The organism is Thermorhabdus hydrogeniformans (assembly GCF_049310025.1).
In the GTDB taxonomy this organism is placed as follows: Bacteria; Bacillota; Thermosediminibacteria; order Thermosediminibacterales; family Tepidanaerobacteraceae; genus JBJYKD01.
This window is the reverse complement of sequence record NZ_JBJYKD010000001.1, coordinates 115,344-173,014: the sequence shown is the minus strand read 5'-3', so window position 1 is coordinate 173,014 and position 57,671 is coordinate 115,344. Positions and strand designations below refer to the sequence as shown.

The following is a 57,671-nucleotide window of genomic DNA, read 5'->3' as shown; positions in this document are numbered from 1 at the left end:
ACGACCCATAATCCTTAAATTAATCGAATAAAGGGAAGTCATCGTAAGAATTCCGGCCAGGAGGTCGCTGATCTTTGCTTTGGTGTTTAAAAAACCCGTCACGAACCCGGCCGCGGCTCCGGCTATAACGGCTGCCGTCGTCGCAACAAAAGGGCTTTGGCCGCCCACAATAAGCGAGGCGGCCACTGCAGCTCCTAGAGGGAAGCTTCCATCTACCGTAAGGTCTGCGAAGTTTAGTATTTTAAATGTGATATATACCCCCAGGGCCATAATCCCGAAGACCAGGCCCTGTTCCAGGGATTTTAGCAGCATATTTTGCCACATCTGTCAACACACCTCGGATTATTTATCCAAAACCTCATCCGCCCTCGACATAACGGATTCCGGGATTTTAACGCCGAGAGCATCGGCGGATTTTTTATTGATTATAAGCTTCAGGTCCTTTGAACCTTCCACGGGGATATCCTTGGGATTTTCCCCTTTCAGAACCCGTGCGGCGATTCGGCCGGTTTGTTTGCCCAGCAGGTAGTAGTCTATTCCCAGGGTGGCCAGGGCTCCGCCCTCAACCATGCCTCTTTCGGAACCGATAACAGGGATTTTAACGTCGTTGCAAACCTTCACAACGGCGCCGATGGCAGAAGCCACTGTGTTATCGGTGGGGAGATATATCGCGTCCACTTTACCCGCCAGGGTCTGGACAGCCTGATTTACTTCGCTGCTGTTGGCCACTGTGGCTTCATGCAGGGTAAGCCCCAACTCCTGCCCCGCTTTCCTGGCTATTTCCACCTGCACCTTGGAGTTGGCCTCGGCCGCGTTATATAAGATACCGACATTTTTTGCGGAAGGAAGAATTTCCTTTAAAAGTTCCAGCTGTTCCTTAATGGGATTCATATCGGTGGTGCCCGTGACGTTGGTACCGGGTTTTTCCAGGCTCTTAACAAGGCCGGCTGAAACCGGGTCGGTTACCGCGGTAATCAAAATGGGAATATCTTTCGTGGCGTTGGCTGCCGATTGGGCGGAAGGTGTGGCTATAGCCAGGATCATGTCCACCTTTTCTCCCACAAACTTGTCGGCGATGGTCTGGGTTGTGGGAAAATCCGCCTGGGCGTTTTCCACTTCAAATGTCACGTTTTTACCCTCTTCAAAACCGGCTTCTTTAAGACCGTCTATAAATCCTTTCCGCGCAGCGTCCAGCGCGGGATGTTCAACAAACTGGGAGATGCCGATCTTGAAGGTCTTTTGATTTGAAGTGGAAGTCTTGCTTTCGGAACCTGCACTGGAACTGGTGCTGCCGGCATTTGTGTCGCTGCCGGCTTTTTGGCCGCCGCAACCGGCCACCACAAATGATAAGGAAAGGAGCAAAACCAGCGATAACACCAAGAACTTCTTCAAAACAAATGACCCCCTTTTTGTGCCGGTAAGCATGGGGGAGAAAAATAAAAAACACTCCGGTAAGAGTGCTGAAAACACTGTTTCTCCTACCATACTACCGTCCTACCGATTTACTTTGGTTTTATTATACAACTACCGGTCTTTGTTGTCAATCAAAAAGCTCGTGAAAGGAGGCAGGGTCTTTTTTTCTATGTGCGGCTGTCGTTTTCAGGCTTTTTGACCTGTGAAAATTTTATCCTAACCAATGGTGATAAAGAGGGTTTGCGGTAAAATAAAGTTTTTATGTAAATCTGAAAAATATGCAAGTAAGGCTGTAAAGTTCGTATGATGAAGCCTGTTATTCGTTAAAATTTGGGATAGACCTGTGCCCCAGGCCGATGACCACTTCGTTGAGGTTCAAAAATCCCACCCCGAAAAACATGGCCACGCTGATGTGCTCACCCCACCTTGCAATGCCGATTTTGCCTCCAACATTCAGTCCCAGAGCCTTTTGCATAACCTGGGAAAGGGCCTCCCGGGTGGCGCCCACCACGGCGCCTTCCAGCACGTGGGTTTCCTCTTCGATTACTCCTTCCCGTTTGGCGGCGACCACGGCTCTCTCGATGATCTTTTTGATAGAGTTTATGAAGTCGCCGCCAAAATCTACGGCGGCTACCTTCACATGCATTTTGGCATAGATCTGCTTCAGCTCCAGCTCCTCGCTGCGGGTGGAAAGGGCCATCTTAACGGCGATCTTGGCCACATCGATGCTTTCCAAAGGACCACCTCCATGACGACTTACCTTTTTGTCCATTTTATCCATTTTATATTATTATAGCATATTTCACCCCGCATCACATCAAACGGCTCAATAAGAAGGCGGCGAGAAATCCCCCCAGTATGCCGATATTTTCCAGACGGGTTCCAATCCTGTGAGCTTTGGGTATCATGTCTGTCCCGGTCATGAACAGTATGGACCCTCCGGAAAAGGCCATGATCATTCCAAGCCAGATTTCGCTCAGGTTTCTCAGGATGTAATAGCCGGTGAGGGCCGCCAGGGGGTCTAAAAGAGCGATGATTAAAGCCAGGACCATGGCGGCGCTGGAAGAAAGTCGCGCACGGTCAACGAGATCGCGGGTGGAGGATATGCCCTCGGGGATGTTGTGCAAAAAAATGGATAGGGCCAGGACCACTCCCAACCGCCCGCTTTTTGTGGCGAATCCGATACCCATGCTTAAAGCCTCCGGAAGGTCATCCAGCGCTGTTCCCAGTATCATCCCGGTGCCTGGAGCCACATATTTTGTCAGAAGGCCCTCTATTATATAGAAGAATATACCGCCCGCAAGAAACGCAAGAGAAGTATAGACTGGTCCGGACTGGCGGTAAGCTTCATGCATGAGCGAGAACGAGAGCACCGACAAAAGCACACCCGAACCAAATGTAAGCACGAATGCCAGCAGTTTGTCCGGGATTTTTTTTGTTCCAAGGTAGCCGCCGATCAGCACTGCCGCGCCCGAAATGGAACTGTAAAAAAATATTCTAAAAAAGGTATTCATCCCTTCTCACCCGTCCAAAAAATTTTTTAAAAAATATGGTCTGCAGGAAGGATTTAAGAAAATTTTGGGGAATTAATAAAACATATCAGAGCGAAGCGAAGTTTGGTCACAGGGTTACACAAGAAAGTTTGGGGGGTTTATTTTGCCGTATACTACATGTCCATATTGCAACAAACGCTCCTATTCTGCTGCAGACTTGAAAGTCTGGACGTGCCCTTACTGTGGACGAAAAGTGGTAGAAAAAGAAAAAGAAGAACAAGAAAAATCGACAAAGGAGCAGGGTGAATAACCTTGCTCTTTTTTATTTTTTCTTTAAAGTACCATGGTATTTGTGTTAAAATAAAATGGAATATATTTACTCATACTATAATATAACCTTTTTCAAAGGAGATAATCCCGAAAGCCGGCGCGGAAAAAAACTGGGGAAGGGAGATGCATATATGAACAGACCTGTGAGTTATTTTTTGATTGCCGCTATAGCTGTGCTTGCAGCGGTTTTAACGCTGGGTGCTGGCTTCCTTACGGAAATTATGTGGTATAAATCCACGGGTTTTTTGAATGTTTTCTGGACGATTTTTTATTCCCGGTGGGTAGTAAGGATTGCAAGCGGCGTCTTATTTTTTTTCTTTATATACATAAACCTTCTTACGGCCGGCGGAAAACTTTCCAGAGCATTGAGTTATAAATACAGGGAGGGTGTGGTCAACGATGCGCTTTCCGCGGTGCTGACCGGCAGGTGGGTGAAACGCTTTTTACTTGCCGCAAGTTTTATCCTGGCCGCAATTTTTACCGCCTTTACTTCTTCCTACTGGCTGACGGTTCAGAAATTTTTGCACCCATCCTCATTTGGGATTTCCGACCCATTATTTAAGAAAGACATAGGTTTTTATGTATTCAAGCTGCCCTTTTATCAAGAAGCTTACGAACTTGCAATTACCACGGTTGTAATGACCATGGTGGCCGTGGCCGCCTTATTCTTAATGGCACACATTGAGGAAGGTCCCGGCAGCTGGCTTGACCTGCTGGCCCGGGAAAAACAGGTGGTTTTTCTTATGGCCCTGTTTTTTGTATTAAAGGCTTACGGCTACCGGTTGTCTATGTATAACCTTTTATATTCTCCCAGGGGGGTGGCCTTTGGTGCGAGTTACACCGATGTCCATGCGGTCCTGCCGGCCTTAAAGATCATGATGGCTCTTTCGCTGGTCCTTGCGGCCCTGCTGGTGGTAAATCTGGCCGTTAAAAGGCCGGCAATGCTGGTGTGGACCCTGGGAGTTTTCATCGCCGCTTCTATAGTCTTACAGGGGGTATATCCGAATCTGGTGCAGAAGCTGCAGGTAACCCCCAATGAGTTTGTTAAAGAGGAACCTTTTTTGAAGACCAACATTGAATTCACTTTAAAGGCGTACGGCCTTGATAGGGTGGAAAGGAAGGTTTATCCGGTCAAGGAGACGGTAAACCCGGAGGTCATATTTAATAGTCCCACTCTTAAAACCCTGAGGCTCTGGGATTACAGGCCGTTACAGCAGACATACAACCAGCTTCAGCGGATAAGGCCTTACTACAATTTCGCCCAGGTGGATGTGGACAGGTACACGATAAACGGCGAGATTCGCCAGGTTATGCTGGCCGCCAGGGAGCTGGATCAGGGAAGGCTTCCGGAAGAGCGCGCCAATACATGGATAAACCGGCGACTGCAGTACACCCACGGCTACGGCCTGGTGATGAGCCCGGTCAATTCCGTATCCGCCGAGGGCCTCCCCAATTATTTCATAAAAGATATTCCTCCGGTTTCGGGCGACCCTTCACTGAAAATAAGAGAACCGAGGATATACTTCGGGGAACTCACCAGGGAATACGTGGTGGTGAATTCCAGAACACCAGAATTTGACTACCCATCCGGAGAAACCAATGCATATACGGAATACAGCGGTACGGGAGGTATACCGATAAATTTCTGGTCCCGATTGCTTTTTGCCATACGTTTTGGGGACTACAAGCTTCTGGTCTCCACAAACTTTGACTCCGACAGCAGGATTTTGTTCGACAGGGATATAAAGACCATGGTAAAAAAAGTTGCTCCTTTTATAAGGTTTGACATTGACCCTTACCTGGTGGTGGCAAGCGGCAGGCTGTACTGGATAATAGACGGTTACACTGTGACGGACCGGTATCCCTATTCGGAACCGGTTGAAGGCATAAATTACATAAGAAATTCAGTGAAAGCCGTTATAGATGCATACAACGGAACCATGGATTTTTATATGGCGGATAAAAGCGACCCCATAATAAAAAGCTATGCCGCCATCTTTCCCGGCGTCTTTAAGCCTATGGAGCGGATGCCGAAAGAGATAAAAGCCCACATAAGATACCCCGAGGACCTGTTTTTGATTCAGGCCAGGGTTTATACCCTGTATCACATGGAGGATACAAAGGTTTTTTATAATAAGGAGGATGTGTGGCAGATACCGGATGAAATATACGGCAGCGAACGACAAAAGATGGAGCCGTATTACACCATTTTGCAGCTGCCTGGAGAAAATAAGCCCGAGATGGTTTTAATGCTTCCATTTACCCCCGCCACCATTGAAAACATGCGGGCATGGATGGCTGCAAGATGTGACGGGGAAAATTACGGGAAGATAGTGCTGTACCTGTTCCCGAAGGATAAAACGGTTTACGGCCCCATGCAGATAGAAGCCAGGATAAATCAGGATTCCCAGATATCCCAGCAGTTGACCCTCTGGGACCAGCGGGGTTCGCGGGTTATCCGGGGCAATCTGCTGGTATTGCCCGTGGACGGTTCCATAATTTACGTAAGGCCCGTATTCATCCAGGGGGAACAGAGCCAGCTGCCCGAGTTATCCCGGGTTGTGGTGGCATACGGCGAGCATGTGGTCATGGAAAGGACCTTTGAGGCGGCCGTTGCCAGGATTTTTGGAGAGCCCGCCGCGGAAAGGGCGGCGCCGGTGGTTCCCGCCGGGGAAATGACTGCAGATGAAATGATAAAACGCGCCGCAACTTTATACGATGAGGCCGTAAAAGCCCAGAGAGAAGGCGACTGGGCCACGTACGGGCAGAAGATAAACGAGCTGGGGGTACTTCTTAAAAAACTTTCCGGAAAGCCGTAAAAAGCATTGATTGAAATAAAAAACCCTGCGGTTCCGAAATCGCAGGGTTTTTAACTTGTCGCCCTTGGAATTTATATTCCTTATCATTATCATTTAATCAATTTGGTTAAATCCTTATAATTTTTATCGATATGAAGGATATAGGAGGCCAGGTTGAAGGCGTGATCGCCTACACGTTCCAGGTTGTTCAACACATCAAGATATATCACGCCGGAACTCGGATTGCACTTCCCCTCATTGAGCCTTTTTATGTGGTGGGCTCTTAGTTCCTTTTCCATGTTATCAATTTCTTCTTCGTTCACCACGATTTTACTGGCAATATTTTTATCGTAATTTGAAAATGCCTCAACGGCAAGGGAAAAGGTTTCCTGCACCTTGGCGGACATTTCCACCAGTTCTTTCAGAGCTTCGTTGCTGAAGGGAAGGCGGTGTTCATCTTTGTACTCCGCCAGCTCCAGTATGTTCATGGCATGATCCCCCACTCTTTCCATGTCGTTTACGGCATTGATCATGTTTGTAATGAGGTTGGATTCGTCTGATGGCAAGGACTGGCGGGAAAGAAGCGCAAGATAACGGGTGATTTCCCGGGCAAGCTCATTGATGACCGATTCCTTTTCCCTGGCAAGTTTATCTTTTTGTTCGTTATAATACAGGAAAATGTTTATGGCATCCTTTAATGTCTCCAGCGATAATTGCCCCATGCGGGAGATTTCTTTTTTTACCTGAACCATGGCGATGGAAGGAGTTTCAAGCAATCTATCGTCTATATATTTCACGCCTCTCTCTATTACATCGGGATTGCCCGGGATGAGATATGTAACCAGTCTGACCAGAAGGAAGGCGAAGGGTAGTTGAATGATGGTGTTTGTTACATTAAAAAAAGTGTGGGCATTGGCGATCTGGCGCACGGGGTCGGAAGAGGTGTAACTTATGAGCACCTGGACCACGGGAAGTATCAATAAAAATATTAAAGTTCCTATTATGTTAAAGGTGAGGTGAAGCAGGGCCGCTCTTCGGGCGGTGATGTTGGCGCCGATACTTGCAAGAAGGGCTGTCACGCATGTCCCAATGTTGTCACCGAAAAGGATGGGCAATGCGATGGAAATGTTGACAACACCCTGGTCCGCCAGGGCTTGAAGGATGCCTATGGTGGCGCTGCTGCTCTGGACGATGCCGGTGGTAATAAATCCTGCAAACACGCCTAACAAAGGAGTTTTACCGAAATTTGCCATAAAACTGACGAATCCCGGCATCCCGGCCAGGGGTTTTAAAGCCACCTCCATGGTCTGCATTCCAAAAAATAAAAGGCCGAATCCCAGTATTACCTGTCCGATGAATTTTTGTGTTTTCTGCCTCCCGAAAATGAAAACGGCCGTCCCGAGGCCTATAGACGGAAGCGCCAGCTTGGTCAATTTGAAGGCGATGAGTTGAGCCGTCATGGTGGTTCCTATGTTGGCTCCCATGATGACGCCGATGGCCTGCATGAGGTCCATGAGACCGGCGTTAACCAGGCCCACAACCATTACCGTAGTAGCACTGCTGCTCTGGATGATGGCGGTGACCAGTGTTCCGATCAGGACTCCGAGAATCCTGTTTCTGGTGAGAAGCTCCAGGAGGTTTCTTAGCCTGTCTCCGGCTGCCCTTTCCAGGCCTTCACCCATGAGCTTCATCCCGTAAATGAACAGCCCCAGTCCACCGAATAGTGTAAATATAGAATCTGCGGACAAAAAAATCCTCTCCCCCTGTTTTTTTCCTCAAAATATTATAACAAAATCTTGGCATATTTGCATTAAAATTTACACAGTTTGTCTTAACTCCACGCCTTTTGCGTAATGCCACAATTAAAATATGCGTATTAGATTTTCTGTGCTATAAGCAGGATGCCGATAATAATAAAGGCGATCCCGGCGCCGAGATGTATATAATAAATAGGGAAGGACCTGGATATAACCGCCCCCAGGTATACGCCGATCAATGTGCTCGATATTAGGGCAAGAGACGCTCCAAGAAATACGCTGATATACGATTCATTATGTGCCGCCATCAGCATTGTGGAAAGCTGGGTTTTATCCCCCAGTTCCGCCAGAAAAACCAGTGTGAAGGTCGTTATGAAGGTTTTCCACAGGAGCAAGGCTTACAACCCCCTCCTGAGGAGCCTTCTTTTTTTTGCGGGGAAAAGGCCGATTATTTTTACGCTGGTTCTGAAAAAATCAACGGTGCTGCCGAAGACAAATCCCATGCCTGCTCCAAGTAAAATGCTGAAAACAAAGGCGTCGCCCCGGTTTAAAGCCAGTTCAAGGTTTAAGCCAAGGGCGGCCGGGATACCCAGAATTTCCCGAAAAGAATCCAGGTAATCGGTATAATACGGTATCCATGCCATTAAGCCCCATATTATTCCCATTACAACTCCTTTTCTCTGTCTTGCGGATACCATTTAGGCACACCTCCCAATGCTTTTAATAAATTTTATTCCGGTTGAGTTTCACATATTCGACATTAATGAGATTCATTACATAAAAAGTTTTCACGGCTCCCGCCAATTATCATAAGAAAATTTTTCAATGAATAAGTATATATAGGTGAGAATGGGAGGTGGAGCCAATAAGGAGATTGTGTTTTAATAAAAGAGTTGTTACATGGTTTATCTGCCTGACAACCGTATTTGCCGTGGCTTTTTCTCATTTTTGCGCCTTTTTGCCGAAGGCTGTCGGTGTTTTTGCCGGTGCCGACCGCCTGGTGCCGATTTACAGGGTTGAGACCCGTGAGAAAAAAGTGGCCATATCCTTTGACGCGGCCTGGGGTTCCGACATTACCCCAAAACTGCTGGAAATATTGAAAAGGCATAACATCAAGACAACTTTTTTCCTTGTGAAATTCTGGATGGACAAATACCCGGATATGACCAGGCGCATCGCCCGGGAGGGCCATGAGATAGGCAACCATTCGGCCACCCATCCCAGTATGGGCCGTCTCCCCAAAAGCAAGATAATAGAAGAGTTAAGCGCCACCCATGATAAGATAAAAGAGCTCACAAACCAGAACGCCACATTGTTCAGGCCGCCGTTTGGTGACTACAGCAACACTCTCATAACCACCGCCAATGAACTGGGTTATTATGTAATTCAATGGGACGTGGATTCACTGGACTGGAAGGATTTAAGCGCCGGCGCCATATACGACAGGGTGATGAAACGAGTAAAGCCCGGTTCTATAGTGCTGTTTCACAACAACGGGAAGCACACGGCGGAGGCCCTGGAACCCATTATAAATGAATTAAAAAGGCAGGGATACGAAATCGTACCCGTTTCTCAACTTTTGATAAAGGGAGATTATTATATCGACAAATCTACCGGTGAAATGAGAAAGAGTTGACGAAAAATAGAGTAAAATCTATAATATTAGTAGGAATTCTGGGTCAAGATTTTCTTGGCCTTTTCTTTTAGGGGGAAAGAAAATGAATGATATAAAGATACTCGTGGTGGACGATGAAAAGCGGATGGTCGAGCTGGTGCGGCTTTACCTGGAAAAGGAAGGATACTCCGTGGACGAGGCCTATGACGGCCAGCAGGCGCTGGATATGCTTTCAAGGTCTAAATATAACCTTGTAATCCTGGACATAATGCTTCCGGTGGTGGACGGGTGGACCGTATGCCGACAAATAAGGGAAAAATCCGATATTCCCGTCATTTTGCTAACCGCCCGAGGGGAAGAATTTGATAAGGTGCTGGGCTTTGAACTGGGTGCCGACGATTACGTGGTAAAACCCTTCAGCCCGCGGGAGCTTACGGCCCGAGTAAAAGCTCTTTTAAGGCGCCTGGGCCCCCGTGAAAAGACCGACGAAACCCTCAGCTTCCCTGATCTCATAATAGTGCCCGCTTCCAGGACGGTAAAGGTGGACGGCAGGGAAGTGGATTTAACTCCCAAGGAATTTGACCTTTTATACTTCCTTGCCAAAAATAAGGACAAGGTATTCACGCGTGAGAAGTTGCTAGAAGAAGTGTGGGGTTATGACTTCTTCGGCAGCCTGAGGACCGTTGACACCCATATAAAGCAGTTAAGGGAAAAACTGGGCCGGAGCAAGGCCGCCTCGTATATAAGTACCGTCTGGGGGGTCGGCTATAAGTTTGAGGTGATAAAGTGAATCTCAGGAAGAGCATTATCGGAAAACTCTGGTTATATATGATTCTTCTTACAATTGTAACCCTTTTGTTTTCCACGCTGGTCCTATCCAGCCTGTTTGAGGACTTCTATTTTGACATAAGGAAAAATGAGATGATAAATGAAGGCCAGCAACTCATCGCACTTATTTTGCAGGGGGTCGATCCCCTGGAGCTTCTTGATATAAGCAAATTCATCAATGCCCATGCGGTGGTGGTGGACCGCCAGGGTCTCATCAAGGCGAGCTCAAACCTTCTAAAATTTAAAGGTATGGTTTTGGATGGCAAGGAATTCGCCGAAGTCCTGAAAGGCCGCATTGTGGTTCACAAGGGATACATGCCCCAGTTCAGTGCCGCTATGCTGACGGTCGCTCTTCCCATAAAAACCGATGAAGAGGTGATAGGCGGGCTTATTTTGTATTCTCCCATGGCATCGATTCAGAATTCCATCTGGGAGATCAGGCGTCTGGTGATGATGGCCGCCGCGGGAGCGGTGCTGGTGGCTACCGGACTGAGCTTTTTCCTGTCCAGGTCCATCTCCAGGCCGCTGGTGCAGATGAAGAAAATTGCCGAGGGTATGGCGAAGGGAGATTTTGAGGGAAGGGTGGAGGTGCTGTCCGACGATGAGATAGGAACACTGGCCAAAAGCATCAACTACCTGTCCGACGCCCTGAAAAAGAACATCAACGCCCTTTCCCAGGAAAAAGATCAACTGAGGAACGTCCTTTTAAGCATGACCGACGGCGTAATAACCTTTGATAACGACGGGAACGTGCTTATGGCCAACCCCCAGGCGGAAGAGCTCTTGCGGGGCGACTCGGAACAGAATGCGGAAGACAAAGGGTTCCAGGTTTTAAGCCCATTTCTCGAAAAAGTAAAGGATACAAAAAGCTCGTTACAAGATGAAATTAAAATAAACGGCAGGGTGCTTAGCGTCAGGCTGGCCCCCCTTATGGACAAAGACCTGGGACTCTGGGGGGTGGTGGCGGTCCTGCAGGATGTAACCAGGGAGCGAAAACTGGAACATTTGAGAAGGGAATTTGTGGGCAATGTTTCCCATGAACTCAGGACGCCCCTGTCTTACCTGCAAGGATATACAGAAGCCCTTATTGACGACATGGTGGAAGACCCTGTGGAAAAAAAGAAATATTTGAATATAATCCTTGAGGAAACCCTGAGGTTGAGGCGGCTGGTGAATGAGCTTTTAGACCTGACTCAAATAGAAACGGGTCACCTGAACTTAAAGAAGGATAAGATTTCTATACGACACCTTACCGAGAGAGTCATAAAAAAAGTTACTCCAATTGCCGAGCAAAAGGGTATTGTATTAAAGACCGAATTCGAGGAATTACCGCTGGTGATGGCCGACGAGGACAGGATAGAGCAGGTGCTTATTAACCTCATCGACAACGCTTTGAGATATTCGGAAAACGGCAAGGAAATTCTTATAAAAGCGAGGACAAATGACGGCGGGGTTATGGTTTCGGTCAAAGACCAGGGGCCGGGCATTCCTGAAGATGAACTGCCTTTTGTATGGGAAAGGTTTTACAAGGTGGACAAGTCCAGAGCCCGCCACAAGGGAGGTACAGGGCTTGGTCTTGCCATAGTCAAAAATATTGTTGAGGCCCATGGAGGCAGGGTTTTTGCAAAAAACCACCCCGCCGGCGGGACCGAATTTTACTTTACTCTTCCGGTAATTCCGTAATTATCCAGTGTTAATAGCAATACACTATAAGAGGCAGGAAACCGGCATACCGGGATAAAAACTCCGGCGTGCCGGTTTCTTTGTGGACACATTGTTTACATATTTTTCAGCACGTCCTCAAGAGGATAATAGGGCAGATTGTGAGCGGCGGCTACCGCGGCGTAGGTTACCTTGCCATCCAGCACATTAACCCCCCGGGCAAGGGCCGGATCTTCAGTGATCGCCTGTTTCCAGCCCTTGTTGGCTATTCTAAGCGCGTAAGGAAGTGTGGCGTTGGTCAGGGCTAGGGTTGATGTGCGGGGAACTACGCCCGGAATGTTGGCTACGGCATAATGCACGACTCCGTGTTTTACGAATACGGGGTCCGCATGAGTCGTGGGATGATCTATGGTCTCCACACAGCCGCCCTGGTCGATGGCCACATCAACTATTACGCTGCCGGGTTTCATGTTCTTAACCATTTCTTCGGTAATGAGTTTTGGGGCTTTGGCTCCCGGTATTAAAACCGACCCCACCACCAGATCTGCCTGGCTTACGGCTTCGAACAGGTTAAACCTGTTGGAATAGAGGGTTTCGATGCTGTTGCGGAAAATATCTTCAAGATAGCGGAGCCTGTCGATGTTCACATCGATAACCGTAACCCTGGCGCCTACACCCACGGCCCTTTTAACAGCACTGGTGCCCACGGTACCGGCGCCGACCACAACCACCGACGCCGGGGGGACGCCGGCGACGCCGTCCAGCAATACGCCCTTGCCGCCGTGAATTTTTTCGAGATAAGTGGCACCTACCTGCACAGCCATGCGGCCCGCAATCTCACTCATGGGTGTAAGTAGAGGGAGACTCCTGTCAGCTTTTTGCACGGTTTCATAGGCTATTGCCACCACTTTTTTGTCCATCAAAGCCTTGGTCAATTCCGGTTCAGGAGCCAGGTGGAGGTATGTGAAGAGTATCAGGCCGGGTCTGAAGTACCTGTATTCCGAGGGGAGAGGTTCCTTGACCTTAACTATCATGTCACTGCTTGCCCACACATCGGCGGCACTGGGGACGATTTCCGCACCGACAGCCTTGAAGCTGTCATCGGAAAAACCTGCACCTTCACCGGCGCCTTTTTCAACCAGGACCCTGTGGCCGGCCGCTATAAAGGCGTCGGCACCGGCAGGGGTCATGGCGATGCGGTTCTCCTGGGCCTTTATCTCTTTTGGAACACCAACTATCATTTTAATTTGCCCTCCTTTTTAAGTTTTAAAAAGCTGTTTCTCTATATTTAAAGTTAAGCAAAAATTGTGCCAGGCGCAGGGAAGGGCGGTGCTCTGTCAATATGGGAATAAATTTGCGTCAAAAATTTTTATAGGGTGGAAACATTTCGTTCCAGATGGAAATCATTTTAACGATATCCCGTATTTTTTTATTTTTTTGATCACTGTCGTATGGGAAACCCCGAGAATTTTTGCGGCTTTTCGGGCGCTTCCTCCCTGGGATAGGGCCCGAATAAGCGATTCCTTTTCCGTCTCCTGGACGGCATCTTTCAGATGAAAGTATTTCTCCGCGGGAGACGATAAAAAGGAAGGGGCATTGATTATTATATCATTGGGCTTTATGATAAAATCCCTGGCCAGATTCATGGCCCTTTCCATCACATTTTCCAGTTCTCTGACATTACCGGGCCAGTCATACTGCATTAAACGATCCAGCGCCTCGGGCGATATACCCTGTACGCTCTTGTTAAGCCTCTGATTAAATTTGGAGATAAAATAATCCACCAGCACCGGTATATCTTTTTTGTGTTCTCTTAAAGGCGGCAGATAGATGGGAATTACGTTTAACCTGTAGAACAGGTCCTGCCGGAAATCCCCCCTTACTATCATTTCTTCCAGCGGGCGATTGGTGGCGGCAATAATCCTCACATCCACCCGGTTTTCTTCCAGTTCTCCCAGGCGGCGGACGCTGCCTTCCTGCAACACCCTTAGCAGCTTCGCCTGGATGTAGGGTGGTATTTCTCCGATCTCATCGAGAAAAATGGTGCCGTGATGGGCGAATTCAAAAAGCCCCGGCCGGCCGCCGCGCCTTGCACCGGTGAAGGTGCCGTCGGCGTAACCGAAGAGTTCGCTTTCCAGAAGCGTGTCCGGAATGGCGGCGCAGTTGACTACCACAAAGGGGTGATCTCTCCGCGGGCTGGCCATGTGAATGGCTCTGGCGAACAGCTCCTTTCCGGTGCCGCTTTCGCCCCGCAAAAGTACCGTGGAATCCCCGACCGCTATGGTTTTGGCCATTTCGACAATTTCCTTCATCTTCTTGCTCTCATGTATAATGTCGTCGAAGGTGACCATCACCGGCCTTGTCAAGGAGTGGGCCAGGCGGCGAACCTCCGACATCTTATAAATCGTTAAAACCGAACCGGAGGGTCTGCCCGTATCGTCAAAAACGGGCTTTGAATTTATCATCAGCTTCAGGCGGCCTTTGGAAGTCTGGGCGCTCACCTCTTTTTGTTCCAGCATTTTCCCTTCCCGCAATTGTTTTAAAATCTCTGCGGGTAAATTCAAAACATCCGGCAAAAGTCTGCCCACGGGAGAAGATTCTAATCCAAGGAGCTGCGTTGCCCTGAGATTGCATGTGGTAATTACAAGATTTCCATTCACGGATAGTATACCTTCCTGAACCGAATTTATGACCGTTCTGAGCTGTTGCTCAGCAAGCTCGTGAGGCATCCACTCAATGGGGGTGACTTCCAGCACATCCTTAATTGAGGATATATTTTCCAGTATAAAATGCAGCTTATCGCTGGAAACCGGTTCTACCTGAAGGTATATTTCTCCGGGCCGCACCGACAGGGATAAAATATTGGCTTGGCCCATTGCTACTACTTCGGATATATCCTTCACCATACCCACCCTGTCGTTAAAACGAATCCGATACCTGAACTTTTTCAAATTTATCCCCCCCCCGGATAAATCATACATCTTAATATTCGACATTTTCCTCAAATTATCCTGCCCCGGTGGAAACTATGGAAACAAAAAGTTCCATCTGAAAAGACAGGAACTTAATAATATATTAAGAATATTCACGAACATAACAATTGCGGGTTTTCGCCAGACTCTCAGCCGTGAAATCTGGTATATATTTTGCGCGACAAATGTAATATAATAAAAAGACCGATACCGCTTTAATTTTTGGCTTTCAGGTGGGGTTAAAGTTTTAAATTTGTTAGGGGGTGGGATTTGAGATTTATTAATTCCCAAAATAATATATGGTGCAAGAAATTTTTAAAAAGAGTATTTAGGAGGTATTTTATGGAAGTACTGGAAAAATTTTTAAAATCAGTGAGTAATATAGTATGGGGGCCGCCCATGCTGGTTCTTCTGGTGGGCACTCATGTTTTTTTAACTTTCAGGTTGAAGGGCATTCAGCGTTATATATTTAAGGCGATTAAGCTTTCGCTTACGAGGACTTCGGAAGGCGAGGGTGATGTGAGCCATTTCGGCGCTCTGACCACCGCTCTGGCGGCTACGGTGGGCACCGGAAACATCGTGGGTGTAGCCACCGCCGTAGGTTGGGGGGGACCGGGGGCGGTTTTCTGGCTATGGATTACCGGCGTTTTCGGTATAGCCACAAAATATGCGGAGGCCCTGCTTTCGGTAAAATACCGCACAAAAAACTCCCTGGGGCAGATGGCCGGCGGTCCCATGTACGTGCTGGAACGGGGCCTTGGCATGAAATGGCTGGGCGTCATCTTCGCGCTGTTCACCGCCATCGCAGGTTTCGGTATTGGGGTTACGGTTCAGGCCAACTCGATTTCAGATATGGTAAGAACAACTTTTAATGTTCCTTCATGGATTACAGGTCTTATAATAGCCGTGCTGACCGGCATAGTCATCATCGGCGGCATAAAGAGCATAGCCCGGGTTTGCGAGGCTCTGGTGCCGTTTATGGCAATAATATATATACTCGGATGTTTGATTATACTTGCTATGAACGCAGCGGCTATTCCGGGCGCCATTGTTACCATATTGAAGAGCGCTTTTACCGGCCAGGCGGTAACGGGAGGATTTGCCGGCGCCACCGTTATGCAGGCCATCCGCTACGGTGTGGCCCGCGGCCTCTTCTCCAATGAGTCCGGTTTGGGCAGCGCACCCATAGCGGCGGCCGCGGCCCAGACCCCAAACGCCGCCCGACAGGCCCTGGTCCAGATGACGGGTACTTTCTGGGATACTGTTATCATTTGTTTGATGACGGGCCTGGTGCTCGTTACCACCGGCAGCTGGGAGACCGGCCTTAAAGGAGCCGAGCTTACTAAGACAGCCTTTGAGCATATTCCCGTGATAGGTCCCGTTACTCTCACCATAGGCCTTTTGACCTTTGTGTATTCCACCATTCTCGGCTGGTCCTATTATTGCGAAAAAGCCGTAGAATACCTTCTCGGCACAAAGGCCGTAACGCCCTATCGCTGGTTGTGGGTCATTGCCGCCTTTGTGGGATCGGTGACCAAACTCGATATTGTGTGGGGATTTGCCGATATATTCAACGGCCTCATGGCCATACCAAACCTGATTTCCCTAATAGCCCTCAGCGGAGTTCTTGTGATCGAGACCAGAAAATATATCTGGGAAGGAAATCTGGAAGCTGAGGATAAATCCATACTGACAGCGAAATAAAAATTCGGGCCGGGATTTACCGGCCTTTTTGTTGTCATGCGTGTTCTGCAGCCCTGCTTTATTTGCCGGCAGATAAAAGACCTGAAATGTTGAATCTGTCAAACGGCTGATTCGGAGTTTAAAAAACAGCTTTATAGAGGAAAAATTGAGCGGGATGTAGAATCTTTAAATAGTGAGGTGAGGGCGCATGGCGGTTGTTGTGGGTTTTGCCGGATTTTCCGGCAGCGGCAAGACCACCCTTCTGGAACAGATAATTAAAAGGTTAAAGACGGAAGGCATGAAAGTAGGGGTTATAAAGCACACCCATCACCAAATGGAGCCGGGTCAAAAGGATACGGGCAAATTTTTCCGGGCTGGAGCCGACGAGGTTGTCGCGGCGGGCAAAGACGCAATGCTGAAGATTTCGAGGCAGATGGAAGAAAAATCCCTTTTTCAAATAATACAGGAAATGGCCGCGTGTGACATAATCCTGGTGGAAGGTTACAAGGCGGCGAAAATACCAAAGATAATGGTCTTAAAAAAGGAGGGCATCGAGGAAGGCTTTGACCTCCTGCATGATGAAAATGCCATGGCCGTGGTTATAGATGAAAAGAAAATTACAGAGACCCTAAAGCGCCATTTTGCCGCCGTAGATGTTAAAAAAAGCGACGAGCGGTGCGGCACAGGTCTCAGGTTGGAGATTAAGGGCCGCTCGATTCCCGTTTTTTTATTTTCGGATGTGGAAGGAATAACGGGGTTTATAAAAGAATTTTTATATAAGAATTAAATAGAGTGAAATAATAATAAAGACTCTGGTATAATTGCTTTAGAAGGCGGATAAAAATCCTGGAGGTTTATGGGGGCATTCTGATGGAGCCAAAACGCAATGAGGATGCGGATTTTTGTGATGCATTTTGTCTGGATGAAGACAAGGTAAAAAGGCTTATGGGAACCGTTCCTGAGATGTCGGCCCTGGCGGAACTCTTTAAGGTGCTGGCGGACGAGACCCGGGCCAAAATTCTATATATTTTATCAAAGGAGGAACTGTGTGTTTGCGATATTGCCACAATATTGAATACTACGGTTTCCAACGTTTCCCATCATCTGAGGCTCCTGCGGGCCTCCCACCTGGTGAAATTCCGGAGAGAAGGGAAACAGGTGTATTACACTCTTGACGACGATCATGTGGTCCACATCATCGGTGAAGGCTTTGACCATGTGAACCACGTCAACAGAAAGATTTAGAACTCTCCCGCATATGGTATAATAAAGCCGGGAGGGATTTTTTTATGTTTAATTCCGAAAAAATATCCTCTTTTCCCGAAAAACCCGGCGTTTATATCATGAAGGACAGGAGAGGGAAGGTAATATATGTGGGTAAGGCCGTTTCTTTAAAGAACCGGGTGCGGTCTTATTTCCAGTCTTCCAAAAACCTTCCGCTGAAAGTGGCCTCTATGGTCCCGAAAATAGAGGATATTGAATACATCGTCACAGATTCCGAGGTGGAGGCGCTTATACTCGAGTGCAACCTAATAAAATTCCACCGCCCAAAATACAACATCCTCCTCCGGGACGACAAACAATACCCTTATATAAAGATTACTTTAAATGAACCGTTTCCCCGTATTCAGGTGGTTCGGAGGGTGAAAAAGGATGGAGCCAAATATTTTGGCCCTTATGCCGATGCCGGGGCCATGAGAGACGCCATTGATGTAATAAGGAAGATATTTCCCGTTCGGGCCTGCAAGAAGGATTTAAGCGAACTTCCGCTGAAAGAGCGACCGTGCCTCAATTTCCACATTAAGAGGTGCCTTGCGCCCTGCCAGGGAAATATTGATGAAAAGGAATATAATGAAATAATAAAGAACGTCATGATGTTCCTGGAAGGCAAGCAGGAAGCCCTTATCGCTCAGTTGAAAGAGAAAATGGAAAAAGCCGCGGAAAACCTTGATTTTGAATGGGCGGCGGTCCTCCGGAACCAGATTGTGGCCCTGGAAAAAGTCCGGGAAAAACAGAAAATAGTGTCCACGAATCCGGTGGATCAGGATGTCATTGCCATGGCCCGGGGGTTTGATACGGTTTGCATTCAGGTGTTTTTTATCCGGGAGGGAAAGCTGGTAGAACGGGAACCCTTCATATTAAAAAATACCGATGGAGTGGAGAGAAAGGAGATAATGACTTCTTTTGTCAAACAATTTTACGACGGCGCTGCTTTCATACCCAGGGAAATTATTGTTGAAGAAGAAATAGATGACATCAAGACTATCGAAGATTGGCTTTCCCGCAAAAAGGGTTCGAGGGTGAGCATAATAGTGCCGCGGCGCGGTGAGAAGAAGCAGCTGGCCCGGATGGTGGCGGAAAACGCCAGGAGCTTCCTTGATCAAAGGGAGAGCATAGAAGACAGGGAAAAGTTGAGGAATAAAAAGGCCCTGGAAGAACTGAAGATTTATTTGAATCTTGAAGATGTGCCTAACCGGATTGAGGCTTTTGACATTTCCAATACCCAGGGCACAGAATCGGTGGCCTCTATGGTGGTTTTTGAAGAAGGCATGCCGAAAAAACAGGATTACAGGAAATTCAAGATTAAGACGGTGGATGGGCCCAATGACTTCGAGAGTATGAAGGAAGCGGTTCTCCGCAGGTTTAAGCGCGGTATTGAGGGAGACGAAAAGTTTAAGGATTTTCCGGACCTGCTCCTCATAGACGGCGGAAAAGGCCAGCTAAAGTATGCCAGGGATGCGCTTGGGGAATTGAACCTTTCTCATATTCCTACAATAGCCCTTGCTAAAGAATTCGAACACATCTTTGTGGAGGGAAAAGACGATCCTATTATATTACCCCGGGATTCAGAGGCCCTTTACCTGCTCCAGCGGGTGAGGGACGAAGCCCATCGTTTTGCTATCAGTTTCCACAGGAAGCTCCGGAGCAAGCGAAACCTTCACTCGGTCCTGGATGATATACCCGGCATAGGGAAGACCCGCCGGCTGGCTTTGCTGCAGGTATTCGGCGGCATAGAAGGTATAAAAAAGGCTTCGGTGGAGGAGCTTTCCAGAGTGCCGGGGATGAACACAAAAGCCGCTCAGGCGGTGTATGATTATTTTCATAAAAATTAGACTCATATGTTTCAAAAATAACTGTTATAGCATATTTTATACATTAGGAAAGATTGAATGAAATGGAGGGGAAAGTGGTGGACGTGGTCAAAGTCGTAACAGTGCTTTCTGTAGTCATAGAATCCCTTACAAAGACCATACTGCTTGTATGGGGCATAATTTCAAAACCTATGGCGGAGTGGTCTGAAGAAGAACGAAGAGACGTAATAAATACGGTTATATCGGTCATTATAGCCGTCGGTGTAAATCTTGATATTTTCGCTCTGGCTGGAATACCGTTCAGGATTTCCGTCTTGGGCCCGATGTTTACAGGGCTTATATTTGCAAGGGGCGCCGGAGTGATCAATAATATTCTTGATATAATCTATTACGCAAAAGTATACAGAAGAGATAATGTTAAAATTCAGCAATAGGGCCTGCTACTTGAAGCAGGCCCTTTTAATATCCTTATAAATTACTGGATATTAACCTTTTTCTTACCGCCTTTGCCATTGATCTACTGATAAAGCTATGGAATAAAATGTGGTATAATTTGTTTACATAACGGCATAATTCGCTTATAAATAAAAAAATAAAAAATTAAATAAAGATAACGATATATTCAACAATGTATGCCATTCAATGGTATAAAAGTTGCATTAATTAAATTGTTCGAGGGGGTGAAATGGGTGAAAGACCGGCTGGTAAAGTTGATACAAACTGAAGACAAGAAAAACCCTTACACCGATGACCAGCTGGCGTCGCTCCTTGGCACCAGGCGGGATGAGGTAACTATTTTGAGAGGGGAACTGGGGATCCCCGATTCAAGGGAAAGGCGGAAACCCCTTTTAATCAAAGCTATTTCGGAAATACTTTATCAAAACGTTAAAATTTCGGATAGGGAATTGACCAGGGAAATAAATAAGCGGGGATTTTATGTTTCCCGGTTCATAGTCTCACAGTTAAAAAAAGAAATAAAACAAAATATAACGAATATTCAAAACAATTTATCCAAAACAAATCGGTACAGCATTGAACCCGTCAAGCACACCGAGAATAACAGGTCGAACAATTACATTTCGTCAACGGCTTTTGAGAGAATTATAGGCTTTGACGGCAGCCTGAAGCCCCAGGTCCAGCAGGCCAAAGCCGCAATACTGTACCCGCCTCACGGCCTTCATACATTGATACTGGGGCCGACCGGGGTGGGGAAAAGCAATCTGGCGGAAGCTATGCACAGTTTTGCCGTTGAGATTGGGAGGTTGCCTTCAAACGCTCCCTTTGTGGTTTTTAACTGCGCTGACTATGCGGAAAATCCCCAGCTTCTTTTATCCCAGCTCTTCGGACATGTAAAAGGGGCATATACCGGCGCCGATTCAGCCAAAGAAGGATTGGTTGAGAAGGCTAACGGAGGAATTCTTTTTCTAGACGAGGTGCACCGCCTGCCGCCCGAAGGGCAGGAATTGCTTTACTTTTTAATGGATAAAGGAAAATTCCGGCGGTTGGGGGAGACGGAAAATGTAAGAAGCGCCAACGTCATGATTATAGCCGCCACCACCGAAGATATAGAATCATCACTGCTTCTAACATTTCGCCGCAGGATTCCCATGATAATCGAGCTTCCGCCCCTCTCCGCCAGGCCTCTTGTAGAGCGATATGAAATCATAAAGGAGTTTTTCAGCAAAGAAGCGGACAGAATAGGGGTTAAGATAAAAGTAACCCAGGAAGCCTTGAGGGCACTGCTGCTCTACGATTGTCCGGGCAATATCGGCCAGCTCAGGAGCGATATCCAGGTAGCGTGTGCCAGGGGATTTTTGACTTATGTGGGAAGTCAACAGGAGCACATAGACATAGACCTGATAGATTTGCCAACTCATGCCAGGAGGGGATTGCTCAAGATCCAGCAGCGGAATCCAGAGGTGGAAAAATTTCTAAAAGGAGATTTTATTGTGAGCCCGGGCGAAATGCCCACAAAGATTATGCCCAAAGAAGACCTTTATATACTTCCTCAGGAGATATATCAGTATATAGAGCAAAAATATCAGGAATTACAGGAGCAGGGATTAAGCCAGGAAGTGATAAATAGAGTTATAGGCGGCGAACTGGAAATTAGGTTCCAGCAGCTGGTTAGACAATTTGAAACAAGCCATCAAATGCTGGCAAAGCACGATCTTGTTGGAATAGTGGGGCATAAGATTGTTGATATGGCAGAAAAGATGACAAAAATAGCGGAGAGAAAGCTGGGCAGAATGGACAACCATCTGTTCTACTGCCTGGCCATACACTTGAGCGCTACATTGGAACGGTTACAGCAGGGGAAGCCCATTATCAATCCTCAACTTGAAAAAGTAAAAAATGAATACAGGCTTGAATACAAAGTGGCAGAAGAGATGGTACAAGTGATAGAAAGCTCTTCGGGATATAAAATGCCTGATGATGAAATCGGGTTTGTGGCCATGTATCTTCGCACCATAACACATCCTGTGGATTTCAAAAAAGGGCGCGTGGGGGTAGTGGTCTTGACTCACGGCCATGTTGCTCAGGGTATGGCCGATGTGGCAAACCGCCTTCTGGGAGTAAATCATGCTGTTGCAATAGAAATGTCCCTGGACGAAAGACCCGAATCCGCCCTTCAAAAGGCCTTGGAAGTAGTAAAGAAGGTCGATGAAGGCAAAGGTGTTCTTCTACTGGTGGATATGGGTTCACTTATAACTTTTGGAGAAATAATCACCCAGAAAACAGGGATTCCCACCAAAACGGTCGGGCGCGTGGATACCATAATGGTGCTGGAAGCGGTGAGGAGGGCGATTTTACCCGATACCACATTGGATGAAATTGTGGAGAGTATAGACAAAGACAAAGTAGGGCTTGGCAGGTTGATACCAATTGAAACTGTCCGGAATGAAGATAAATGCGCCATCCTCACCGTATGCATAACCGGAGAAGGCACGGCCATCAAGCTTAAAAGCCTTATTGAAAAAATGATTCCGGATATACGTGAAAGAGCTGAAATAATTCCTGTTGGGGTTATGGGAGATGAAGATATTAAATTTAAAATAGAAAAAATTAAAACGGAGAAAAACGTGGTAGCGGTAGTTGGAACGGTAAACCCCGAAGATTCCCGCATCCCCTTTATTCCTCTGGAAGAAATAATCAACGGTAAATCCGTTGGTAAAATAACAGAAATCCTTAAATTACGGGCCCACTCGCAAACGATAGATAGAAGGCACCCTGGTGTTTTGCCTTTAGCCGATGTGTTCTATGAAGATTTAATAGTCGCGCCTGCGGATTTTGGTACGAAAAACGAAGTCCTGGACGGGCTGGGGAACTTATTGATAAACAGCGGACATGTTAATGAAAAATTTTTGCTGGACGTTTACAAAAGGGAAGTAATGGGTCCCACCCTGTTTGAAAATAATGTCGCCATACCCCACGGCAGCCCCGAAAACGTAATAAAACCTGCGATTGCCGTAGCAATTTTAAAAAATCCCGTGGCATGGGCGGCAGAAAAAGAGGCAGAAATAGTTTTGATGATGGCGCTAAAACAAGATTCAAAAGATATTATTAGAAGTTTGTATTCTTTGATTGAAAATCGAAGTTTTATTTTGAAGTTAAAGCTTTTGTCTACCTCAGAAGAAATAAAAAAAGTTTTTTTAGAAAGTCTTGTGAGTTTAAACTAAATCTACCACAGGTATTGGAATGGTATTTGCTTATTATATGTCAAAGAAAATGAAATAAACAAATGATTTTGTGCATTAAAAGTGCAATTTAATTTTGATAGGGAGGATAAAATAGTGAATATACCAAGTTTCCAATTAGAATTCTACAGGCCGAAAGTTGAAGAAATCAGTACGAAAGAGCAATTATTGAACGATATGGGGGAATATCTTCATAAAAGAGGATACGTTAAAAATACATTTGCTAAAGCGGTTATCGAGAGGGAGAAAATTTTTCCTACGGGTTTAAAAACACTAGATATAAATGTTGCCATACCACATACGGATGCGGAACACGTAATCAAACCTGCCGTTTTAATATCTATTTTACCAAAACCGATTAGTTTTAATCTCATGGGAGAAAGCGAAAAAGAAATTCCTGTTAATATAGTATTTATGTTGGCGCTTGATAATCCTTACAACCAGCTTTTACTATTACAACAACTAATGAATTTGTTTCAAAAGGAGGGATCTTTAAAAGCCATTTTACAAGCAAGTGACTTTGAAGAAAGTAAAAAACTTTTAGAAAAGGAGTTGGTGAATTTCTGATTTAATAATTTAGATTTTTTATAAATTTAGCAAATACATTTTCCTTAACTTGATCTATTTAAACGTTTTTAAAAATTTTTAAATAAAGGGGATTTTGATATGGCTAAAAAAACTATTTTGATTGCTTGCGGAACGGGCATTTGCACCTCGACGATGGTGGCAAAAAAACTAGAAGAATCTTTAAAGAAAAAAGGAAAGGATAAAGAAGTTAATATTGTTCAATGTAAAGTGGCTGAATTAATATCAAAAGCAGCAGATGCGGATTTAATAGTATCTACGACTACCGTTTCCAACCAGATTTCCACACCTGTTATAATGGGTACAGCGTTTTTAACGGGGATAGGTGTAGACAAGGTTACAGATGAAATTATTTCAAAATTAGGTATTTAACTAATTTAATCTTTAAGATATTTTAAAAATTAAACAAAAGGAGGAAATAAAATGGAAATTCTTAATTTTATTGTGGGTTTAGGGCCTAGTATAATGATGCCCATCATCTTGACAGTTCTGGGTGTATTATTGGGAGCAAAACTCGGCAGGGCAATAAGATCTGGATTAACCGTAGGAATTGGTTTTATTGGGCTTAATCTTGTTATTGGAATGTTAGCGAATAATTTGGGGCCGGCTGCTCAAAAAATGGTTGAAAGAACGGGCCTACAATTAACGGTTATTGATGTTGGTTGGCCTGCGGCGGCTGCCATATCTTTTGCTTCAAAAGTAGGAGCTTTAATAATTCCATTAGGATTGGTAATAAATATCGTAATGCTTGTAACAAGGACCACAAGAACAGTTAATATTGACATTTGGAATTATTGGCATTTTGCCTTCACAGGAGCGTTAGTGAGTGCGGCAACGGGTAGCCTGTTTTGGGGTATGGTTGCTTCCGGGCTTGATATGATAATAATTATGGTGCTTGCAGATTTAACAGCACCGAATGTAGAACAATTTAATGGTCTTCCTGGCGTTTCTTTACCACATGGTTTTTCAGCGGCTTACGTACCTATAGCTATTATATTAAATAAACTTATTGATTACATTCCTGTTATAAAAGATATAAAAGCTGATCCTGAAACGCTGCAGAAGAGATTCGGCATTTTTGGCGAGCCGATGATTATCGGCAGTATATTGGGCCTAGTAATGGGGGTTCTAGCTGGTTACGATTTAAAAGGAGTTTTAAATATCGGTATTACAATGGGAGCTGTTTTGGTACTAATTCCGAAAATGGCTGCAATGCTCATGGAGGGCTTAATACCTCTTTCAGATGCGGCACAAGATTTTATTCAAAGGCATTTTAAAACTCAGAGTAAAGTGTATATTGGTCTAGATTCAGCAGTCGCTATTGGACATCCTGCCGCTATGGCCGCATCTTTAGTTTTAGTTCCCATTACTATATTATTGGCCGGCATATTACCCGGCAACAGAGTTTTGCCTTTTGCAGATTTAGCCGTTCTGCCCTTCATGTTATGTATGATCGTGCCTGTAACTAAAGGAAATGTGTTTCGCACATTAGTTATAGGCTTTATCACAGTAGCCGTTGGGCTATTAATTGCTACGAACATGGCTCCTTTGCATACTCAACTAGCTATTGACGCAAAATTTGCAATTCCTAAAGGCGCAACTATGATTGCTAGTATTTGCGATGGAGCAAATCCGTTAGTCTGGGTTATCCTCAAGATCATGCAAACAAAAATACTTGGCTTTGCTATATTGGCAATAGTTGCAATTGGCCTCGCTATTTACAATTATAAAATAGGCCAGGAAATTGGAAAAAGCGCTTCAGTTTAATTTATTGGGAGGAATTAAAGTGTTATTAAAAGAATTAAGAGAAGAAGTTTTAAAAGCTGCAAATAAATTGATATATTACCATCTTGTTACTTTAACAGGTGGCAATGTTAGCGGTAGAGATACCGAAACTGGCTATATAGCAATAACACCGAGTGGAATAGAATATGAAAATTTAAATCCAGAAGACATCGTTATTCTTGATTCGCAAGGAAATATTATCGATGGCAAATTGAAACCTTCGGTTGATACAAAGGTTCATCTTTATATTTACAGACATATGCCGCACATTAATAGCGTAATTCATACGCACTCCATTTACGCAACTTGTTTCGCGGTGTTAAATAAACCTATTCCCGCTGTTACTACAACTTTAGCAAACGCGGTGGGCGGTGAAGTGCCTGTAGCAAGGTATACACCGGTTGGGGACGACAATATGGGGCCTGCTATTGTAGAGGCTATAGGAGATAAACTGGCTTGTCTCCTGGAAAACCACGGTGTAATAACCATCGGCCCAAACATTAAGGCTGCTTTAACCGCTGCAGTTATGTTAGAAGACGTGGCCAAAATATGTTGTTTTGCAAGTGGAATGGGTAACCCCAAAGTACTCCCCGATAGCGAAATAAAAAAAGCAAGAGATTTATATTTAAATATGTATGGTCAAAGGTGAGAAATGATTAAAAATTTAGATAACATAATTATACAAGCAGGTAAGGAAACGATAAAAGAGATGACTTCTAGGAATCAAGGCATGTAATGTAAAGGAAATGGGCGGGTGAGCCCTGTGCTGAGAGTCTAGGCCTACTACTATAAAGTTGTTGACTGCAGACAGATATTTGCTAAACTAATAGCTTGGATAATACGAAGACTATGGATGAACCAGATGAGGAAAACGTTGCATAAAATTTCGGGGAAGTTATCCTAATTCGATATGTTGTGTCGTCACTGCACATGAGTCCCCAAAATTTCATAGATGTATCTCCTGATGGTTTCGGCGGATTTTTTTAAAGCCTGTTTTTCGGCTGCAGAAAGCGGAGGCATCAGGACCTTTTCAATACCGTTTTTATTGACAACACAGGGCAGGCTCATATATACGTCTTCAATTCCATCCAGGCTTTCAATATATGTGGAAACGGTCAGTATGGAATTTTCATCCCTGAGTATGGATTTTACTATTTTTGCTATGGCGAGAGCAACGGCGAAGCTTGTCGCTCCTTTTTTTTCTATGACCTTGTAGGCTGAGTTCCTGACTTCACTTTCAATTTCCTGCTTTATATGTGGATTGCAATTTTCCATATATTTTTCGCAGAATTCATCAAATCTAATTCCCATTATATTGGTCAGGCTCCAGGCCGCCACCTGTGAATCCCCATGTTCGCCGATTACGTACCCGTGGATATTCCTGGCATCCACATGAAGACCGGCCGCCAGGGCGGAACGGAAACGGGAACTGTCCAGGACGGTCCCGGAACCTATCACGCGGTTTTTGGGAAAACCGGACAGCTTCATGGCGGCGTATGACAGTACATCGACGGGGTTCGTAACCACCAGCAAAATGCAATCTCCGTTATATTTTACAATCTGGGGGATGATTTCTTGAAAAACCTTAAAGTTTTTGGCGGCAAGGTCCAGGCGTGTTTCACCCTTTGCTATGCTTGGTCCTGCGGAAATTATTACTATCTTTGCGCTTTTTAAATCGCTGTAATCACCGGCATAGATTTCCATAGGGTGAACAAAGGACATGGAATGGACAAGGTCGAGGGCTTCCCCTTCGGCTTTGTCCCTGTTTTTATCTATCAAAACCAATTCCGAAGCAATGCCCTGCAGCATCAAGGCAAATGCCGCCGTGGAGCCTACGATGCCTGTACCTACTATTCCAATTTTCATCTTAACCACCTTCCCGAGCAAAATAAAACTTTCCCTGCTTTTAATATTCCAAAATTCGGGGGAATTAATTAAAAAACTTGTATCCATAAAAAGGTATTTCTGAAGAGTAAGCCGGGTGCGGTTTTTGATGTGAACCCTTGACTTAACCGTCTCAATGGTATATATTTTTTACTAGATTAAATCTTATCGTCCCGAAAAGTCTTTTTTCCCTGCCGTCAGCGAGCGGAGGCCGGTGGAAGCTCCGTGGCATAAAAAAGATGTGGCGCCGGGATGAGCGAAAGACAAAGTAAAACGGTCAACGAAAAAGCGGCAGGCTGAAAACCTGCAACTAGGGTGGAACCGTCCTGAAGAAAAGGACCCCTAGACCAGATTTCTGGTTTAGGGGTTTTTAATATATTGTTTTTGGAGCGTTGCTTTTGGTGCTGAAATTCCGGAAGTTGCAGCCTGCGGAAAATCTTTAAACATGAAATAATCAATTTTAAAGATTAATTTTAAGAAAGGGGAATTTTTGTGGCAGAAAGTGGAGAAAAGCTCATGAACAAGATCATTTCACTTTGTAAGCGCCGGGGGTTTGTTTTTCAGGGTTCGGAGATTTACGGGGGTCTTGCGAATACCTGGGATTATGGCCCTCTGGGCGCCGAACTCAAGCAAAATGTAAAGCGCATATGGTGGAAAAAGGTAGTCCACGAGAGGGAGGATGTGGTGGGCCTTGACAGTGCCATATTGATGCACCCGAGGGTGTGGGAGGCGTCGGGCCATGTGGCGGGGTTTAACGACGCGCTGGTGGACTGCAAACAGTGCAAATCGCGCTTCCGGGCGGACCACCTCATCGAGGACGCGCTGAACATGCATGTGGAAGGAAAAAGCGTTGAGGAGCTTTCCCGCATTATCCACGAAAACAGGATAAAGTGCCCCGTATGCGGCGAAGTGGCCTGGACCGACGCCAGGATATTTAACCTCATGTTCAAAACTCACCAGGGAGTTACAGAAGATTCAAGTTCTGTTGTTTACCTCCGCCCGGAGACGGCCCAGGGCATATTTGTCAATTTTAAAAATGTGCTGGACACCAGCCGTGTGAAACTGCCCTTTGGCATAGCTCAGATAGGAAAGGCTTTCAGAAATGAAATTACTCCGGGGAATTTCATATTCAGGACAAGAGAATTTGAACAGATGGAGCTGGAATTTTTCGTAAAGCCCGGCGAAGACATGAAATGGTTCGAATTCTGGCGGCAGTTTACCATGGATTTCTTCACATCAATAGGTGTAAGAAAAGAGAATTTACGATTGAGAGACCATGCACCCGAGGAACTGTCGCACTATTCTAAGGCCACCACCGATCTGGAGTACAGGTTCCCCTTCGGATGGGGTGAACTGTGGGGTGTGGCCAACCGGACCGATTTCGACCTCTCCAGGCACATGGAATACTCAGGCAAGACGCTGACCTACTTTGACCAGGAAGAGAATAAACATATAACGCCCTATGTTATAGAGCCTTCTTTAGGTGTTGACAGGGCCATGCTGGTGCTGCTGTGCGATGCTTACAGAGAAGAGGAGGTGGATGGAGAAACCCGCGTGGTGCTTGGGTTCCATCCGGAAGTAGCCCCAGTAAAGTGCGCCGTGCTGCCCCTCTCCAGGAAAGAACCCCTTGAGGAACTGGCGCGGAAGATATACCATGACCTGAAGAGATACTATCACGTCGAATATGATAACACCGGCAGCATTGGCAAGCGCTACCGTCGCCAGGATGAAATAGGCACCCCGTTTGCCGTGACAGTTGATTTTGACAGCCTCGAAGACCATAAGGTTACCGTAAGGGACAGGGATACCATGCGTCAGGACAGGATAGATATAGAAAAAATCAGGCTTTATCTTTCTGAAAAGTTCGGGTTTTAGTTAAAATAGTGCCACCGCATAAACTGCGGCGGCGTTTTTTTTAAAACTGACGAGTGAACAAGATAGTAAAAACATGATGATTTTTGTTGAAAAATATAGTAAAATTAACATGGACAGCCGGCGCTTTTACGATAAAGACCTGAAAATAAAAAAGTGCCATCACAATTTGCGAATTATGAAATTATTTAAATATACGGGAGGTTTCATCAATTATGAAAGACATTGTAATTTCAAGACTCGGCGAACTTGTGGAGGAACTGGCAAAAGAGGATGAACAGAAGAAAGCGTGGGAGGATTTTCTGGTAGATTTTGCCGGAGTGTGTGAAAAAACGAATTTTAAAGAAGAATTGAAAGCCCCTATTTCCAATCTCCTGCAGCATATAAGCGAAAAGGAACTATCAAACGGTATAGGACTTTTACATGCAAAGATAGAAAATTTTCCTGCAGTCGAGATTTATAAAGCGCTCACAGAAGTGCTCGGAGAAATGAATAGGGAAAATCAGATGCGGATAACAGAACTCCGTGATATCCTTGCCGAACTTGCCACTCCGATTATCCGGCTATGGCAGGATGTGCTTCTTGTCCCTGTAATTGGCACGCTTGACAGTCAGAGGGCACAGAGCATGGCTGAAAAACTTCTTGAAAGCACCGCCGCCACCAGGGCCAAAGTCGTAATTGTCGATGTGACTGGTGTGCCTATGATAGATACGATTGTCGGAGGATTTTTAATCGAAATGTTTTCCGCCGTAAAACTCCTTGGCAGCGATGTTATTTTAACGGGGATAAAGCCGGAGATAGCCCATACCCTTGTAAAGCTGGGCGTCGATTTTAATATGGTTATTATAAAAAGAGACCTGGAAAGCGCACTTAAATACGCTGTCAGCATTTCTAGTGAAGATACCGGAAGAAAACTGCTTAACCCAAAAAGAGGGAATGAAGATGAAGACTAGGGTTGTGCCGACAATAAAGCTTTACGATTATCTGATTGTCCCTATCCAAATTGAACTGGACGACGCCACCGTAGAAAAACTCCAGATGCAGCTGCTCAATGAGATAAATGAGAAAAATATTCGGGGAATAGTATTAGATGTCAGCATGGTGGATGTAATCGACAGCTACATATCATTTGTCCTTTCGGAAACCGCCGGTATGGCCAAAACTATGGGGTGCCATACCGTGATCTGCGGGATTCAGCCGCAGGTGGCGCTTACGCTGGCCCAGATGGGCGTAAAACTAAAGGATATTTTTACCACGAGTAGCCTGGAAGACGCTATAGATATACTAAACCGGCTTGATTAAATGTTCGACTGTTCTTTTAAGATGGAGTGATGATTATGCTTGATGTAAATCCTCAAGATTACGACATAGTTTTAAAGATAAAAGAGGAAAACGACATAGCCGTTTCCAGGCAGATGGCAAAAAGCTTTGCCCAGAAAAACAATTTTTCGCTCGCCGACGTCACAAAAATAGCCACGGCCGTATCGGAACTGGCAAGGAACATATATAGGTATGCAAAAGAAGGGTATATTTACATAAGAAAGAAAGAAACAGGACCTGATAAAGCCGTATCTATTGAAATTCTTGCGTGCGACAGAGGTCCGGGGATAGAAGATGTGGAACTTGCCGTGGTCGGCGGCTATACGACGTCCGAAAGGAGTCTGGGGCTGGGATTGTCCGGTATTAGAAGGCTTATGGACAGCTTCAATATAAAGTCTGAAGTGGGTAAGGGGACGGTCGTGGCTGTGGAAAAGAGGAGGCGGGGATTTTGAGAGAGGGGCTGAAGGTAGACATTGAGATGGAGGCGGACCTGTTCATTCTGGAGCATAAAATCAATAAGTATCTGAAAGAAAGCTATCCTGACATGCCTTCAGCGCCTCTTGTGGCTCTTGTGGCAAGAGAACTTGCCACTAATATTTTGAAATACGGTGGAAAAGGTTTTATTGCAGTAAAAAGAGAGGGAAATAAGCTGATTGTTGCCGCCGAGGACGAGGGCAAGGTAAATCGTGAAGGTGGAATTACTGAAGTCAAAAGCGGCCTTGGAATAGGGCTGGATGTTACTAAAAACAATAGCGAAAAGCTCGATATTGAACAAAAACCGGATGGAGGAATGTTTGTAAAGGCCGTTTTCAGTCTATCGCCACAGTGCAGGAAAAAAGGCTTTATCCTTCAGGTTGGAACGGCGTCAAAACCGCATTATTTAGAGGAAGATAGCGGAGATATTTGCATCTATAGAGAGATAGGAGGCAAATATTTTTTATTTGTGGCAGATGTCCTCGGCCACGGCAAAAGGGCCGGAGCGGTTGCGAAGGCGATTGAATTATATATGAAAAATTCTCATGAAATGCATATAGAAAAAATATATGCCGGTCTAGAAAAAATGTTGCGGGATACACGCGGCTGTGCGGCTTTTATAGCGCTTGTTTCCGAAAGCGGGATTGAGTATGTAAATATTGGCAATATAAAAGGTTGGCTTATAGATACCGGATCTGTGAGAAAATTAAAGGGCGTGCCGGGGATTATCGGAAGATTGCCCGTGAGCCTGAAAATATTTAAAGAAACCGTTTTGCCCGCAGGTTTTGTTTTGGTTGTGTGTACCGACGGTATAAAGAACCAGTTTATTCCGGCACCTGATATGAATTGGCTGAAGACGATGAACGCTCAAGGGACGGCGGAAAAGATAGTGCGGGAGTTTGCAATTGAAGAAGATGACGCAAGCGTTTTGGTAGCAAGAGGAGGGATAGGGCTTTGAAGGACTTAAGGTGTTTTGTTGGGGAGTATAAAAAATATCTTTCCAGGTTCATTTTAAGGGGCGGTCAGGACGACGTGCTGTTTGAGGCCTACCAGAATCTGATAAAACTTCTCGACGAGTCGTCTGCCCAGGCGGCAAACCTCCTGGATATTCACAACCAGGTTTTGAAAGATGTGCTTAATATAAGAAATGACAATGATATGGTCCAGTGGATATATATAGAAAGGGCCACGGAATTCCTCGCCCAGATACTTATTGCTACGGATGCCCTGCTTCTGTCTTTAAAAGAGAGTGTCGAAAGAGATCCTCTGACAGGACTTTATAACAGGCTGGCCATCGAAAAGACGCTGTCAAAGCTGTGGGCGAATGCTCAGACGACAAAAACACCCCTTACGGTGGCAATGCTAGATCTCGACAATTTCAAAGATGTTAATGACGCTTACGGCCATATGGTCGGAGATGAGCTTCTGAAAGAAATAAGTTCTATTATCAGGGATAGCCTGAGAGATGGAGACGCGGTTATGAGGTATGGAGGAGAGGAATTTCTGATATTATTGCCGGCAACGGACAGCAGCAGTGCGAAAAAACCGCTGGAGAGGATAAGAAAGCGAATAGAAGATAAAGTATTTACAGAAGCCGGGATAAAAATTACGGCAAGCATAGGTGCAGCGGTATATCCGGATAATCGCCCTTTGAGTATGGATGAAATAATAGAATTTGCGGACGCTGCGATGTATGAGGCTAAAGCAAGAGGGAAAAACAGGCTCATCTTTTACGGCCAGTTGAACGGCAAAAAATAGGTGGAGAGGTGTGCTTGAATGGAAGATTTTAAGGATAGACACATTACTCTGCCACAAGTTCCGCCGGATGCCGATTTAAGAGAAGTGGCGGGGAAATTGCTGGAAAGTGAAGGAAACCTGGTAATTGTGGGAAAAGAGGGAGAAGGTGCTTGGGGATATATTGGCTGCAAGTCGATAATAAAATGGCTTCTTATGGGAGATGAAAGTGCAAAAGTTAAGGCCGGAGACATTGCTGTTTTGATAAAAGACGAGGATAAAGTGGAATTGACCGAAGATATAGAGGGCATTGTTGAAAGAATAAGTAAATGTGGAGAAATGCCGGTATTTGCAGGCGAAGGTGGAAGGATAGCGGGCGGCCTTTCCATGCAAAAGCTGATAGCCGAGCTTGCCAGGTCTCACAGTGAAGAAAAGCAAAAGAGGATTGATGTAGAGCATTTGATAGACATGATAATAGATATACTGCCTTTTGGGATTGCACTGGTTTCTAATGAAGGTGAAGTCATAAAGGCTAATGAGCTTGCAAAAAAAATAATGTTAGAAAATACTATAGGTGCCGAAGAAATGAAGGCAATAATAAAAGGTAATTACCACAGCAGGGTATTCATAAGTAAAATGGGAACTTATTATAAAGTTACTGCAACTGTTTTAAAAGAGTCAAATTCCATTCTTGTTGTTTATATAGATGTTACAGCTGAGTACACCCTGGTGGAAAAACTGAGAAATACCCAGGGGGAAGTGGAAACGGCTTTTTCGATAATGCTTCCGGACCAGCGCATAGAGGTGCGGTTAAAATCGATAGTAGAGTATATGGACGAATACGACGAAAGTACCGGTATGATAAAGATAAACGGTGTGATCAAACAAGGCTGTTACAGGCATGTCGTAAACATGCTCAAATTGATAGCAGATGCCTTTAAGCAGGGGCTGATGGAGCTGCCGGGCATGGATAAGAATACGCTTGTTCAGGCCACCATTCTGCATGATATCGGGAAGGTGCAGCCGGATTTAAAGATAGGAGATACAGTAAATCCAAAAGAAGCATTTGAGCAGGGCTTTCTCCATGCATTTCGGGGAGCTTCTTTAAGCAAGTCGCTGTATGACATAAACGATAAAGTATATTATCTGATAAAGTATCATCATCACACGGAGAATGAATTGCCGGCCGATTTTCCAGATTACCTGCTGCCCATGCACAGGTTTTTCAGATTGATTGACGGTCTATCCGCAGGAATTACCCGCAGGGGTTCAAAAGTTTCGATGAAGGTAAAAGGCACAAGAATTTATGTTAAAGAAGAGAGCAGCTTTCCATCTTATAATCAGGAGATAGAGATGGATATTTATATGGGATTCTTCGTCAGCCGTAAGTTGTAAAGGGCTGGGGAATTTTGATGATGAGGGGGGAGACCCCCTCTATTTAAGTTGGATCATTCGATTGCCATAAATAATTATAATATTCAAAAAAAAAAAAAAAAAAAAAAAAAAAAAAAAAAAAAAAAAAAAAAAAAAAAAAAAAAAATTAAAATTATAAAATTCAAAAAATTGAAGAAGGATTTTGGTAAAATATGTCGAATTTTAAAATATAAATTTTTAAGTGAGAGATCATTTTATGTCTTTTTAAGACATATGCTTTTTCATGCAACTTGCTTATAATATTTAAAAAATTTTATAAAAACAGGAGGTCATGCGTGGATATGTCAGAAAAAAATTTTAAGGCACTTGCCCCGTTAAGCGGCGAAGGAACAGATACCGCAAGGAGTGACAAAATTGATGTAAGTCCGGTTCAAACAGCCAGGTCCATAGACAAAAAGCAGCTTGAGATGCAGAGAAAAAAGGCTCGCACCTTTGCAAAGAAACAGCAGGCGGCGGAGAGAATTGCGGCTGCCACTGAAGAACTGTCATCGGGTGTGGAGGAGGCTTCAGGAGCAGTAGAGGAACTGAGGTCTTCCATGGAACAGATTGCCAGCGGAGCGGAGGAAGCAAGCAAAGCCACCCAGGAATCACTGGCGGCCATTGAGCAGATAACCAGAGGGTCAGAGCGGGCGGCGGAAAATGCCCGGTTGGCGCTGGACCGGGGGAAGGCCATTCAAACGCTCGTTGAAAAAACGGCTGAGGACATAGAAAAACTTATAGAAGGTGTTAACAAGGCGTCTTCTAAAAATGAGGAGTCGGCAAGGCTTGTGGCCCAACTGGAAAAGCAGGCGGAAAACATAGGCAATATAATTAAGACGGTTGTCAGAATAGCCGATCAGACCAATTTACTGGCGTTAAATGCGGCAATTGAAGCAGCGCGGGCCGGAGAGCACGGCAAGGGATTTGCCGTGGTGGCCGATGAAGTAAGGGTACTGGCGGAGACTTCTGAAAAGGCAGCCAACGACATAAGAGAAGTTGTAAATAACATTCAGCAGGAGGTAAAGGTTGTAGTAGATGCGATTAATGATTCAGCGGCCAAAGCGCGCTCCCAGGTGGAAAAAGGAAAATCAATAAATGAAGACCTGATTTCTGTTGTCAGGGCAATGGAAGAGGTGGTAAAAGCCGCTACCATAATAAACGACCTCAGCCGCCAGTCGCTTGCTGCTGTGCAGGAATTCCAAAAGGGAGCAGAAATGATAGCAGGCGGCGCAGATGAGCAGGCCAAAGCGACGCAGGAATCCCTCCAGGCGATAGACCAGCAGACGAAAGCCCTTTCCGACATAAGTCAGGCAGCAGCGGAACTTGCTGAAATGGCAGAGGAATTGAAAGCTTCTACCGATACTCAAAAATCGGCCGAGAGCCTTGCGGCTGCGGCGGAAGAACTTTCTGCTGCCATTGAAGAAACAAGCAAATCGGCAGATCAGATCATGGTGGCGCTCGCGCAGATATCCAGGGGCAGTGAACAGCAGGCAGGGGCGGCCGAAGAATCTTCCGGAGCTGCGGCGCAAATAGAGAAAGGGATGAAGACAATCAGCGAAGAGGCGCAATCATCCTTAAACAGGGTTAAAGAACTATCAGAATTGCTTGAGCGCAATAAAGCAAATGTAGACCTGCTGATTTCCGGGATTTTGGAGGCCATGAATGCGAATAAACAAAATATTGAAAAGATAAAGACGCTGGAATCCAGGGCCAAAGAAATAGACAAAATTGTGGATACCATAGCCACAGTAGGTATTCAGACGAATATGCTTGCTGTAAGCGGAGCGATAGAGGCGGCAAGAGCAGGGGAATACGGCAAAGGGTTTGCGGTTGTCGCATCGGATATAAGAAATTTGGCGCAGGACAGCGCAAGCAACGCTGAACAGATAAAAGAGCTTGTAAAGTCTATACAGGAGCAGATAAAGATTGTTTTGACGGATACGGAAGCAATAGGCGAGTCTACAGTGCAGGAGGTAGAAAAAGCAAAAAAGACTTCAAAGGATCTCGAGCAGATAGAAAAAGACATGAAGACTATAGTAAAGGGTACGGAAGAAATTGCTGAAGAGGCCAGGCAGAGTGTTCTGGCCATTGAGGAGGCAAAAAAAGGTGTGGACCAGATTGCATCTGCTGCAGAAGAGGCGGCCAGAGCCGCACAGGAAGCGGCTGCGGCTGGTAAGCAGCAGGCGGAAGGCGTGAGAGAACTTTCAAGAGCCATTGAAGAGATTGCGGCACTGGCCGATGAACTGCAGCAATCTTGAGTTCGGAAAAGAATTAATTGATAGGGTGATAATTTTATGGAATTAAATAGGAGTGAAAGGGCCATTGACAGCAGCAACCAGTACATTACCTTCTATCTGGGCGATGAGATGTACGGTGTGGCTATACAGTATCTGCAGGAAATAATAAGAGTTCCGGAGGTGGTAAAGGTCCCGCGCGTCCCTCTGTATATCCGGGGCCTTGCCAACCTGAGGGGAACCATCCTGACGATTGTGGATTGCCGGCTGCGCCTCGGGCTTGCGAAAGAGGAAGATACTGAGGCAAGCCGCGTAATCGTGCTCACATCGGATGATAAAAAACTTGGGTACGTGGTAGACCGGGTAGCCGGAGTAATATCTATTCGAAGGGAAGAGATAGAGGAAATATCCGGGGCGGAAGCTAAAGGAGATTTTCTGGAAGGCGTGGCAAGAATCGAAAACGGCGGCAAGTTGGTTATGCTGCTGGACGCAAAGCGGCTACTTAAATCCTGGGATGGAGAAGCCGGCAAAAGAGATGTAATTAACCGGATAAAAGTCAACGAAGATAATAAGAGAAATGAGGATTCTGCCGGTGAAGAACAGCTGCAGCTCATCAGCTTCAAGATAGGTGACGAGGAATATGGGATTGAGGTGGCTAACGTCCAGGAGATAGTCCGTTTCTCCGAAGAAATCAGCGAAGTTCCGAACACCCAGCCTTATATTCTTGGAATCATTTCTCTTCGCAACAAAGTATTGCCGATAGTTAGCCTGCGGCGGTTGTTTCGCATGGAGGAATGCGCCTTTGATGAGAAGTCAAGGATCATAGTAACTCATATAGATGAAGAAGACTGTTCGTATACAGTTGGATTTAGAGTCGATGTGGTTTCAGAAGTGCTGCGCGTCGCAAAAACGTCAATTGTCTCCATGCCGGCGCTTTTAAAAGACAAGGATAGCGAAGAGATAAGCGGAATATGCAAGCTCGAGGGCGGCAGGCGGCTGGTTTACGTGCTTGACCCTAAAAAGATGTTTTCCCGCAGGCTGAAAGATAGTGCTGATATATTGCGGTCTTGTGGAGATGATGGTGGGATGGAATTTATTGAAGAGAAAGATGAAGAGGAACAGCTGGTGAGTTTCGTTGTGGAAGGTATAGAATGCGCATTTTCTATAGAAGACGTAAGGGAGATAATAAGGCTGACGGATATAGTGGCTGTTCCCAAGGCGCCGGATTTTGTGGAAGGAGTTATAAATCTTCGCGGCGTAATCGTGCCGGTCATTGATCTTCGCAAAAAGTTCGGATTAAAGGAAAGCGACCGGGGCGAGCATAACAGAATAGTGATCGTGGAGATTGCCGGCAGGTGTACAGGCTTTATTGTAGATTCGGTTAAAGAGGTTCTGAAAGTGAAGCGTTCCCAGATAGAAAGCACGCCTGAAATTCTGATGGCTGAAATAGAGCAGAGGTTTATCAGAGGTATAGCGAAATTCGATGCAGTAAACAGGATGATAATTCTGCTTTCTACGCAAGAAGTCCTGTCGTGGAAGGAAAAAGAGGAGCTTATGGAAATCGATGAAATAAAGCAAGGAGAATGATTTCAGGTATGGTTAAAAAAATCCGCGTGCTTGTAGCGGACGACTCTGCTTTCATGCGCAGGTGCTTAAAAGACATTCTGGAGAACGAAGAAGACATAGAGGTGATTGACACTGCCCGGGATGGCCGTGAGGCGGTGGAAAAGACGCTGAGACTGGACCCCGATGTGGTCACACTTGATATAAATATGCCGCACATGGATGGTCTTACGGCCCTGCAGCATATTATGTCCCTTGCGCCATGTCCGGTTGTCATTATTTCATCCCTGACTACGGAGGGAGCCTTAACCACCCTTGAGGCCCTTGAGCTTGGAGCCGTTGATTTCGTAGCAAAACCCGGAGGTACTGTCTCGTTCGGGATTAAGCAGTTGGCAGATGAAATTGTGGCAAAAGTGAGGGCGGCGGCTTTTTCGAACAGGAAATCGATAGGCCGTGGGAGGTCTTGCGGAAAATCTGCCGCTGCAATTAAAAGGCAGGGCGAATACGGAAAGAAAAATCCGGCCAGGCTTTTGAAGAATGAAATTGTGGTAATTATGGGGGTTTCAACCGGAGGCCCGAAAACTCTGATGGAAATATTGCCGCGCCTTCCTTCCGATTTTCCGGGGGCAGTGCTGGTGGTTCAGCACATGCCCCCGGCTTTTACGGAATCTTTTGCAAGGCGCCTTGACCAGTACTGCAATTTGCCTGTAAGGGAAGCGATCGACGGGGCTGCTGTGGAGCCGGGAACGATTACCGTGGCAAAAGGGGGGTGGCATCTTGTGGTGGAGCGGGATGCCGGGAAATTGGGCCTAAAAACCAGACTGACGGGGAAGCCTGAAGATGCGCTGTACAAGCCTTCCGTTAACGTAACCATGAAATCGGTGCTTGAAAATATGGATGGCCGGAATATTATAGGAGTGCTGCTTACCGGTATGGGCGACGATGGAGCCGAGATGATGGTCGAGATAAGAAAAAAGGGCGGATTGACAATTGCAGAATCGGAAGAGACGGCGGTGGTTTACGGTATGCCCAGAGCGGCCATTGAACGGGGTGGAGCGGATATAATAGCACCCGCCTACAAAATTGGCGATATCATATTAAAGAAGGTGAATGAACATGCAAGAGTCTCGCATAAATGAGCTGTTAAATTTGATGAGAAACGGCAAAAGCGAAAATGAACGCATCATGGCGGCGCTTGACCTTGGAGAGGCCCAAGGCGAAAGAATTGTGGAAGCCCTTGTAGGGCAACTTGAGGTGGAAACGAGCAGGGCGGTTCAGGAAGCGATAATAAGTTCTCTTATTAAAATAAGGGACAGGTGTGTGGCGGAGTCTGTGGCGGAGCTTTTAAAAAGTGAGGATGCGTATATTAGAAACGCTGGGGTCGAGATACTTGCCCTTATCGGAGATTCGGCGCTGGACGTGCTTGAAAAAATGATTAAACACCCCGACAAAGATGTCCGTCAGCAGGCTGTCGTTGCTTTGGGGGAAGGGCGTTTAAAGGCAGCGCCGGCGCTTTTAAAAAGGGTGATAGAAGAAGATGAGGATGAAAACGTTGTGGCTGCGGCGATTGAGTATTTGGGTGAAATTGGCTGCGGCAAGGAAGACGGGGAAGCAATAAAGCGGGCTGCCCGCCGTTTTTCCAGCCCGTTTTTTGACTATACTGTGAAAACCGCTATAGGAAAACTGATGGAATGAAGGGTGTTTTGAGATGAGGTGCAAAAGTGACGGTTGAAGAATTTGTTAAGCTAAGAGATTTTATATACAGGAAAACCGGAATTTACTTTGAAGAGCATAAAAAGTATTATGTCGAAAGCAGAATAGAAAACCGCATTAAGGCAACCGGTCATCAAAATTTCAGAAGTTACTTTGCGTGGCTGCGATTTGATGTGATGGAGCAGGAACTTCAAGAGCTGGTCAATCTTTTAACGGTAAATGAGACTTATTTCTTCAGAGAATATTATCAATTGAAATGTTTTGCGGAAGAAGTTCTGCCTGAGATTCTGGATAAAAAGCGTGGGGAAAAACTTCAAAAGATCCGTGTCTGGTCAGCCGGGTGTTCTACGGGCGAAGAACCGTATACGCTGGCCATAATTATGGAAGAAATGCTCAAAAGCATGGAAGGAGTGGCCTGGGAGGTTCATGCGACTGATATCAATACGGCGGTTATGGAAAAAGCTGAGCTTGGTTTGTATTCGGAAAGGTCCGTCCGGTTGGTGCCAGAGGAGTATAAAATGCGCTACTTTTTAAGACGCGGAGATTTTTATGAAGTAATACCACACATTAAAAACAAGGTTGAGTTCTATCGGTTAAATTTAATGGATGCGGCGGCAATGCGGAAAATGATGGATTTTGATGTGATTTTTTGCAGGAATGTCCTGATTTATTTTGATGACGCATCGCGAAGGCAGGTGGCCCTTTACTTTTATGAAGCCCTGGCGGAAGGCGGCTATATATTTTTGGGCCATTCGGAGTCGATGAGCCGCATAACTCCTGTTTTTAAACTGCGTCGATTTAAGAATGCATTTGTATACCAGAAATGAGGTGGGAAGAAGCATTATGAAATTCCGGGTGTTAATCGTAGATGATTCTGCTGCGGTGCGAGGCTTTCATGGCTCGATACTTCGGGATGCGGGTTTTGAGATAGAAGAAGCCGCCAACGGTTATGAAGCCCTGGAAAAATATTTTAAAAACAAATTTGACCTTCTCTTGGTTGACGTAAATATGCCTAAAATGCATGGATACGAGCTGATAAGACAGATAAGGCGGCATGGGCTTTACGGTTTTGTCCCCGCCATAATCATCTCCACAGAATCGGGAGAAAATGACTATTTGGAGGCCTTCCGGGCCGGAGCCAATCTTTATTTAGAGAAACCTGTCGATCCGGTTTGCCTGCAGCTTTCCGCAAGGATGCTGACGGGGATTAATACGGGCGGCAATAGATTATGCACAATTCGGGAAGAAAGAAAAAAGTTTTTGAGTGAATTGCTGCATGATAAAGACGGCGATATATACGAGGTATCGCTGCAGACAGCCGACTCCGGCGCAATGGAGGTTGATATACTTGATGTTTTCTGCAAACTGAGAGAAATCGGAGAAGTTGTACATATTGCTGCTGATACGCGGGAATTGCCTTCACTTCAAGATTTTGACCCTTCTATACCTTATGTGTCATTGACTTTTATTGTCGTGACCGGTAAAAACGCGCAGGAGATAGAAAATGTTGTAAGGGGAACAGCAGGACCGGAAAGTAGTATGAGGGTACTTGTGTCCACAGTAAGCCTGGACGAAGTTGGGGATATTGTAGAGGGTAGAAGCAATTCTGAGACTATTTCTGTTAGTGAAGATAAGGTAAACGAAGTGCTGGATCTGATCATTTCCCAGCAGGAGGTATTCTACAAGATTGTACAAACCCCGGAAGAACAGCGTTCGAGGGGGGAAATGGTAATAAACCTACTGCAAAAAGCAGCCGAATCCATGGGCTGGATTGCAAAAGGAGAAAGCCTGATTGATGCATATGAAAAAAATAAGGGCAAATGGCCTGAGAGGTTTTCAGCGCTTATCAGTTGGATAGTGGACGATAAAGGAAAAACTGCCAAAAAAGAGCAGGTTAATATCAGTAAACCGGCGGCTGTGGAAAGGGATGAAAAAGTTGCTGCAAAAACCAGCAGGGGTGACGGCGGTTCGGAGAGCGAAACAACAAAAACATTGAAGGTGGAACAGTCTAAAGTGGATGAACTCATGAATTTGGTCGGTGAACTTATTGTGGCGAACAACGGGCTTTCTTATATGATAAGAAAGGTAGAAATAAAATACGGTTTGTCGGAGATAACAAGAGAGCTGAAGGAACGGCAGGTTTTGCTGAACAGAATAGGAAAGGATTTGCAGGATATAGTTATGGGCTTACGGCTTCTCCCTGTGCGCTATATCTTCGACCGTTTCCCCCGGATGATTCGCCAGATCAGCAGGAAGTTGAATAAGAAGGTGCGCCTCGTCACCGAAGGTGAAGAGACACAGATAGATAAAAATATAGTAACGGCTCTTTACGATCCTATGCTGCACATAATAAGGAATGCGATAGACCATGGCATTGAAGAACCCGAAGCGCGGTTGAAAAACGGCAAACCGGAAGAAGGCACGCTTGTTATGAGCGCCCAGCGCGTAGGAGACAAGGTCATGGTTGAAGTCAGAGATGACGGGCGCGGCATCGATCCTGATGTTGTACGGGCTAAAGCGGTTGAAAAAGGGTTTGTATCTATTGAAGAAGCAGCCGCGATGAAAGATGACGAAGCATTAGAACTTTTATTCCTACCCGGTTTCAGCACTTCGGAAGGTGTAACCGAACTGTCCGGCAGAGGTGTGGGAATGGACGTAATCCGGGACACGGTTAAAAAACTCGGAGGCAATGTGCGCGTGGTCAGCAGGGTGGGGAAGGGAACTTCTGTATTTATGGAACTGCCCGTGACCATGGTGACGTCGAGGGTGCTGCTCATTACCGTGCAGGGCCGGCGTTACGCTTTCCCGCTCGAGAGTGTGCGCGAGATGGTAAAAATCAAAGCGGTTGATGTAAGGAGGATGAAGGGGAAAGAAATAGTTGTCCTCAGGCAGGAGGTAATGCCGCTCTTGAGGCTGCAGGAGTTTATGGGTCTTCAAGATGATATGCAAAAGGAGCATGAGTTTGAAGAGATTCCGCTGGTTGTGTTAAATAGCGGCATGGCAGTTATGGTGGATGAATTTGTCGGGGAGCAGGAAATAATCGTTAGGCCGCTCTCGGAAGAATTTTCGTCTGCCACGTGTTTTTTAGGTGCAGCCATTTTGGGAGATGGAAATATTGTGCTTGTCCTGAATCCCGAAGAACTGGCGGGAGGGGTTTAAATGGAATGGAATTACCTTGATGCATATATTGAAGAGACTGGGGAGCAGCTTTCAAGGTTAGAACAGCTTCTTCTGAAATTGGAAAAAAAACCTGAACAACAGGATATTCTGAATGAGATATTCAGGGTTGTGCACACATTGAAAGGTTCGTCAGCCACCATGGGTTTCGGTGAAGTGGCGGATTTCAGCCATAAAATGGAGAACCTTTTTGAAAAGCTTCGAAAAGGTGAGATGGAGATTAATGATGAACTGGTGGACATTTTTTTTGAATGCCTTGACGCCCTTAAAGAAATGACCACTGCGGCGATTAAAGGAGAAGCTTATAACGGCAATGTAAATGAGCTTACGGAGATTATAAACAGTTTAATACATACAGGCTCAAGCGGTAAAATTAAAAATCAGGGTGAAAATACCAAATGGCGGGTATCGGTAAGGATAAACAGTGACTGTACTATGAAAACTGCTCGCGCCCTGGTGATAGAAAAGTATATCGAGGAAATGGGGAATATATTAAGCATTGATCCACCTGTTGACATCTTGATAGGAGAAAAACTTGAATGTGAAGAAATATCGGCGGTAATTGAAATTCAAGGAGACATCGAAGATGTGGTTTTGGGGCTGAAAAATATACCGGATGTGGAGAGTGTAAAAATAAGACAGGCTACCGAAAACTTTGGCAGCGTGATAATAGATTTGAGCGTAACACATAAACCAGAGGACCTCAAGCGTTTAAGAAAAGCGTTGATACGCGCCGATGAAGTAAGGCTTGTGTTCGGCGAAAGATGTAAAATAAATCTGGCACTGCTGCAGCTTGTACTTGCCGCCCACAGGGAAAACAAATTGGTCCGTTGCGAAAGAGGCGGAGGCCCTGCTTTAAAAATGTTGAAGCTAATGGGTGTATTGTAATTTAAAGGTATACTTGGTTTTTAATTGGGAAAAATATATTCGTAAGACGACATTTTGCAAAGACATGAAAAGCGGGTGGTGGAGTGTTCGGTTCCCGTAAATCCGGCAGATTTCGTGCTCCGGGCAAGGACAGCAAGAGAAAGCAGGATGACCTTTTGAACGACCGATCAACGGCCGGAGCAACCCATATGGAATCTTTAGAAAACCTGCTCCTCAGCAGGGACCTGGAAAGCAACCTGAAGCAACTAAAAACCATTCTCAATAAATGCAGTGATGTAATTTACAGGGAGTTTGTTTTTGCTCAGAATGAACAACTTAGGCTGGCGTTAATATATACGGACGGCCTTGCGGATAAAGCCCAGGTAAGTGACCAGATTATGCGTGCCCTGGCCCTGGAGGTGCCGATGGCCGTTCCGGGTCGTGTGATCACCAAAGCACAGGCTCTGGAATTCATTAAACAGCGAGGCCTGTGCATACATCAGATTAAGGAAACGAATAAAGTGAGTGATGTGGTCCATGCGATCCTGTCGGGGGACACCGTTTTGCTGGTGGACGGGCATGACACCGCCATAGTCAACGGGGCGAGGGGCTGGGAATCGCGGTCCATAACCGATCCGGAAGCCGAGCCGACCGTGCGGGGGCCCCGGGAGTCTTTTGTCGAGTCCCTGCGGGTCAATACATCGCTTTTACGGAGGAGGATAAAAAACCCGAACCTGAAAATTGAGGCTTTTAGGTTGGGGCGGGTTACCAACACCGATGTGGCCATAGCTTATATCGAAGGCATTGCCAGCGATAAGCTGGTAGCAGAAGTGAAGAACCGGCTCCAACGAATTAAAGTTGACGCTGTCCTGGAATCGGGCTATATAGAGGAACTTATAGAGGAGGAATCATGGAGCCCCTTTCCTACCGTGAATCACACCGAAAAACCGGACCGGGTAGCGGCTATGCTGCTGGAAGGGCGGGTGGCAATCTTTGTGGACGGCACCCCTTTCGTCCTGACCGTACCCAGCCTTTTTATAGAATATCTTCATGCTTCCGAGGATTACTATGAGCGGTTTTTGTTTACTTCGGCGGTGCGGATTATACGTTTTTTGGCGGCGTTTATATCACTTATTCTGCCTTCTCTGTATATTGCCATAGTCAGCTTTCATCCTGAGCTGTTGCCCACATCGCTATTACTGAGTATCGCGGCTCAGCGGGAGATGGTGCCCTATCCAGCCTTTGTGGAGGTATTTTTTATGGAAGTGACTTTTGAAGTTTTAAGGGAAGCAGGTATCCGACTGCCGCGACCTATTGGCCAGGCGGTGAGCATAGTTGGCGCTCTGGTCATCGGCGAGGCGGCTGTTCGGGCCGGTTTGATCGCCGCCGCCACTGTCATTGTGGTGGCCTTTACCGGCATTTCCTCCTTTACCTTTCATTACAGCGCCAGTATTTCCTTTCGCCTCTTACGTTTTACCCTGATGGTTTTTTCAGGCACCCTGGGTCTGTTCGGGTTGACCAGTGGTCTGGCAATTATCGGGGTCCATCTGTGCACCCTGCGTTCTTTCGGAGTTCCATACCTGTCGCCGGTGGTTCCAACAGCCGGTGCAGACCTGAAAGATGTGGTATTCCGGGCGCCATGGTGGGCGATGTTCACCAACCCGCGGGCTATTGTCGGATACTATCAGGAAAGACAAAAATATGGATTAAAACCGGCTCCACCGGACAACCGGCAGAAAACTTGAAGGGGAAATTATATGCTTGAAAAGGGTAGAATTGGCGGCGATCAGGCGGTTATGTTAATGGTTAACGTGATTTTACCTACGGCGCTCCTCAGTATACCAGCCATAACCGTAAAGTTCGCCAAACAGGATGCATGGATATCAATTATTATTGCCACCTCTGTCGGGTTTTTAATTGCACGTATTGTGGCGAATCTGGGCCTCCGATTCCCGGGTAAAACCCTATTTGAATACGCGGAGGAAATTCTGGGAAGGATTCCGGGAAAGATCGTAGGCTTGCTTTATATCTGGTGGTTCCTGCATATGAACGCAGAAGTGATCCGGGAGTTTGGGATCTTTCTGGTGGCGACCATAATGCCGGAAACACCGATCGTGGTTTTTCAAATTTTTGTTGTTCTCGTGGCAGCCTATGCGGCTCGAAATGGACTGGAGGTTTTAAGCCGCTTTAACCAGCTGTTTGTTTTGATACTGGGATTACTGGCCATAGTTTTTGTATTGCCCATTAAGGATATGAAGCTGACCAGGTTGCTGCCTGTTTTCGACACGGGCCTGCTTCAGGTTTTGAAGGGAGCCGCTATGCCCGCCAGTTGGCTGGGGGAAATCGTTACTTTTGCCATAATTCTTCCTTATGTTAATCTTACTAAGCCGAATGATGCACGGCGGATAGCCGATTTCTCCATTCTGTTGACCGGTTTTCTTTTATCAGCAAGCGTACTGGAGACGTTACTTGTGTTCGGCCCTTACATGACGTCTGCGATGATTTATCCCATCTTCAACGTGGTACGCGAGATTTCTATCGCCAATTTTCTGGAACGTCTTGATTACGTTATTTTTATAACATGGGTGCTTGGAGGTTTCATAAAAGTAGGGGTATTTTACTTCGTCGCTGTTTTGGGAAGCGCTCAGTGCTTTGAGCTTAAAGACTACCGGCCGCTGGTGGCGCCTGTGGGAGTGGTTCTGGTGGCATTATCAATACTCATACATGAGGGTGTTGTAGACCAGCTTGATTTTATGGCCAGGACCTGGCCGCCATATGCGCTGATCGTGTTCGAAATGGGCATCCCCCTGGTGCTGCTGTTTGTTACCCTGCTTAGGGGAAAAGGAGGAAAAAATATTTGATCAAAAAGATTTCCATCCTGCTCTGCTGTTTTGCTTTAGCCGGTCTTCTGGGAGGCTGCTGGAGTCGCAGAGAGATAAATGAGGTGGCCATTGTTCTGGGAGCGGGAGTTGACTGGACGGAAGGCGACCGCATCAGGTTGACGGTGCAGATAGCCATACCCGAAGCTTTCGCTGCCGGAGGCGAGGGTGGGAACATAGGGAAAGAATCTTCAAGCCTGGTGGTCTCAGCAGAAGGCGCAACAATTGAAGAAGCCGAAAGGTATCTTGCCATGAAGGTCCCCCGGGATATTTACTGGGGTCACTCCATTGTTCTGGTCATCGGAGAGCAAATGGCCAGAAAAGGAGTGCAGATGGTTACGGATTTCTTTGAGCGGGACAGGCAGCCCAGGGAGACCATGTGGATTATGGTGGCCAAAGGAGAAGCAAAAGACTTTTTAGAAACCTATTCTGATCTGCAAAAGACGTCGGCCCAGGCAGTAGGCTTTTTGACAAGAAAGCGAACCGGTTATCCCGTGCAGCTCAGGGAATTTGCGGAAATGCTGGCCAGCAAAGAGATACAGCCGGCGGTTACCGGAGTTGAGGTTAAAGAAGCAGGGGTTGCCCAGGGGCCCAGGCAGGAAAGCAGGTCCCCGAGTCACAAGCAGGTGATGATTTCGGGGGTGGGTATATTTAAAGAAGACAAACTTGTCGGGTGGCTCGATGACCACGAAACAAGGGGGCTGATGTGGCTTAAAGGTGAATCCATGGATGGAGTAATTACTGTCCCCAGCCCGAACGAGCCGGATAAAAAGGTATCCATCAGGATAAGGCGGGGAAAAACGGGGATTGAAGCGGAAAGCGGCGGTGAGTACCCGCGATTTAACGTTAAAATAAAGGCAGAAGGAGATATGGTGGAACAGCAAAGCCGCCAGAACCTGGCCGAACCGGAAATGATAAAAGCTCTGGAAAGCGAAATGGCCGATGAAATCAAAAAGAGAGCGACGGCGGCACTGAGGAAAGCCCGCGATGAGTATGGGGTGGATGTGTTCGGCTTCGGCCATGCTTTTCACCAGAGATTCAAAAAAGACTGGCGGGAATTAGAAGACAGGTGGGACGAGGTGTTCAGGCGGGCGGAGATAAACATTACAGTGGAAGCTTACGTCCGGGAGATAGGCCTTTTAACCAGACCCCTCGGCACCCCGGAAGAATAGATTTCTGGATAGAAAAAGAGAATCTCAGGGAGGATGATACCATGATCGTATTGCTGTTGGTATTGTTTGCCGGTATTATCATGTTCGAGGTACCGGGCTTGATAAAGAAAAAGATGTGGCGGGAGTTAGTAGCCTTCACTGTATATCTGTTAATCGGTATGGCCTTAAGCATCCCGCAGGTAATGGGATTAAAATTACCCAATCCCAACAGAGCCATTGAGGCGCTGTTCGAGCCATTATCGGAGCTGTTGAAATAGAGACCTTTATACGGTTTATCTTGTTGAATTGGAGATTTTTTTACTTTTATTTACAGCCAATTAAATAAAAATTTTTTATCAAAGAAGAAGGATTTTTTAAGTTTATATAGAATAATCTAAACAAACAGTTAAAATAAAAATGATTTATTTTTCGATTTAAATTGTAACCCCTTACAAAAAAGAAAATTGCGAAAAATGACGTCAAATTGTTTTCCGGCAAGGTTTTGAGAGGGGTTTAAAAAAGTCAGCATAATGTAACCGCTTACATTTTTCTTACAAATGTATCAATTTTATATAAAACAAAAATTATAAACGGAGTGTTTAGATATGGCCGCGACAATTTATGATGTAGCCAAAAAAGCCAGGGTTTCCATTGCCACCGTCTCAAGAGTTTTAAATAACAGCGGTGCCGTTTCTGAAAAAACCCGCCAGAGAGTAAAAAAAGTAATGGAGGAACTGAATTATACCCCTAATGTTATAGCTTCTGCCCTCACTAAAAAATCCACGTTGACTTTAGGCCTATTAATTCCCGATATTGCCAACCTGTTTTTTGCAGAGCTGGCGCGTGGGGTTGAGGATGCCAGCAATGATTTTGGTTTCAACATAATAATATGCAATACCGATTACAGCTCCGAAAAAGAAGCTACTTACATAAACCTTTTAAAACAGAAAAGTATAGATGGGTTTATAATCTCCTCGGCGTATTACAATGACCAGAATGTGATCAAACTTTTAAAGGCAAATGTGCCTCTGGTGCTCTTAGGCAGGGATATCGACGATTCTGAAGGCCTGCCGGTAGATATCGTAGGTTCTGATAATGTAAAAGGGGGATATATCGCAACCAAACATCTTATTGAATTGGGCCATAAAAGTATAGCATGCCTGTTGGGGCCCCCGCAAATCAAGGTAAACCTGGAGAGAGAAAAAGGCTACCTGAAAGCAATGGAAGAGGCGGATCTCAAGGTATGTCCCGAAGCGGTCGGATACGGAGATTTTAAGGTTGAATTTGGTTTTAGGAAAACCTTGGATATATTAAAAGGTCCCTGTAAACCGACGGCCTTTTTCGCCGGAAACGATTTGATAGCTCTGGGTGTAATTAGGGCCATAAGACATTGTGGTCTTAAAGTTCCGCAGGACATTTCAGTGGTAGGTTATGACAATACCATGTTTGCGGAAATGATAGATCCCCCGCTGACTACTGTAAACCAACAGATGAGAAAAATGGGATATATTGCGACAGAACTGCTGATAAAGAGAATCAAGGGCGAAAGGGCCACAGGCGAAAAAATTATCCTGGATACAGAACTGGTAATAAGAAAGTCCACGGGAAGGTTGGTGAATAGTTAAATTGATTCCTGTTTAATGTAATTGCATAAGTAAAGGGGGGTGATAAAAGGGGTGGTTTAAATCGGGTCCGTAGATGAAGGGTCTTTTTGACAAGCTCTGAAAACCAGACTAAGGGGGTAGATCTGAGTGAAATTAAACAGGATATTTGCAATCGTGGTGATCGTTTTACTGAGTATAAGCATGCTGGCGGGTTGTGGCAAACCCGCATCTCAGGAAGGTCAGGGGAAACAGGAGAACCAGAATCAGCAGCAAGAAGCTAAAAGTAAAAAGGTTATCGGTGTACTGCTGTGCGATTTCAGCGATCAGTTCCAGGTTTATATGAAGAAGGGCATGGAGGAGGCCGCGAGCAAGCTTGGAGACGAGTATGAAGTACTTTTTTACGATGCAAAGTATGATGCCAACGAGCAGTTAAAACAGGCGGAAAACCTGATTACCCAGAAAGTGGATGCTATTGTCCTTATGGCGGTTGATAGAGAAGCGGCAAAGCCTATGGTCCAGTCCATTCACGATGCGGGCATACCGCTTATAAGCGTGAACCGAATGCTGGCAAATCAGGATTTGGCCGTATCGTATGTGGGTTCTGACGATGTGCAGGCGGGCGAAATCCAGATGAAGGCCATGGCCGAAGCCCTGAAAGGAAAGGGTAACATCGTTGTTCTTCACGGTTCTTACGGCCACGAACCGGAAATCAGAAGGCAGCAGGGTTATATGAACATTTTGAAGGATTATCCCGATATTAAAATCGTAGCAGAAAATACCGGCGATTGGTATAGAGACAAAGGAATGGAAGTAATGGAAAACTGGTTGCAGTCCAAGATTAAAATCGACGGTGTAGCCGCTCACAATGATGAGATGGCGATAGGGGCGTCTATAGCGATTGAGGATGCGGGCCTCACAGGCAAAATAGTAGTTTCCGGAATTGATGCGACACCTGAAGCGATAGATTTTGTAAAGAAGGGCAAAATGAATTTTACAGTTTTCCAGGATGCAAAAGGCCAGGGCAGGACGTCTATAGAAGTCGCCGCAAAAGCCGCTAAAGGAGAAAAAGTGGAAAAAGAATACATGATCCCGTTTGAGCTTGTAACCCCGGATAAAGCTGACGAGTATGTAAAAAGATATCAATAATAAAAGGTTCGGTTGAATAACTTATAATTTCTGTAATAATAAACTTTTTAAGGAAAATGGGAGAGGGTAAGCGCTTTGCGTAAAATGACATTTTGCGCAAATACCTCTCCCGCATATGTGATGCGAAATGGGGTATTGATCGTGGGTGATGAGTATATTCTGGAAATGGAAGGTATAAATAAAGAATTTCCCGGCGTTAAGGCACTGAATAATGTGCAATTAAGAGTCAAAAAAGGGACCGTACATGCCTTAATGGGGGAAAACGGGGCCGGAAAATCCACCCTTATGAAAATTTTAAACGGCCTCTACTCTCCGGATTCCGGGAAAATAAAATTCAAAGGTAAAGAAATTAAATTGCGTTCACCTCATGATGCAATCTGCAGCGGCATTTCCATGATACATCAGGAATTAAGCCCTATTCCACACATGACCGTCGCCGAAAACATATTCCTGGGCAGGGAATCCCTCAGAGGGAGGACCGGACTTGTTAATGATAAAGAAATGGAAGAAAAGACCAAAAAGCTTTTGCAGGCTCTGGATATAACGCTGGACCCGAAAACTAAAATGAAGGATCTCAGCATAGCCAATATGCAAATGGTGGAAATAGCAAAAGCTATTTCGTATAATGCTGAACTAATAATAATGGATGAACCCACGTCGGCTATATCGGAAAAGGAAGTTGAACGTTTGTTTAAGATAATGCGTTCATTAAAAGAAAAAGGCGTATCGATAATCTTTATTTCTCACAGACTTGATGAGATATTCAAAATCGCCGATGAAGTAACTGTTTTGAGGGATGGGGAATATGTTGGCACCGAGCGAATAGAGAACATTACAAAAGACAGATTGATTGAAATGATGGTTGGCAGAGAGTTAAAGCATATGTTTCCGAAAAAAGAGGTGGAGATAGGTGAGGTTATATTTGAGGTAAAGAATTTCACCAAAAGAGGAGTGTTTTACAATATAAATTTCTCGGTGCGCCGGGGTGAAATCCTCGGAATAGCCGGGTTAATGGGTGCCGGGCGAACGGAGGTAGTAGAGAGTATTTTCGGCATTACCAAACCCGATGCGGGAGAAATTTATATAAAAGGGCAAAAAGTAAGAATAAACTCGCCTGTAGATTCAATAAAAAACAAAATCGGCCTGTTAACCGAAGATAGAAAATTGACCGGTTTATTTTCACCCCTTTCAGTCAGAGACAATATAATAATGGCAAGCGTTGACAACTATGTCAGAGGATTCTTAGTGGATGGTAAAAAAGTTTATAAAGAATGTAAAAATATGATTGAACAGTTGAGGATTAAGACACCCGGTTTAGACCAGATCGTAAAGAGGCTGAGCGGCGGCAACCAGCAAAAAATTCTGATTGCCAGATGGCTGCTCACCTGCCCTGAAATATTGATTCTTGATGAACCCACGAGAGGGATAGACGTGGGCGCAAAAGCCGAGATTCACAGACTCATGGTCGGTCTGGCCAGGGAAGGTAAGGCCATTATTATGATTTCTTCGGAACTGCCGGAGGTGCTTGGCATGAGCGACAGGATTATCGTCATGCACGAAGGCAGGGTTACAGGGGAATTAACCAGGGATGAAGCGACCCAGGATAAAATAATGAGATACGCGACAGGATTGGAAGGAAGAAAATAAAGCATTTTGAACTGCAAAAAAACCGCTGTTGGGAGTGAGTGTTTCCATGGAGAGAAACATAGAGTTTAAAGCGGAAACCCAAAAAAAATTCAAAGTCGATTTACAGCGCTACGGTATGACCCTTGTTTTTATTCTGATGGTTGTAATAATGTCTGTGCTTTCTCCCAATTTTTTGGAGCCGCGAAACTTAATGAATGTGGTCAGACAGATTTCCATAATAGCGACAGTCGGTTTTGGCGTCACGATGATTATTATAACCACGGGTATCGATTTGTCTTCAGGCTCCGTTATAGCCCTTGTTTCTGTTATAAGTGCCAGTTTCGCACATCCGGATGAGTACCCGCTCATTGTGCCGATATTAATAGGGATTTTGGTAGGAGGAGTGACGGGTTTTATAAACGGAACACTTGTTGCCAAAGGAAAGTTGCCCCCTTTCATTGCTACACTGGGCATGATGATAGCCGCAAGAGGCCTTGCACTGATTTATAGCGATGGCAGGCCCATAACGAATTTTTCAAGCGCGTTCGATTTTATCGGCAGGGGTTATTTGTTTGGGGTACCTTTTCCAATTTATGTATTGATTATAGTGGCGGTTATTTCACATGTGCTTTTAAAACATACGAAATTCGGCAAATATATTTATGCCATCGGAGGTAATGAACAGGCTGCCGTAGTGTCGGGAATCGATGTTGATAAGTACAAAATAATGGTCTACACTTACGCCGGGTTCATGACCGCAATTGCCGGTATACTTCTGACCTCTAGATTAAGTGCCGGGCAGCCTACGGCCGGGGTCGGGTACGAACTGGACGCCATCGCCGCATCGGTAATTGGGGGAACCAGCTTAAACGGCGGAATCGGGACAATACCGGGTACTGTAGTGGGTGCGCTGATTATGGGAGTTCTGAATAACGGTCTTGATTTGCTGCACGTTTCCGCTTACTGGCAGCAGGTTGTAAAAGGCCTTATTATAGTCGGCGCGGTCCTTATGGATAAGCAAAGAAGAGTTTGAATTTTTGCGGAGGAGATTTAAATGAAGATTTGTTTCAATGAGGCGACCACATTGAAAAATTCGAATCTTGAACAGGATTTGAAGTTGTGCGAAAAATACGGGTACGACCTTATTGAAATAAGGCTGGATAAGCTGAAGGAGTATTTAACAACTTACAGTTTTAAAGATTTATCAAACTTTTTCAGCCACAGCAGACTCAAGCCTTTCGCTTTCAATGCACTGGAATTTGTAACTTTTAGAAATGAATCTGATTACAAAAAGATAAAAGCCGATCTGGAGTTTTTATGCCGGGCAGGCTGCGAGATCAACTGCAAAAAAATAGTGGTTGTTCCAAGTTTCGATATAGGAGGTTATACCAGAAAACAAATCAAAGAAGAATCGATTAAAATCTTAAATGATCTTGCGGATACGGCTGAAAAATATGGTATTGAACTGGCCTTTGAATTTGTTGGGTATCCGAATTGTTCGGTGAACACCTTTGGCCAGGCGTACGATATTGTAAGCGCCGTTGACAGAGATAGCGTAGGAGTTGTGCTGGATTGTTTTCATTTTCATGCAATGAATTCAAAAATAGAGGACCTGAAAAAAGCTGATGCAAATAAGATATTCATACTTCATGTTGACGATGCGGAAGACTTACCGCCGGGCGCTTTAAGAGACGAAAACAGGTTATGGCCGGGGGACGGTGTGATTGATTTGGATCTGATTTTAAACACATTAAAAGAAACAGGGTATGACAGAATGGTGTCTGTAGAATTGTTCAGACCCGAATACTGGAAATGGGACCCGGAAAAGACCATTAAAACGGCAAGAGAAAAGACAGAAAAAATTATTGGAAAGTACTTTGAATTGAAGTAAACATATATACAAATAGAAATAAATATAGAAATAAATATAAATGAAGAAGTTTAATTATAAAAATTAAGAGAACATTTTGCCTTAAGGCCTTTTTCAATGAGGTCTGAAGGCAGCTGGCCAAATAAAATCAAATAACTCTTAAATAACTCTATATGGAGGGATTTTATTATGTCAAAAATGAAAGCGGTTACACTTGTGGCCGACTGGGATCCAAGACCGGATTTTAAGCTCGGGGCAAAGGACATTGAGGGGAAGCAAACTTACCTCGGCAGCAAAGTTTGGAGAAATCCGAGGCTGGAGATCAGAGAATACGACATCCCGAAACCCGGCAAAGGAGAAGTGCTCATCGAAGTTAAAGCATGCGGCATTTGCGGCAGCGATGTACACATGGCCCAGCCCGACGAGGAAGGATACATTTTATATCCGGGCCTTACGGGTTTCCCCTGCATCCTGGGGCACGAACTCGCCGGAGTGGTGGTGGAGGCGGGTCCCGGTGCTATCGACAAAAGAACCAACAAGCCGTACAGGGGCGGCGAAATGGTGTGCGCCGAAGAAATGCTCTGGTGCGGCGAATGCCAGCCCTGTGCCGACGGATGGCCCAATCACTGCGAAAGGTTGAATGAAATAGGGTTTAATGTAAATGGAGCATTTGCAAAATATATTGTATTACCCGCGAAATATCTCTGGAGCCTGGAGCCTTTAAAGAAAAGATACAGAGGCGATGATATATTCCTCGCCGGAAGCCTGGTTGAACCCACTTCAGTGGCATACAATGCGGTCATAGAAAGAGGCGGGGGCATCAGGCCCGGCGACAATGTCGTTGTGTGCGGAGGCGGTCCCATTGGTCTTGCGGCATGTGCCATTTTAAAGAGGCACGGAGCGGCAAGAGTAATACTTTCCGAGCCCTCGCAGACCAGAGCGGAACTTGGAAAGAAGATGGGGGCGGATTACGTTATAGACCCCACAAAAGTGGATTTTGCTGAAGAAGTTCTGAGATTAACCGATGGATACGGCGCCAGCCTTTACCTTGAAGCCGCAGGTCTTCCTACCGTAGTATATCCTGGGATAGAAAAAGCTATTTGGGAAGGCAGGACCCTGAATGCTACGGTTGTTGTGGTGGCAAGGGCCGATGCCAAGATGCCGGTGACAGGAGAAGTACTGCAGGTAAGGCGTGCCAGAATCATAGGGGCTCAGGGGCATTCCGGGCATGGCACATTCCCGAGGGTAATTGAATGCATGGCTACCGGCATGGATATGACACCTCTGATCACAAAGAAAATAAAATTGGAAGAGGTGCCGGAAAACATAGTAAGGCTCAGGACCGACAGGAAAGAGTGCAAGATAACCTGTATAATGGATTAAAACCACTTGTTACTATGCAAAACTTATATGATTGCGGAGCTATGACTGCTCCAAGCCCCAAGTATCGCCAAGTAATGTAATGCTCAGAGTATCTATTTTAAAAATAAATTTAAAAATAAATTAGCAAAATGTCTGGAGGAGATAGACGATGGAGAAACCGAAGGACAAAAAATGGCTTTTAACCGGAAATCCCGCCATAATTTTCGAAGACAATACGGTAGGTCGATTAAAAAAACAGATCTGGGATGCATCGGAAGAAGAGATTGATGCTATATTAAAAGAATACGAAATTCCTTCCGAATCGGAGCTCGGGAAACCGGGGACGTATATCCAGAACACGCCGAGGGTTAAAGTAATCGAAAAACGCAGGAAAAACGATATAGTATTTGTTCCTATCGGGTGCACGGAAAACCACGGCCTTCATGCCAACAGCGGGCTCGATACATTTATGGTTACCCAGATACTAGAAGGTGTCCGCCGCTATACCGCCAAACAGGGAAGAGAAGTAAGCCTGGCATTTCCTCCTTTAAATTACGGAGGACACCCGTACCACCATCTAGGCATGCCCGGCACCATTGTTATGCCAAAAGAAGTGGTGGAAGAGACCGTCATATACACAATGCTGGGGCTGTGGAACGACGGCTTCAGGAAGATAATCCTCGTCAACAATCACGGGCACCTCTGGATGCTTGAATCGGCCATACAGGAATTCATGAAGAGATTCCAGCTGCCCGGCATATTCCAGGTGCTCGACTGGCACAGAGCCGTAAGAGAGTTCTTCTATCCCACCGACAGGGAAGACAGCTTTGAAACCCATTTCGTGCACGCCGATGAGAGCGAGACATCCGTGGCGCTCCTGCTGTTCCCCGGCATGATAGATATGAACGTGGTCCAGGATGCAGAAGGAGAAAGCTTCCTGCCGGAAGGGCATTTTGATACATCGGTTGATCCTTTCGGTCGCCCCCACAGGTGGTCCGAAGGCGAAGGCCATGCGGCAATAGAACGTGCGGCAACGCCGCAGGGTGTTGTTGGAAAACCGAGTATAGCTTCTGTAAAAAAGGCAAAGCGCCCGATTGCGGCAATACTGAAATATCTGACTCTGCTCCATGATCAAATTCTTGAAGCCTTCCCGCCGGGCACCGTGCCGCCTGTGGAAAAGGTGACCTTGCGGTCGGAAGAAGAAATGAAACCTTTCCTGAAAGAGCCGCTTAGTGAAGGCTGGAAGTCGGTATATGAACTGCCAATGATAGGGGTGTTTCATAAGCTGTAATTAAAAACTGAAACAAGGCCTTCGCCGGTATTTGAAAAACCGCCGGCGAAGGCAATTTTAAGGGCTATTGGAACTTTATATCTGAAAAAAACATTAAATCGGGCAGTAAAAAGTGAAATTTTAAGTAGTTGTTGAAAAGGGGGGTTTTTCATGAGTAAAAAAATCAGACTGGGTATAATCGGCGCCGGTAGAATCGGGAAACTGCATTCTGAAAACATCGTTTCAAATTTCAGACATGTGGAAATCAAGTCTATTGCCGATATTTATGCGGACAGGATAAAAGATTGGGCTGCCAGTCTAGGCATAATGAATGTATATAAAAACCACAGGAGCATACTCGAAGATCCCGAAATAGACGCCGTTTTAATTTGCTCGTCAACGGATACTCATGCCCAAATGATTATAGAATCCGCCGAAGCGGGTAAGCACATCTTTTGTGAAAAACCCATTGATTTCGACCTGGCAAGAATCGAAAAGGCTCTGGAAGCGGTCGAAAAAGCTAACGTCAAATTTCAAATTGGATTTAACAGGAGATTCGACCATAATTTTAGGAAAGTCCATGAAATGGTCAGAGAGGGCAGGATAGGAGATTTGCACATCATCAAGATAACGTCAAGGGATCCCGAGCCACCACCCATCGAGTACGTCAGGGTTTCGGGCGGTTTATTTTTGGATATGACGATACACGATTTTGACATGGCAAGATTTCTGACGGGAAGCGAGGTTACCGAGGTGTTTACAACCGCCGCCGTCCTGATTGATCCGGCCATAGGCGAGGCG

At 45.6% G+C, this 57,671-nt stretch carries 51 protein-coding genes and 1 pseudogene (2 of these 52 cut by a window edge); 42 read left to right on the top strand and 10 right to left on the bottom strand.

Going from position 1 to position 57,671, the window contains the following annotated elements; genetic code table 11:
- The 4 genes from ACKX14_RS00800 to ACKX14_RS00785 form a co-directional block, all read right to left on the bottom strand.
- A protein-coding gene (locus ACKX14_RS00800; RefSeq protein WP_422443685.1) for an ABC transporter permease crosses the window boundary here: on the bottom strand, positions 1–324 show its 5' end (the start). 582 nt of this gene lie to the left of the window's left edge; 324 of the gene's 906 nt are visible here — the first part of the coding sequence; its start codon is at positions 322–324; the stop codon falls past the left edge of the window.
- An 18-nt stretch (positions 325–342) separates the two neighbouring features.
- The gene (locus tag ACKX14_RS00795) at positions 343–1,392 is read right to left on the bottom strand and encodes an ABC transporter substrate-binding protein (protein ID WP_422443684.1); all 1,050 of its coding nucleotides are present in this window, start codon (positions 1,390–1,392) and stop codon (positions 343–345) included.
- Positions 1,393–1,729: 337 nt separating this feature from the next.
- Positions 1,730–2,185, bottom strand: coding sequence for a HutP family protein (locus ACKX14_RS00790; protein ID WP_422443683.1), 456 nt, complete (start codon positions 2,183–2,185; stop codon positions 1,730–1,732).
- Positions 2,186–2,225: 40 nt separating this feature from the next.
- Positions 2,226–2,927, bottom strand: coding sequence for a ZIP family metal transporter (locus ACKX14_RS00785; protein ID WP_422443682.1), 702 nt, complete (start codon positions 2,925–2,927; stop codon positions 2,226–2,228).
- A gap of 142 nt (positions 2,928–3,069) precedes the next feature.
- Here ACKX14_RS00785 and ACKX14_RS00780 point away from each other — a divergent pair, with 142 nt between their 5' ends.
- Entirely contained in the window at positions 3,070–3,216 is a 147-nt protein-coding gene (locus ACKX14_RS00780; protein ID WP_422443681.1) for a hypothetical protein, read from the top strand.
- Positions 3,217–3,367: 151 nt separating this feature from the next.
- Positions 3,368–6,055: a UPF0182 family membrane protein gene (locus tag ACKX14_RS00775; protein ID WP_422443680.1), complete on the top strand. Its 2,688-nt coding sequence runs from the start codon at positions 3,368–3,370 to the stop codon at positions 6,053–6,055.
- Between the two features lie 89 nt (positions 6,056–6,144).
- Here ACKX14_RS00775 and ACKX14_RS00770 read toward each other — a convergent pair whose 3' ends face one another.
- The 3 genes from ACKX14_RS00770 to ACKX14_RS00760 all read right to left on the bottom strand — a co-directional run bounded on the left by ACKX14_RS00770 (position 6,145) and on the right by ACKX14_RS00760 (position 8,489).
- The gene (locus tag ACKX14_RS00770; protein WP_422443679.1) at positions 6,145–7,782 is read right to left on the bottom strand and encodes a Na/Pi cotransporter family protein; all 1,638 of its coding nucleotides are present in this window, start codon (positions 7,780–7,782) and stop codon (positions 6,145–6,147) included.
- Between the two features lie 128 nt (positions 7,783–7,910).
- The gene (locus tag ACKX14_RS00765) at positions 7,911–8,186 is read right to left on the bottom strand and encodes a TMEM165/GDT1 family protein (RefSeq protein WP_422443678.1); all 276 of its coding nucleotides are present in this window, start codon (positions 8,184–8,186) and stop codon (positions 7,911–7,913) included.
- 3 nt (positions 8,187–8,189) lie between these two features.
- Positions 8,190–8,489, bottom strand: a complete 300-nt coding sequence (locus tag ACKX14_RS00760) for a hypothetical protein (RefSeq protein ID WP_422443677.1) — start codon at positions 8,487–8,489, stop codon at positions 8,190–8,192.
- A gap of 158 nt (positions 8,490–8,647) precedes the next feature.
- Between ACKX14_RS00760 and ACKX14_RS00755 the strand changes: the two genes are divergently transcribed.
- The 3 genes from ACKX14_RS00755 (at position 8,648) to ACKX14_RS00745 (ending at position 11,917) form a co-directional block, all read left to right on the top strand.
- A complete protein-coding gene (locus ACKX14_RS00755) occupies positions 8,648–9,427 on the top strand; it encodes a polysaccharide deacetylase family protein (protein WP_422443676.1) in 780 nt (259 codons plus the stop codon).
- Between the two features lie 82 nt (positions 9,428–9,509).
- Positions 9,510–10,196: a response regulator transcription factor gene (locus ACKX14_RS00750; protein ID WP_422443675.1), complete on the top strand. Its 687-nt coding sequence runs from the start codon at positions 9,510–9,512 to the stop codon at positions 10,194–10,196.
- Positions 10,193–11,917: an ATP-binding protein gene (locus ACKX14_RS00745; RefSeq protein ID WP_422443674.1), complete on the top strand. Its 1,725-nt coding sequence runs from the start codon at positions 10,193–10,195 to the stop codon at positions 11,915–11,917. Before ACKX14_RS00750 ends, ACKX14_RS00745 begins: the two co-directional genes overlap by 4 nt.
- Before the next feature lie 95 nt (positions 11,918–12,012).
- On the opposite strand, the gene ald is transcribed toward ACKX14_RS00745, so the two are convergent.
- Both ald and ACKX14_RS00735 read right to left on the bottom strand, forming a co-directional pair.
- Complete coding sequence (ald, locus tag ACKX14_RS00740; protein WP_422443673.1) at positions 12,013–13,137, bottom strand: alanine dehydrogenase; 1,125 nt, start codon at positions 13,135–13,137, stop codon at positions 12,013–12,015.
- Between the two features lie 162 nt (positions 13,138–13,299).
- Entirely contained in the window at positions 13,300–14,847 is a 1,548-nt protein-coding gene (locus tag ACKX14_RS00735) for a sigma 54-interacting transcriptional regulator (protein ID WP_422443672.1), read from the bottom strand.
- A gap of 363 nt (positions 14,848–15,210) precedes the next feature.
- Here ACKX14_RS00735 and ACKX14_RS00730 point away from each other — a divergent pair, with 363 nt between their 5' ends.
- The 11 genes and pseudogenes from ACKX14_RS00730 to ACKX14_RS00680 all read left to right on the top strand — a co-directional run.
- Positions 15,211–16,572: an alanine/glycine:cation symporter family protein gene (locus ACKX14_RS00730; protein ID WP_422443671.1), complete on the top strand. Its 1,362-nt coding sequence runs from the start codon at positions 15,211–15,213 to the stop codon at positions 16,570–16,572.
- A 187-nt stretch (positions 16,573–16,759) separates the two neighbouring features.
- Positions 16,760–17,338: a molybdopterin-guanine dinucleotide biosynthesis protein B gene (mobB, locus tag ACKX14_RS00725; RefSeq protein ID WP_422443670.1), complete on the top strand. Its 579-nt coding sequence runs from the start codon at positions 16,760–16,762 to the stop codon at positions 17,336–17,338.
- Between the two features lie 83 nt (positions 17,339–17,421).
- On the top strand, positions 17,422–17,796 hold the full coding sequence (locus ACKX14_RS00720; protein WP_422443669.1) for an ArsR/SmtB family transcription factor: 375 nt from the start codon (positions 17,422–17,424) through the stop codon (positions 17,794–17,796).
- Between the two features lie 44 nt (positions 17,797–17,840).
- A complete protein-coding gene (gene uvrC / locus ACKX14_RS00715) occupies positions 17,841–19,664 on the top strand; it encodes an excinuclease ABC subunit UvrC (protein ID WP_422443668.1) in 1,824 nt (607 codons plus the stop codon).
- A gap of 77 nt (positions 19,665–19,741) precedes the next feature.
- On the top strand, positions 19,742–20,077 hold the full coding sequence (locus tag ACKX14_RS00710; RefSeq protein ID WP_422443667.1) for a hypothetical protein: 336 nt from the start codon (positions 19,742–19,744) through the stop codon (positions 20,075–20,077).
- Positions 20,078–20,332: 255 nt separating this feature from the next.
- On the top strand, positions 20,333–23,323 hold the full coding sequence (locus ACKX14_RS00705) for a sigma 54-interacting transcriptional regulator (RefSeq protein ID WP_422443666.1): 2,991 nt from the start codon (positions 20,333–20,335) through the stop codon (positions 23,321–23,323).
- A 114-nt stretch (positions 23,324–23,437) separates the two neighbouring features.
- Entirely contained in the window at positions 23,438–23,908 is a 471-nt protein-coding gene (locus tag ACKX14_RS00700) for a PTS sugar transporter subunit IIA (protein ID WP_422443665.1), read from the top strand.
- A 99-nt stretch (positions 23,909–24,007) separates the two neighbouring features.
- Positions 24,008–24,298 (top strand): PTS sugar transporter subunit IIB, encoded by a 291-nt coding sequence (locus ACKX14_RS00695; protein ID WP_422443664.1) that lies wholly within the window; start codon positions 24,008–24,010, stop codon positions 24,296–24,298.
- Positions 24,299–24,349: 51 nt separating this feature from the next.
- Positions 24,350–25,693 carry a PTS galactitol transporter subunit IIC gene (locus ACKX14_RS00690; protein ID WP_422443663.1) on the top strand — a complete coding sequence of 448 codons (1,344 nt, stop codon included), beginning with the start codon at positions 24,350–24,352 and terminating at the stop codon, positions 25,691–25,693.
- A gap of 19 nt (positions 25,694–25,712) precedes the next feature.
- Entirely contained in the window at positions 25,713–26,360 is a 648-nt protein-coding gene (locus ACKX14_RS00685) for an L-ribulose-5-phosphate 4-epimerase (RefSeq protein WP_422443662.1), read from the top strand.
- 144 nt (positions 26,361–26,504) lie between these two features.
- Positions 26,505–26,615, top strand: a pseudogene (locus ACKX14_RS00680) (hypothetical protein); the annotation flags it as partial.
- Positions 26,616–26,632: 17 nt separating this feature from the next.
- On the opposite strand, the gene ACKX14_RS00675 reads toward ACKX14_RS00680, so the two are convergent.
- Positions 26,633–27,577, bottom strand: coding sequence for an L-lactate dehydrogenase (locus ACKX14_RS00675; protein ID WP_422443661.1), 945 nt, complete (start codon positions 27,575–27,577; stop codon positions 26,633–26,635).
- Between the two features lie 534 nt (positions 27,578–28,111).
- Here ACKX14_RS00675 and ACKX14_RS00670 point away from each other — a divergent pair.
- The 26 genes from ACKX14_RS00670 to iolG form a co-directional block, all read left to right on the top strand.
- Positions 28,112–29,470, top strand: coding sequence for a glycine--tRNA ligase (locus ACKX14_RS00670; protein ID WP_422443730.1), 1,359 nt, complete (start codon positions 28,112–28,114; stop codon positions 29,468–29,470).
- 212 nt (positions 29,471–29,682) lie between these two features.
- Positions 29,683–30,420 carry an STAS domain-containing protein gene (locus ACKX14_RS00665; protein WP_422443660.1) on the top strand — a complete coding sequence of 246 codons (738 nt, stop codon included), beginning with the start codon at positions 29,683–29,685 and terminating at the stop codon, positions 30,418–30,420.
- On the top strand, positions 30,410–30,769 hold the full coding sequence (locus ACKX14_RS00660) for an STAS domain-containing protein (protein WP_422443659.1): 360 nt from the start codon (positions 30,410–30,412) through the stop codon (positions 30,767–30,769). The genes ACKX14_RS00665 and ACKX14_RS00660 overlap by 11 nt, the downstream gene beginning before the upstream one ends.
- Positions 30,770–30,804: 35 nt before the next feature.
- Positions 30,805–31,239 carry an anti-sigma regulatory factor gene (locus ACKX14_RS00655; RefSeq protein WP_422443658.1) on the top strand — a complete coding sequence of 145 codons (435 nt, stop codon included), beginning with the start codon at positions 30,805–30,807 and terminating at the stop codon, positions 31,237–31,239.
- Positions 31,236–32,219 (top strand): SpoIIE family protein phosphatase, encoded by a 984-nt coding sequence (locus ACKX14_RS00650; protein WP_422443657.1) that lies wholly within the window; start codon positions 31,236–31,238, stop codon positions 32,217–32,219. The genes ACKX14_RS00655 and ACKX14_RS00650 overlap by 4 nt, the downstream gene beginning before the upstream one ends.
- Complete coding sequence (locus ACKX14_RS00645) at positions 32,216–33,019, top strand: GGDEF domain-containing protein (RefSeq protein ID WP_422443656.1); 804 nt, start codon at positions 32,216–32,218, stop codon at positions 33,017–33,019. The genes ACKX14_RS00650 and ACKX14_RS00645 overlap by 4 nt, the downstream gene beginning before the upstream one ends.
- A gap of 18 nt (positions 33,020–33,037) precedes the next feature.
- The gene (locus ACKX14_RS00640; protein WP_422443655.1) at positions 33,038–34,390 is read left to right on the top strand and encodes an HD domain-containing protein; all 1,353 of its coding nucleotides are present in this window, start codon (positions 33,038–33,040) and stop codon (positions 34,388–34,390) included.
- Positions 34,391–34,710: 320 nt separating this feature from the next.
- On the top strand, positions 34,711–36,666 hold the full coding sequence (locus ACKX14_RS00635; protein WP_422443728.1) for a methyl-accepting chemotaxis protein: 1,956 nt from the start codon (positions 34,711–34,713) through the stop codon (positions 36,664–36,666).
- 36 nt (positions 36,667–36,702) lie between these two features.
- Positions 36,703–38,229: a chemotaxis protein CheW gene (locus tag ACKX14_RS00630; protein ID WP_422443654.1), complete on the top strand. Its 1,527-nt coding sequence runs from the start codon at positions 36,703–36,705 to the stop codon at positions 38,227–38,229.
- A gap of 8 nt (positions 38,230–38,237) precedes the next feature.
- Positions 38,238–39,344 (top strand): protein-glutamate methylesterase/protein-glutamine glutaminase, encoded by a 1,107-nt coding sequence (locus ACKX14_RS00625; RefSeq protein ID WP_422443653.1) that lies wholly within the window; start codon positions 38,238–38,240, stop codon positions 39,342–39,344.
- Positions 39,322–39,900, top strand: a complete 579-nt coding sequence (locus ACKX14_RS00620; protein WP_422443652.1) for a HEAT repeat domain-containing protein — start codon at positions 39,322–39,324, stop codon at positions 39,898–39,900. The genes ACKX14_RS00625 and ACKX14_RS00620 overlap by 23 nt, the downstream gene beginning before the upstream one ends.
- Before the next feature lie 26 nt (positions 39,901–39,926).
- Positions 39,927–40,745, top strand: a complete 819-nt coding sequence (locus ACKX14_RS00615; protein WP_422443651.1) for a CheR family methyltransferase — start codon at positions 39,927–39,929, stop codon at positions 40,743–40,745.
- A 16-nt stretch (positions 40,746–40,761) separates the two neighbouring features.
- Entirely contained in the window at positions 40,762–43,077 is a 2,316-nt protein-coding gene (locus tag ACKX14_RS00610) for a response regulator (protein WP_422443650.1), read from the top strand.
- Complete coding sequence (locus ACKX14_RS00605; protein WP_422443649.1) at positions 43,078–43,983, top strand: Hpt domain-containing protein; 906 nt, start codon at positions 43,078–43,080, stop codon at positions 43,981–43,983.
- An 83-nt stretch (positions 43,984–44,066) separates the two neighbouring features.
- Entirely contained in the window at positions 44,067–45,707 is a 1,641-nt protein-coding gene (locus ACKX14_RS00600; protein ID WP_422443648.1) for a spore germination protein, read from the top strand.
- Between the two features lie 12 nt (positions 45,708–45,719).
- Positions 45,720–46,823 carry a GerAB/ArcD/ProY family transporter gene (locus tag ACKX14_RS00595; protein ID WP_422443647.1) on the top strand — a complete coding sequence of 368 codons (1,104 nt, stop codon included), beginning with the start codon at positions 45,720–45,722 and terminating at the stop codon, positions 46,821–46,823.
- Complete coding sequence (locus ACKX14_RS00590; RefSeq protein WP_422443646.1) at positions 46,820–48,013, top strand: Ger(x)C family spore germination protein; 1,194 nt, start codon at positions 46,820–46,822, stop codon at positions 48,011–48,013. The genes ACKX14_RS00595 and ACKX14_RS00590 overlap by 4 nt, the downstream gene beginning before the upstream one ends.
- A gap of 41 nt (positions 48,014–48,054) precedes the next feature.
- Positions 48,055–48,270: a hypothetical protein gene (locus ACKX14_RS00585; protein WP_422443645.1), complete on the top strand. Its 216-nt coding sequence runs from the start codon at positions 48,055–48,057 to the stop codon at positions 48,268–48,270.
- 327 nt (positions 48,271–48,597) lie between these two features.
- Positions 48,598–49,617, top strand: a complete 1,020-nt coding sequence (locus tag ACKX14_RS00580; protein ID WP_422443644.1) for a LacI family DNA-binding transcriptional regulator — start codon at positions 48,598–48,600, stop codon at positions 49,615–49,617.
- A gap of 126 nt (positions 49,618–49,743) precedes the next feature.
- Positions 49,744–50,742 (top strand): sugar ABC transporter substrate-binding protein, encoded by a 999-nt coding sequence (locus ACKX14_RS00575; RefSeq protein ID WP_422443643.1) that lies wholly within the window; start codon positions 49,744–49,746, stop codon positions 50,740–50,742.
- A gap of 141 nt (positions 50,743–50,883) precedes the next feature.
- Positions 50,884–52,389, top strand: a complete 1,506-nt coding sequence (locus ACKX14_RS00570) for a sugar ABC transporter ATP-binding protein (RefSeq protein ID WP_422443642.1) — start codon at positions 50,884–50,886, stop codon at positions 52,387–52,389.
- A 46-nt stretch (positions 52,390–52,435) separates the two neighbouring features.
- Positions 52,436–53,401: an ABC transporter permease gene (locus ACKX14_RS00565; protein WP_422443641.1), complete on the top strand. Its 966-nt coding sequence runs from the start codon at positions 52,436–52,438 to the stop codon at positions 53,399–53,401.
- A 21-nt stretch (positions 53,402–53,422) separates the two neighbouring features.
- Positions 53,423–54,259, top strand: a complete 837-nt coding sequence (locus tag ACKX14_RS00560) for a sugar phosphate isomerase/epimerase family protein (RefSeq protein ID WP_422443640.1) — start codon at positions 53,423–53,425, stop codon at positions 54,257–54,259.
- 177 nt (positions 54,260–54,436) lie between these two features.
- Positions 54,437–55,621: a scyllo-inosose 3-dehydrogenase gene (gene iolM, locus ACKX14_RS00555; RefSeq protein ID WP_422443726.1), complete on the top strand. Its 1,185-nt coding sequence runs from the start codon at positions 54,437–54,439 to the stop codon at positions 55,619–55,621.
- A 148-nt stretch (positions 55,622–55,769) separates the two neighbouring features.
- A complete protein-coding gene (gene iolN, locus ACKX14_RS00550) occupies positions 55,770–56,891 on the top strand; it encodes a 3-dehydro-scyllo-inosose hydrolase (RefSeq protein ID WP_422443639.1) in 1,122 nt (373 codons plus the stop codon).
- A gap of 150 nt (positions 56,892–57,041) precedes the next feature.
- Positions 57,042–57,671, top strand: the 5' portion of a protein-coding gene (gene iolG / locus ACKX14_RS00545; protein WP_422443638.1) for an inositol 2-dehydrogenase. It continues 381 nt past the right edge of the window; only the first 630 of its 1,011 coding nucleotides appear in the window; the start codon lies at positions 57,042–57,044; its stop codon lies off the right edge, out of view.

Excerpts from the sequence above, each read along its gene's own strand:
- ACKX14_RS00790 (WP_422443683.1), bottom strand. The coding sequence starts at position 2,185 with ATGGACAAAAAGGTAAGTCGTCATGGAGGTGGTCCTTTGGAAAGCATC.
- ACKX14_RS00785 (WP_422443682.1), bottom strand. The coding sequence starts at position 2,927 with ATGAATACCTTTTTTAGAATATTTTTTTACAGTTCCATTTCGGGCGCG.
- ACKX14_RS00775 (WP_422443680.1), top strand. The coding sequence starts at position 3,368 with ATGAACAGACCTGTGAGTTATTTTTTGATTGCCGCTATAGCTGTGCTT.
- ACKX14_RS00760 (WP_422443677.1), bottom strand. The coding sequence starts at position 8,489 with ATGGTATCCGCAAGACAGAGAAAAGGAGTTGTAATGGGAATAATATGG.
- ACKX14_RS00750 (WP_422443675.1), top strand. The coding sequence starts at position 9,510 with ATGAATGATATAAAGATACTCGTGGTGGACGATGAAAAGCGGATGGTC.
- ald (WP_422443673.1), bottom strand. The coding sequence starts at position 13,137 with ATGATAGTTGGTGTTCCAAAAGAGATAAAGGCCCAGGAGAACCGCATC.
- ACKX14_RS00730 (WP_422443671.1), top strand. The coding sequence starts at position 15,211 with ATGGAAGTACTGGAAAAATTTTTAAAATCAGTGAGTAATATAGTATGG.
- mobB (WP_422443670.1), top strand. The coding sequence starts at position 16,760 with ATGGCGGTTGTTGTGGGTTTTGCCGGATTTTCCGGCAGCGGCAAGACC.
- ACKX14_RS00720 (WP_422443669.1), top strand. The coding sequence starts at position 17,422 with ATGGAGCCAAAACGCAATGAGGATGCGGATTTTTGTGATGCATTTTGT.
- uvrC (WP_422443668.1), top strand. The coding sequence starts at position 17,841 with ATGTTTAATTCCGAAAAAATATCCTCTTTTCCCGAAAAACCCGGCGTT.
- ACKX14_RS00695 (WP_422443664.1), top strand. The coding sequence starts at position 24,008 with ATGGCTAAAAAAACTATTTTGATTGCTTGCGGAACGGGCATTTGCACC.
- ACKX14_RS00690 (WP_422443663.1), top strand. The coding sequence starts at position 24,350 with ATGGAAATTCTTAATTTTATTGTGGGTTTAGGGCCTAGTATAATGATG.
- ACKX14_RS00675 (WP_422443661.1), bottom strand. The coding sequence starts at position 27,577 with ATGAAAATTGGAATAGTAGGTACAGGCATCGTAGGCTCCACGGCGGCA.
- ACKX14_RS00670 (WP_422443730.1), top strand. The coding sequence starts at position 28,112 with ATGAACAAGATCATTTCACTTTGTAAGCGCCGGGGGTTTGTTTTTCAG.
- ACKX14_RS00665 (WP_422443660.1), top strand. The coding sequence starts at position 29,683 with ATGAAAGACATTGTAATTTCAAGACTCGGCGAACTTGTGGAGGAACTG.
- ACKX14_RS00660 (WP_422443659.1), top strand. The coding sequence starts at position 30,410 with ATGAAGACTAGGGTTGTGCCGACAATAAAGCTTTACGATTATCTGATT.
- ACKX14_RS00655 (WP_422443658.1), top strand. The coding sequence starts at position 30,805 with ATGCTTGATGTAAATCCTCAAGATTACGACATAGTTTTAAAGATAAAA.
- ACKX14_RS00640 (WP_422443655.1), top strand. The coding sequence starts at position 33,038 with ATGGAAGATTTTAAGGATAGACACATTACTCTGCCACAAGTTCCGCCG.
- ACKX14_RS00635 (WP_422443728.1), top strand. The coding sequence starts at position 34,711 with ATGTCAGAAAAAAATTTTAAGGCACTTGCCCCGTTAAGCGGCGAAGGA.
- ACKX14_RS00630 (WP_422443654.1), top strand. The coding sequence starts at position 36,703 with ATGGAATTAAATAGGAGTGAAAGGGCCATTGACAGCAGCAACCAGTAC.
- ACKX14_RS00625 (WP_422443653.1), top strand. The coding sequence starts at position 38,238 with ATGGTTAAAAAAATCCGCGTGCTTGTAGCGGACGACTCTGCTTTCATG.
- ACKX14_RS00620 (WP_422443652.1), top strand. The coding sequence starts at position 39,322 with ATGCAAGAGTCTCGCATAAATGAGCTGTTAAATTTGATGAGAAACGGC.
- ACKX14_RS00610 (WP_422443650.1), top strand. The coding sequence starts at position 40,762 with ATGAAATTCCGGGTGTTAATCGTAGATGATTCTGCTGCGGTGCGAGGC.
- ACKX14_RS00605 (WP_422443649.1), top strand. The coding sequence starts at position 43,078 with ATGGAATGGAATTACCTTGATGCATATATTGAAGAGACTGGGGAGCAG.
- ACKX14_RS00595 (WP_422443647.1), top strand. The coding sequence starts at position 45,720 with ATGCTTGAAAAGGGTAGAATTGGCGGCGATCAGGCGGTTATGTTAATG.
- ACKX14_RS00585 (WP_422443645.1), top strand. The coding sequence starts at position 48,055 with ATGATCGTATTGCTGTTGGTATTGTTTGCCGGTATTATCATGTTCGAG.
- ACKX14_RS00580 (WP_422443644.1), top strand. The coding sequence starts at position 48,598 with ATGGCCGCGACAATTTATGATGTAGCCAAAAAAGCCAGGGTTTCCATT.
- ACKX14_RS00565 (WP_422443641.1), top strand. The coding sequence starts at position 52,436 with ATGGAGAGAAACATAGAGTTTAAAGCGGAAACCCAAAAAAAATTCAAA.
- ACKX14_RS00560 (WP_422443640.1), top strand. The coding sequence starts at position 53,423 with ATGAAGATTTGTTTCAATGAGGCGACCACATTGAAAAATTCGAATCTT.
- iolM (WP_422443726.1), top strand. The coding sequence starts at position 54,437 with ATGAAAGCGGTTACACTTGTGGCCGACTGGGATCCAAGACCGGATTTT.
- iolN (WP_422443639.1), top strand. The coding sequence starts at position 55,770 with ATGGAGAAACCGAAGGACAAAAAATGGCTTTTAACCGGAAATCCCGCC.